This is a genomic window from Parageobacillus thermantarcticus, from assembly GCF_900111865.1.
Taxonomy (GTDB): Bacteria; Bacillota; Bacilli; order Bacillales; family Anoxybacillaceae; genus Parageobacillus; species Parageobacillus thermantarcticus.
The window spans coordinates 1-56367 of sequence record NZ_FOJS01000018.1 but is presented as its reverse complement, the minus strand read 5'-3'; the positions used below and the strand labels follow the sequence as shown (position 1 = coordinate 56367).

The following is a 56367-nucleotide window of genomic DNA, read 5'->3' as shown; positions in this document are numbered from 1 at the left end:
TTGCTTTTTGTCACTTTCTTTTTACACAAATACAAATTCCAAGACTCCATCTGCATTTTTACCATCACCGAAAGATAAAACAGAAAAAATATTTTTCATAACATCCCGCTTGACAAGCATAAGATGGTCACAGAAAAACTTTCGGACAAAGGAGGGAAAAACCGTGAGTTTTTTCTATACATTAAATGGACGCTCGTTGAAAAAAGCGCTTATTGTTATTTTATCGGCATTTTTTACGGCAGTTATTTTATATGCCCAAGAAATGGATAACCCTGCACTTTCTCTTTCCACCGGTCCAAAAGCGATCTATAAAGTGAAAAAAAGCAAAGAAAAGTTATCGTTAACTTTTGACATCAGCTGGGGAGATCAAAACGCTTTGCACATTCTTGACGTATTAAAACAAAACGGCATAAAAAACGCAACATTTTTTTTATCTGCTTCCTGGGCTGAACGCCACCCAAATATTGTGAAACGAATTAAAGAAGACGGGCATGAAATTGGAAGCATGGGGTATAACTTCGTTAATTATACAGAGTTAGAAAGTTCAAAAATACGTCAAGACCTTATGCAAGCAAAGAAAGTGTTTGATACGCTTGGAATCAAAGACATCACATTACTCCGCCCTCCAAGCGGCAACTTTAACAAAAATGTATTAAAGATTGCCGATTCGCTAGGTTATACTGTCGTTCATTGGAGCATCGACTCAAAAGATTGGCTTAATCCTGGGGTAAAGACTATCGTAGAAAATGTCGTCAATGACATGGAAGCAGGTGATATCGTTTTGCTCCACGCGTCAGATTCCGCCAACCAAACAGCAAAAGCGCTTCCAAAAATTATTGAAGCGATGAAAAAAAGCGGCTACCGCAATGTTAGCGTTTCGCAATTGATCGCTAATGGGGAGGCAAATAGCAAAGAAATAAACTAAGACAAATGAATTCTCAATACACAACACAAAATCCCTTTTGTTTCCAAAAAAAGAAGCTATCTTATCTTTTAAGCAAAAAAAGAAAGGGAGGAGCATCCTCCCGATTATGACTTTGCAACACCAGTTAATTTATGCAGTATAAGAAGTTGATAAGCGTTACAAACTAATAATGGAAATAGCATTAAATAAAGCCAATCTTTATCGTTAATGCGCAAGGCTGGAAACCATTCGATCACCGTTACGACGACCATAAAAAACAACGCTGGTATAAACGTTCCTTTATTTGTTTGCACGCTTTTTACATAGGCAACAGCAAGCCCAACAACCAAAATAAATAAAGCGACTAGTATGTAGCCGATAATAGACTCTCCTTTAACGGCAAATACTTGATAGCGGAAATACACTAAATCGAAAAGGACAAACAAAATGAGCACCATTTGCACCGAGTTCCAAAGAGAAGCAGACCGAAACATTCCAAGTCCAAAGCGATGAACTGTTAAATAAGCAAAAAAACCCATTTGGCTAATCACGCTAAAAATAAAGCCGACACCGATGTGCCACATTAACACCGCTGCGATTTCCAATACGTCCAGTCGCGCAAACAATTTCACATATTCGCCCCAGTTAAGTATAACTCCTATAATTGCTGTCGTTATTCCGCCAATAGCTAACGTTGTAAAAAATAAACGCACCCACTTCCGGCTGTTCACAGCTTCATCCTCCATCGTTTTTTCAAAATGATTCGTTTAAAATTTTACCAACCGCTTTAAAAAAAAGCCAGCTTGGAATAAGGTGAATGCATATTTTTTTACCGAAAATTCATATTAAGGGTATAAAGGATTTTGGCAGAAAGGAGCTTATTCACACATGAAAATAAACGCATTGCTCCTCTTATTTGGTTATTTTCTTATCCTTGGCTCTTGTGCTCCTCAAGACATTAGCCCGCCTCCCCCGGATTATGACCAAACGAAAAAAATGGTCGTAGATATTTTGAAAACAGATGAGGGGAAAAAGGCGATTCAGGAAATTATGGCGGATGAAAAGGTGAAACAGCAATTAGTGATCGAGCAAGCTGTTGTCAAAGAAACACTCCAGCAAGTGTTAACATCGGAAAAAGGAATAAAATTTTGGGAAAAAGCGATGCAAGATCCAAAGTTTGCGGAAAGTTTTGCCAAAAGTTTGAAAACAGAGCAAGAAAAAACGATCAAAGCGTTAATGAAAGACCCTGAATATCAAGGGATGATGATAGATATTTTAAAAAATCCAGAAATGGAAAAAACAATGGTGGACGTTCTTAAAAGCAAACAATTTCGCCAGCATCTTCAACAAGTCATCACCGAAACGTTGAATAGCCCTTTATTTCAGGCAAAAATTCAAGATATATTAGTAAAATCTGCTGGAAACATACAACAGGCAACCAAAAAGCAAAATGAAGGCGAAGAACAAGAAGAAATGAGCGGCAATCAGCAAGAGCAATGAGAAAATGAAAAAGGAGCCACCTCCTGCGAGGTGTGCTCCTTCTTCCTTAGCACTTCTCGATAATTTTCCGCGCAATGTCCATATATATTTTGCCAATCGGATGGTCTTCCGCATAAACAGATGGGGCGAAATCGTTATCATCCCAATCCGGCTGTTGAAGCGGCAGCTGTCCTAAAAGCTCTGTTTGCAATTCTTTAGCAAGCTTTTCACCGCCGCCTTTACCGAAAACGTATTCTCTTTCTCCTGTTTTTTTGCTTTCAAAATACGACATATTTTCAATGACGCCAATGATTTCATGCTCCGTACGAAGCGCCATCGCCCCAGCGCGAGCCGCGACAAACGCCGCCGTCGGATGCGGGGTTGTAACAATGATTTCTTTGCACGACGGCAACATTGTATGCACATCGAGCGCAACGTCGCCCGTTCCCGGAGGCAAATCTAATAATAAGTAATCTAAGTCGCCCCATTCAACTTCTTTGAAAAAGTTGTTTAACATTCTCCCTAACATTGGACCGCGCCAAATGACAGGGGCATTATCTTCGACGAAAAAGCCCATCGAAATGACTTTTACGCCAAACCGCTCAACCGGAATAATTTTTTCGCCGCGCACGCTTGGCCGCTCGACAATGCCCATCATATCGGGAACGCTAAATCCATAAATATCGGCATCAATAAGTCCTACTTTTTTTCCAAGCCGGGCGAGAGAAACGGCAAGATTCACGGAAATCGTCGATTTTCCGACGCCGCCTTTTCCGCTGGCAATCGCAATGTACGTCGTTTTTGCCTTTTCTCCTTCATATTTTGCCACTACTTCTTCAGGAAGCTGCGCAAATCGCAAACCGACTGAAGCTGCGCCCGCATCTTTCAATAGTTGAACAACCGTTGTTTGGACGCGAAGCTGCTCGGCCGTTCCCGTTTTCGCCAATGCGATTTTGACGCTAACGTGCTTTTTATCTTCTTTAATTTTAATTTCTTGAATCGCATTCGTTTCTTTGAACGTTTTGTTTAAAAATGGATCTTTCATATTTTCCAGCAATCTTCTAACATCGTTTTCAGTTAGCATTGATCATCACCAATCCTTATGTATGTATATTGCGTTTGATATTTTTACTATATCACATATAATCATGGTATATCTATTATGTAAAAAAAAGGAAATCCACCTTATTCAGGAGGATTTTTTTCATTGGAAAAATATCGCAATACGCCTTTGTATACCGATGCGGCCAGTTTCGTTTGGTAACGATCAGAAGCTAACAGCTTCCTTTCTTCCGGATTAGACAGAAAACCAACTTCGACAAGCGCACCTGGCTTTTTCGCATACTTCAGCAAATAAACTGTATCAATCCTTTTTGCAACACGATTCGTGTTTTCCAAATTGCGTCGCAGTTCCGCTTGAATAAACTTCGCAAGGCGCTCATTTTCTACAAGCGAACCGTAATAAAACGTTTGCGCTCCACGCCAACGTGGGGAAGGAATAGCATTAAGGTGGATGCTAATAAATAAATCTGCCTCTGATTCATTAATTAACGCAACACGTCTTCGTAAATCTTCCACTTTTCGACGGCTATAGCCGCGTGTGTCTTTATCGGCAAGGTCGCTGTCCATTTCCCTCGTCATCAATACGAGCGCACCTTGCTGCTGTAAGTAGTCACGCAGTTTGGCTGCCACTTTCAAGGCAATCTCTTTTTCCAATACGTCACCGCCGACAGCTCCTCCGTCCGGCCCGCCATGACCGGGATCTAAAACGATGATCCTTCCAGAAAGAGGGAGGTTCCACGATTTCGTTGAAGTCATATTTGCAAAAATATATTGGAAAATCACAACGACAATAATGGAACTAATGAGAGCGCCCAACCATTTTGCTTTCATTGCTTCTCCTCCTGCGTTTCCCCTTCTCTATCTTATATGGGACAAGAGGCAAAATTAGAACTTTTTCAATGAAGTTTAAGGCGGCGCCGCTTTTTTCCTTTTTCAAACCCTTCCATCCACCAATAAGCAATATAGTGTTCACACGCCAAATAAAGCGACTCATTTGCCAATCGGTCATCGAAGTTTTCCCAAAAACAAAGAAAATCAAATAATGCGTCAATTAAGTATTTTTCTTCTTGGACGCATCGCCGTTTTACGCTTTCCGCCGGTTCTCCGTAATAGCCAAACCGGCTGTAGTTGGCCCCAAGCAAATATGCTTCGATCGCGATATCAATGCATCCTTCTTCAATGACGGAGGAGAATGCGCGGTATATGCGATAAAGCGGACTAAAATGCTCTATTGCCTGCGTTTTCAGCTTTTCAAAGGACAGCTCACGCAACATTTTTCGTTCATACAACATCTGTTTTTCCCGTTTCTTTTCTTTAAATGAAGTAATGACATTCATGTTCTTTCACGCTCCTTAGGATGTAGTTTTTAACGATTCATCCTAAACATGCGTGAAAGAAAAAGAAAAAATCCCAGCCGATATCGGCTGGGATTTGTGGAAAAATACGATTAACGTTTCGAGAATTGCGGCGCGCGGCGAGCACCTTTGAGACCATATTTTTTGCGCTCTTTCACACGAGCATCGCGCGTTAATAAACCTGCGCGTTTCAATATTGGACGATAATCTGGATCTACTTGCAATAACGCGCGAGCAATCCCGTGGCGAATCGCGCCTGCTTGGCCGGAAAATCCGCCGCCTTTGACGTTCACTAACACATCGTAATTCCCCAACGTTTCCGTTAATACTAACGGTTGTTTTACAATCTCGATCAACGCTTCCGACGGAATATAGTCGCGAATGTCGCGATTGTTAATCACAATGCGTCCGTCACCAGGAACTAAACGTACACGCGCGACAGAGGTTTTACGACGACCTGTGCCATAATATTGTACTTGTGCCAAAATAATGCCCTCCTTCTATCAATTATCCGCGAAGTTCATAAACTTCTGGTTTTTGTGCTTGATGTGGATGTTCGCTTCCACGGTATACGTGCAATTTTTTAAACATTTGGCGACCTAAACGACCTTTTGGAAGCATTCCGCGTATTGCTCTTTCAAGCATTTGTTCCGGATAATTTGTGCGCATTTCTAATGCCGTTCTCACTTTTAATCCGCCTGGATGCAAGCTATGACGGTAATATAGTTTCTTTGTCAGTTTTTTTCCGGTCAGTTCGATTTTCTCAGCGTTGATAATGATGACATGATCGCCGCAATCCACATGTGGCGTGAATGTTGGTTTATGCTTGCCGCGCAAAATGGCCGCTACTTCGCTTGCAAGGCGTCCTAACGTTTTGCCAGCAGCGTCAACAACATACCATTTACGTTCTACTTCATTCGGCTTCGCCATGTAAGTTGTGCGCATAAATGTCCCTCCTATAAATAAAAAATAAACAAAGTGACATACTCATTTATCTCAACACGATGATTTTTCCGGGGCTAATCGTGGAAAAATACATACCATATGATATAATATCTCTTCAACATATTAATGTCAAGAAAATGTTACACCGGGATTAGTTGTCATAATATACTTTCCACAAATACAATCCTTGAGGCGGAGCCGTTTTCCCGGCAAGCCGTCGGTCTTTTGCCGCCAAAGCGCTCGAGATGCTGTCTACGCTCCGCTTCCCTTGTCCGACTTCCAAAATCGTTCCGACGATAATCCTCACCATATTGTATAAAAATCCGTTGCCAATAAAGCGAAATTCCAACAAATCATCACGCACCGCCATATCCGCTGTATAAATCGTACGCACGCGGTCATCGACATTCGTCTTTGCCGAACAAAAACTCGTAAAATCATGTGTCCCTTCGATGAGCCGCAACGCGCGTCGCATCGCCTCCATATCCAGCGGGTGAGGAAAATAATAGCAATAATTGCGCAAAAATACGTCGCGTTCTTGGGCAATGCGCACTTTATAGCGATATTCTTTCGCCTTGGCGCTAAAACGCGCATGAAACGAAGGGGTAGCTTCTTGTGCATCTTTAATGACGATATCGTCAGGCAGCAAGGCGTTTAACGCTTTTTTCCATTGATCCGGGGAAAGCGATAAAGGTGTATCGAAATGAATCACCTGTCCGTATGCATGAACGCCCGCATCCGTTCTTCCCGAAGCGGTAACGCGAATCGCTTCCCCCTTATGGATTTGTTGTAGCGCTCGTTCCAGCTCGCCTTGCACCGTTCGCTTACCGGGCTGAATTTGGTAACCGAAAAAATGGGTACCGTCATAAGAAAGCGTGCATTTAATCCGTTTGCTCATTTTCCCCCTCCCTGTTATGAACGTAGTGCAAACAAAACAACCGCTAATACTAATACCGCCGCTAAAAACGCGGTATCCGTCCATTTCCATACAAGCTGGCGAAATTTCGTTCTTCCTTCGCCGCCGCGATAACCGCGCGCTTCCATCGCTGTCGCCAATTCTTCGGCACGTTTAAACGAACTGATAAACAATGGAACGAGCAAGGAGACGATCGCCTTGATCCGCTCGGAAAACGGTCCCCCTGTAAAGTCGACGCCGCGAGCGGTTTGCGCCTTGATAATTTTTTCCGTCTCTTCCATTAACGTCGGAATAAAACGAAGGGAAATAGACATCATCAATGCCAGTTCGTGAACGGGAACATGGACTTTTTTCAACGGTCCAAGCAAACTTTCCACACCGTCCGTTACTTCAATCGGCGTCGTCGTCAACGTTAATAATGTCGTGATCATAATGAGCAGAAGAAAGCGAAGGGAAATAAAAACTCCTTGTTTGACACCGCCTTCATAAATGGAAAATGAGCCGATCTGGTACAGCACATCTCCTTCTTTTGTCATGAAGACATGCAATAAGAAAGTGATCGCGACAATCCATATAACCGGTTTTAACCCTTTTAACACAAAAGAAAGCGGGATGCGCGATAACACTACAAGACTAAACGTAAATACCGATAAAATGGCATAAGTGGCGCTGTTGTTCGCCAGAAAAACAATAAATACGTATATAAAGATGACAAGTAGCTTCGCACGCGGGTCCATGCGGTGAATGACGGAATCGCCGGGTACATATTTGCCGATAATCATGCTATTCATCATGAGCATTCACCTTGGAAAACAATTTTTGAATAGCGTCTACGGTTTCTTCGATCGTCAAACATGGAGACGGCACGGTAATCCCTAACTTTTTCTCCAATTCTTTTTTTAGACGCACTGTCTCCGGTACATTGAGCCCAATTTCCGCCAAAGCATCGCTATCTTGAAAAATTTGCTGTGGCGTTCCCGTTTTCCATACGGTCCCTTTATGCATGACGATCATATAATCGGCATACGCGGCAGCGTCTTCCATGCTATGGGTCACTAACACGGTCGTCAGCTGTTTTTCTTGATGAAGGCGGTAAAACATTTCCATAATTTCTTTGCGCCCGCGTGGGTCTAAGCCGGCCGTCGGTTCATCTAACACAATCACATCTGGTTCCATCGCAAGCACTCCGGCAATCGCAACGCGGCGCATTTGCCCGCCGCTTAAATCAAACGGCGACTTGGCTAACACATCTTCCGGAAGCCCGACTAGCTTCATCAGCTCCCTCGCCTTCTTTTTTGCTTCTTCCTCAGGAACGCCGAAATTCATTGGCCCGAAACATATATCTTTTTCCACCGTTTCCTCAAACAGTTGGTGTTCCGGAAATTGAAAGACAATGCCAACTTTTTTGCGGAGCGGTTTTAAGTCCCGTTGGCGTTTTTTATTTGTAATCGTTTGATTTCCTACCGTCACGGTTCCGCTCGTCGGCTGAAGCAACCCGTTTAGATGCTGCAGCAACGTTGATTTCCCTGAGCCAGTATGACCAATAACGGCCACATAAGAGCCGCTTTCAATCATGATGTCCACGTCGTATAACGCTCGGCGGGCAAACGGTGAGTTGGCATTATATACATGTTCTACCTTTTCAAATATAATGTCCATAATTCCTCCACCAACTCCTCTATCGTAACGTAGCTTGAAGATAGCGGGATGCCGCGCTGCTTTAGCCGGTCTCTTATTTTTACCGCAAACGGCAAATCTAAACCAATCCGTTCTAGCTTTGTTCCTAGCGCAAAAATTTGTTTCGGCGTTCCTTCTGCCATCATCTCTCCTTTATTCATGACAATAACGCGGTCGGCTTTGGCGACTTCCTCTAAATCATGGGTGATGGATAACACGGTGATCCGTTGTTTTTTGTTTAAATTACGAACCGTATCTAATACTTCCTGCCTTCCTTTTGGATCAAGCATCGATGTTGCCTCATCTAAAATGATGAGATCGGGCCGCAACGCAAGGATTCCTGCAATCGCAACGCGCTGTTTTTGACCTCCGGAAAGGTGATGTGGTTCATGATGCAAAAACTCTTCCATCTGCACTTGACGAAGCGCTTCATGCACTCTTTTTATCATTTCGTCGCGAGGAATTCCGTTGTTTTCGAGAGCAAAAGCGACGTCATCTTCCACCGTCGTTCCGACAAACTGGTTATCGGGATTTTGAAACACCATGCCAACGCGGCGGCGAATCTCCCAAACCGTCCGTTCATCGAGAACCGTGTGAAATAGTTTAATGACGCCGCTTTCCGGCCTTAACAACCCGATAAGCAACTTGGCGATCGTTGACTTTCCCGAACCGTTATGCCCGACAATCGCCAGCCATTCCCCGCGCTTCACTTGAAAGGTAACGTTTTGTACCGCGTAATCCGATTGATTTGGATAACGGAAAGATAGTTTTTCTACTGATAAAATGGTGTCTTCCATCCTTCTTCCCCTTGCCTCTAAACATTCTCATCTCTACTCTACTACAAAAAGGGAAAATAAAAAAAGGGCATAGATCCAGTTCAAAACAAACTGTCTCGCCCTTGTTAGTCAACCGAATCGTTTTACACTAATTCGATAATCACCATTGGCGCCCCATCGCCGCGACGAGGACCAAGTTTCATAATGCGAGTGTAGCCGCCTTGACGGTCTTGATAACGCGGCGCAATATCGCTAAATAACTTTTGCAGCGCGTCTTGACCTGTTTCGCTATTGGCTACTTCTTTGCGGATAAATGCAGCGGCTTGGCGGCGTGCGTGCAAATCACCGCGTTTGCCAAGCGTAATCATTTTTTCGACAACAGAGCGCAATTCTTTCGCGCGCGCCTCTGTTGTTTCAATACGCTCATTAATGATTAAATCTGTTGCTAAATCACGAAGCAATGCCTTGCGCTGAGCGCTTGTACGTCCTAATTTTCTATATGACATGAAAGTGTCCCTCCTTTTTAATATTTTTTCTGTTTTTATTAGAATCAGCAACGTTCATGTATGTGTCTAGTAACATGAAAATACTAGTTAAACAAACGTTAACTAGTCATCTTTGCGCAAACTGAGACCGAGTTCCGCAAGTTTTGCTTTCACTTCTTCAAGAGATTTGCGACCGAGGTTGCGCACTTTCATCATATCTTCTTCCGTTTTTTGCGTAAGTTCTTGAACGGTGTTAATACCAGCACGTTTTAAACAGTTGTAGGAACGGACAGAAAGATCAAGTTCTTCGATTGTCATTTCAAGCACTTTTTCTTTTTGATCTTCCTCTTTTTCTACCATGATTTCTGCATTTTGCGCTTCATCTGTCAGGCTGACGAAAATATTTAAGTGCTCGGTCAAAATCTTTGCGCCGAGAGCAATCGCTTCTTTCGGCCCAATGCTTCCATCTGTCCACACATCTATCGTTAACTTATCATAGTCTGTCACTTGACCGACACGCGTATTTTCCACTTGATAGGCAACGCGTGAAACAGGTGTGTAAATCGAATCGATAGGGATAACGCCTATTGGCTGATCTTCTCGTTTATTGGCCTCAGCTGGAACATACCCACGCCCTCGTTTTGCCGTCATTCGCATGCGTAAACGGCCGCCTTCTGCTAACGTAGCAATATGAAGGTCTGGGTTTAAAATTTCCACATCGCTGTCGTGAGTAATATCAGCAGCTGTCACAACTCCTTCGCCCTGTGCATCAATTTCCAGCGTTTTTTCTTCGTCAGAATAAATTTTCAACGCTAATTTTTTTATATTTAAAATGATCGCTGTCACATCTTCCACGACGCCATCAATTGTTGAGAACTCATGCAGCACGCCATCTATTTGAACCGATGTCACAGCAGCGCCAGGGAGTGAAGATAATAGGATACGACGCAAGGAGTTACCCAAAGTTGTTCCATATCCACGTTCAAGCGGTTCGACGACGAATTTGCCATATTTGGCATCTTCGCTGATTTCAACCGTTTCGATTCTCGGTTTTTCAATTTCAATCATTAGTTATTATACCCTCCTTCAAAACGTCGAAACCCCGACCAAACGATACACGCCTAATCGAAATTCCCCCATGAATAAGTTCCCAAATGTGCGAATGGCTAAGCAATGCTTCCCTGTACCTTAAATGATACTTATCATATTCCATTATTGACAAGAACACAAATTCTATACAGGGTATTACACACGACGACGTTTTGGCGGACGGCATCCATTGTGCGGGATAGGAGTTACGTCTTTAATCGCTGTAATTTCCAATCCAGCTGCTTGCAACGCGCGAATCGCTGCCTCACGACCAGCACCAGGGCCTTTTACGTTTACCTCTACCGTTTTCATTCCATGTTCCATAGACGCTTTCGCGGCCGCTTCTGCTGCCATTTGTGCTGCAAACGGCGTCGATTTACGAGAGCCTTTAAAACCTAATGCTCCAGCACTTGACCAAGCGATCGTGTTACCGTGAACGTCCGTAATCGTTACGATCGTATTGTTGAATGTGGAACGGATATGCGCGATACCAGTCTCAATATTTTTTCTTACACGGCGTTTGCGTGTATTTGTTTTACGTGCCATTCGTGGAATTACCTCCTTTGCTTAATTATTTTTTCTTGTTCGCTACTGTACGGCGTGGGCCTTTGCGTGTACGAGCATTGTTTTTCGTATTTTGACCGCGAACTGGCAAGCCGCGACGATGACGAAGACCACGATAGCATCCGATTTCGATTAAGCGTTTAATATTTAGCGATACTTCGCGGCGAAGATCTCCTTCCACTTTTAAGCGGCCGACGATCTCGCGAATTCTTCCTAATTCTTCTTCCGTCAAATCACGAACGCGCGTATCTTCGGAAACGCCAGCCTCCGCTAAGATTTTTTTCGCAGTAGATTTACCGATTCCATAGATATATGTTAGCGAAATGACTACACGTTTGTCACGAGGAATATCCACACCTGCAATACGTGCCATATACTATACACCTCCTTAAAGATTACCCTTGTCTTTGTTTATGTTTTGGATTTTCGCAAATTACCATAACTTTTCCGCGTCTGCGAATAACTTTACATTTTTCGCACATTGGCTTTACAGATGGTCTTACTTTCATGTCCTTTACCTCCTTATGAATGCGGAGTATTCGTTTATTTATAGCGATACGTGATTCGACCGCGAGTTAAATCGTACGGAGATAATTCTACCGTAACTTTATCTCCAGGTAAAATCCGAATGAAATGCATGCGAATTTTACCAGAAACGTGGGCCAATACCGTATGGCCGTTTTCTAATTCTACACGAAACATTGCATTTGGCAAAGTTTCGACAACGGTGCCTTCCACTTCAATTACATCGTCTTTAGCCATCGAGCGGCTCTCCCTCCTTCGAATGAGTAACATAGCGTTGGGCAAGTGACATTGCCAATTGTTACACGACCAGTATTCATCATGATTATATTTAGAGGGTTGTTAAAATTTCATAGCCGTTTTCTGTAATAGCGATCGTATGCTCAAAATGTGCACACATTTTTCCGTCTACCGTAACGACCGTCCAATTATCAGCAAGCGTTTTGACATAACGGCTTCCCGCATTGACCATCGGTTCAACGCATAGCGTCATTCCCGGTTTCAAACGCGGCCCTTTATTTGGCGGACCATAATGCGGTACTTGCGGATCTTCATGTAAGTTTTGACCAATTCCGTGTCCGACATACTCGCGAACGATCGAAAAATGATGGGATTCCACATATGTTTGTATCGCATGAGAAATATTGGTCAAACGGGCGCCTGGTTTTGCTTCCTCTAATCCGATATATAAAGATTTTTCCGTTACTTCAAGAAGTTTTTTCGTTTCTTCCGCAATCTCCCCAACAGGATACGTCCATGCGGAGTCGGCATGATAGCCGTTATATTTGGCGCCGACATCAATGCTAATAATATCGCCTTCCTTTAGCACCCGGTCACCGGGAATCCCGTGAACAAGTTCTTCGTTCACCGAAGTGCAAATGCTTCCAGGAAACCCGTTGTATCCTTTAAACGAAGGAATGGCGCCATGTTCCCGGATGACGGTTTCGGCGATCTGATCCAATTCTTTTGTCGTAATTCCCGGGCGAATATGCTTTTCTAGTTCTTGGCGAGTCAAAGCCACGATTCTTCCTGCCTCGCGCATGATTTCAATTTCACGCGGAGTTTTGCAAATAATCATTATTGTAAGCCTCCAAGAAGTTCGCGAATGTCCGCAAATACTTTGTCAATGTCCTGCTGTCCATTAATGTGGCGCAAATACCCTTTCTTTTCGTAAAATTCAAGCAATGGCTGCATTTGTTTTACGTTCACTTCAAGGCGATTGGCCACTGTTTCCTCGTTGTCATCCGCGCGCTGGTACAGCTCGCCGCCGCATTTGTCGCAAACGCCGGGCTGTGCTGGTGGATTAAACACGAGATGGTACGTCGCGCCACAGTTTTTGCAAATTCGTCTTCCCGTTAGACGTTCCATTAAAATATCTTTATCGACTTGAATATGAATGACATAGTCGATCGAACGGTTTAATTCGGCAAGAATGTTTTCCAGTGCTTCCGCTTGAGCAACCGTCCGCGGAAACCCGTCGAGCAAAAATCCTTTCCGGCAGTCATCTTTGCTTAAACGTTCGCGAACAATGCCGATCGTCACTTCATCCGGAACAAGATCGCCGCGGTCCATATACTCTTTTGCTTGCAAACCTAACGGCGTTCCTTCTTTAATGGCGGCGCGAAACATATCACCAGTCGAAATATGTGGAATCCCATATGTTTCAACGATTTTCTCCGCTTGAGTGCCTTTTCCAGCGCCAGGCAATCCCATTAATACTAAGTTCATCCTCGCTCCCCCTCAGCTCTATAGAGGTAAGGGGCAACTGCTCCTAACCCCTTTATTTAATAAATCCTTTGTAATGACGTTTCACAAGCTGACTTTCAAGCTGTTTCATTGTCTCAAGCGCAACACCGACAACAATGAGCAAACTTGTTCCACCGATTCGAGCGGAAGGCGGCAAATTAGCGAATTTCACAAAGAACACGGGAAGAATCGCAACAGCTGCTAAAAATAACGAACCGACAAACGTAAGCCGGTAAAGAATTTTTGTCACATATTCTTGCGTATTTTTTCCTGGACGTATTCCTGGGATGTAGCCACCTTGTTTTTTCAAATTGTCCGCCATCTGTTCTGGATTGACTTGGACAAAAGCGTAGAAATACGTAAACGCAATAATAAGCGCGACATAAATAACCATGCCAACTGGTTGTGTATAATCAAACGTTTTCCGAATCCACAATGTTACGTCATTCGAACCAAAAAACGATGCAATTGTCGGTGGAGCAATAATAAACGACACAGCAAAAATAACTGGAATCACTCCCGCCGGATTCACTTTTAGCGGCAAGTGAGTGGAGTGCCCGCCAACCGGGCTGCGTCCTTCAAGCCGTTTGGCGTATTGAATCGGAATTTTCCGGAACGCTTGTTGAATATAAATCACGCCAACGATAACGACAACCACCGCTACCGCGACAAGCAAAAGCGTAACAATGCGCAAGAACAAGTCTTCGCCGACGTTTTCAAACTGCTGTGCGTAAACTTGGTTTAACACGGCAGGGATACCGGAAACAATTCCGGCAAAAATAATGATGGAAATGCCGTTTCCGACACCTTTGGCGGTAATTTGCTCACCAAGCCACATTAAAAATGCGGTTCCTGCTGTTAACACCGTCGCAATCAATAAATATGTCGGTATGCCAGGATTTTTAATGAGCGCTCCTGACGCTAAGTTGTTAAAGCCGTATGACATTCCGAGCGCCTGAATAAACCCTAAAACGACCGTAAAATAGCGGGTAAACTGAGCTAATTTACGTCGTCCAACCTCGCCTTGCTTCGACCATTCCGTAAATTTAGGGACAACATCCATCTGCAAAAGCTGCACGATGATGGATGCTGTAATATAAGGCATGACGCCCATCGCAAAAATCGAGAAGTTTTGTAGCGCCCCGCCGCCGAATATGTTCAGAACGCCGAAAGCGTTCATTTGATCTTGCACTTTTAACACATCGGCGTTTACATTCGGCACCGGGATAAACGTACCAATGCGAAACACAATGAGCATAAGAAGAGTAAAGATGATTTTTTTCCTTATATCACCGACGCGCATAAAGTTGGAGATTGTCCGAAACATTAAATCACCTCAGTTTTACCGCCAGCAGCTTCAATTGCCTCTTTCGCCGATGAAGAGAATTTATGGGCTTTTACCGTTAATTTTTTCTCGATTTGGCCTTTCCCTAAAATTTTCACACCTGATTTCAATTTGCTGATTACACCAGTTTCGAGCAACAACTCAGGCGTTACTTCTGTTCCGTCCTCAAAACGGTTTAATTTTTCAAGGTTAACAATCGCATATTCTTTACGATTGATGTTGGTAAAGCCGCGTTTTGGAAGGCGACGGAATAAAGGAGTTTGGCCACCTTCAAAACCGAGGCGTACACCTCCGCCAGAACGAGCATTTTGACCTTTTTGACCTCTACCAGACGTTTTGCCTTTGCCAGAACCGATACCGCGACCGACGCGAGTGCGTTCTTTGCGGGAACCTGGCGCTGGTTGTAGTTCATGAAGTTTCATCGCGAAGCACCTCCTTATATGATTATTGTTCGATTTCTTGTACTTTTACAAGGTGAGCGACTTTGTTAATCATGCCGCGGATCGCAGGATTATCGTTATGAACGACTGTTTGGTGCAACTTGCGCAAACCCAGTGTTTTCACCGTAATTCGTTGGTCTTGCGGGCGACCGATGACGCTGCGAGTGAGGGTAATCGCCAATTTTTTCGCCATTGTATTTCCCTCCTTATCCTAACAGTTCCTCAACTGTTTTACCGCGCAATCTCGCTACATCTTCTGCACGTTTTAATTGTTTTAATCCGTCAACAGTAGCTCTCACCATGTTAATTGGCGTGTTCGAACCGATCGATTTGGAAAGAATATCGCTGATACCTGCTAACTCCAATACGGCGCGCGCCGGACCACCAGCGATAACCCCTGTACCTTCAGATGCAGGTTTTAAAATGATTTTTCCAGCGCCAAAATGGCCGATCACTTCGTGAGGAATCGTTGTGCCGACGATCGGTACTTCAATTAAATTTTTCTTCGCATCTTCAATCGCTTTGCGAATCGCGTCCGGAACTTCTTGCGCTTTTCCTGTTCCAAAACCGACATGACCATTTTTATCTCCGACAACGACTAATGCGGAGAAGCGTAAACGACGTCCACCTTTTACTACTTTCGCAACACGGTTAACAGATACCACGCGCTCTTCAAGCTCAAGTTTATTTGGATCGATACGACGCATCGTTGTCCCTCCTTTATAATTAGAATTCTAAACCAGCTTCACGAGCAGCATCAGCAAGCGCCTTTACACGACCATGATATAAATAGCCGCCGCGGTCAAAAACGACCTTTTTAATGCCTTTTGCTAATGCTCGTTTTGCTACTAGTTCACCGACTTTTTTTGCTGCTTCGATATTTCCCGTCGATTCTAAGTTGAATTCTTTATCTAACGTAGAAGCGCTGACAAGCGTTACTGCTTTCATGTCATCAATAATTTGCGCATAAATGTGTTTGTTGGAACGGAACACATTTAAGCGTGGACGTTCGGCAGTTCCGAATATTTTTTTGCGAACGCGCGCATGTCTTCTTTTGCGAACTGCGTTTCGGTCAATTTTTGTGATCATTTATGTCACTCCTTTCATCTCGCTAAGCTGCATTATTTACCAGTTTTACCTTCTTTAAGACGCACAACTTCACCTTCGTAGCGAATTCCTTTACCTTTATATGGCTCAGGTGGACGTACGGCGCGAATGTTCGCCGCAAGTTCGCCGACACGTTGTTTATCTGCGCCTTTTACGACGATTCTCGTTTGCGAAGGAACTTCAATTTCTAATCCTTGTTCCGGTTCAATTTCTACTGGATGTGAAAAACCGACGTTCAGTACAAGCTTTTTCCCTTGTTTTGCCGCACGGTAACCGACACCGACTAATTCAAGCGCTTTTTCGTATCCTTTCGATACGCCTTCCACCATGTTTGCAAGCAAGCTGCGAGTCGTACCATGAAGCGCTCGATGATGTTTTTCATCGCTTGGACGAGTAACCGTTATTACGTTATTTTCCACTTTGATTGTCATATCTGGATGAAAAGTGCGAGTTAATTCGCCTTTCGGTCCCTTTACTGTAACGGTATTGCCGTTGACCGTTACCGTTACGCCGGACGGAATTTCGATTGGCTTTTTACCAACACGTGACATGCACGAACACCTCCATTCTTAACGAAATGAATTACCAAACATATGCTAATACTTCGCCGCCAGTTCCTTTTTGACGCGCCTCTTTATCTGTTAAAATGCCTTGAGACGTAGAAAGGATCGCAATCCCTAAACCGTTCAATACACGAGGCACTTCATGTGCTTTGACATAAACGCGCAAGCCAGGTTTGCTGATGCGTTTTAAGCCAGTAATTACACGTTCATTGTTTGGACCGTATTTTAAGAAAATACGGAGAATGCCTTGTTTATTATCTTCAATGTATTCAACATCGCGAATGAATCCTTCGCGTTTTAAAATTTCCGCAATTTCCCGTTTAATTTTCGAAGCAGGCACTTCGAGTTTCTCGTGACGCACCATGTTCGCATTGCGGATACGAGTAAGCATATCTGCAATTGGATCTGTCATCACCATATGTTTTACCTCCTTCCCAACTCATGGGTTGATTACCAGCTTGCTTTTTTAATGCCTGGAAGTTGACCTTTATGCGCTAATTCACGGAAACAAATACGGCAAAGTTTAAATTTGCGATAAACCGAATGCGGACGACCGCAGCGTTCGCAACGGGTGTACGCTCTTACTTTAAACTTTGGCGTACGTTTTTGTTTCGCGATCATTGATTTTTTAGCCACGATTTCGCCTCCCTTGTTTTACGGATGGGATTCATTATTTTTGGAACGGCATGCCGAGCAATGCCAATAGTTCACGAGCTTCTTCGTCCGTTTTCGCCGTAGTAACAATCACGATATCCATTCCGCGTACTTTGTTTACTTTATCGTAATCAATTTCAGGGAAAATTAATTGTTCTTTAATGCCTAACGTATAGTTGCCGCGACCATCAAACGATTTTTTCGATACGCCGCGGAAATCGCGAACGCGTGGAAGCGATACAGAAATCAATTTATCTAAAAACTCGTACATGCGCTCACCGCGCAATGTTACTTTTGCGCCGATTGGCATTCCTGCGCGAAGGCGGAAACCAGCGATCGATTTTTTCGCGCGAGTCACAACCGGTTTTTGACCAGCGATTAACGTTAATTCTTCTACCGCGCTGTCAAGCGCTTTTGGATTTTGTACCGCATCACCAACACCCATGTTGATGACGATTTTTTCGATTTTTGGAACTTGCATGATCGATTTATAGTTAAACTTGCTCATTAAAGCAGGTGTCACTTCTTTTAAATACTTCTCTTTCAGGCGGTTCATAAGAGTACCTCCTTTCTGACATCACGATTATTTATCTAAAATCTCACCAGATCTTTTCGCGTAACGCACTTTTTTACCATCTACAAACTTGTATCCAATGCGAGTTGGAAGTCCTGTTTTTGGATCTAAAGGCATTACTTTTGATACGTGAATCGGTGCCTCTTTTGTGATAATGCCGCCTTGCGGATTTGCTTGAGATGGTTTCGCGTGTTTTTTAATGATATTGACACCTTCGACAATCACGCGGTTTTTCTTAGGAAACGCAGCAAGGATCACACCTTGTTTTCCTTTGTCTTTACCGGAGATTACTTGGACTTTATCACCTTTTTTTACATGCATCGCAGTTCGCACCTCCTTGAAAGGCTTTTTCCTTTCGTTAAATTACTTCTGGAGCTAAAGAGATGATTTTCATAAAGTCTTTGTCGCGCAATTCGCGTGCGACCGGTCCAAAAATACGTGTGCCGCGCGGGCTTTTATCGTCACGAATAATGACGCAAGCATTTTCGTCAAAGCGGATATAAGAGCCGTCAGAACGGCGAACGCCACGCTTTGTGCGGACAACGACCGCTTTCACCACTTGACCTTTTTTAACAACGCCACCTGGTGTCGCATCCTTGACCGTCGCAACGACAACATCGCCAATGTTTGCATAGCGGCGTCCAGAACCACCTAACACTTTAATGACAAGCACTTCGCGTGCCCCTGAATTATCAGCCACTTTTAAACGAGATTCTTGTTGAATCATTGACGAAACCTCCTTTCGGAATTATATCACGTCCGAACGTACATAGATTAAACGATCACTGCTTTTTCAACGATTTCGACTAAACGGAAACGCTTCGTTGCCGAAAGCGGACGAGTTTCCATAATTTTTACGATATCGCCGACTTTCGCAATGTTGTTTTCATCATGCGCTTTATATTTTTTCGAATATTTCACGCGTTTGCCGTAAAGCGGATGTTTTTTGTACGTTTCCACAAGAACGGTAATCGTTTTGTCCATTTTATCGGATACAACGCGGCCTACATACACTTTGCGTTGATTGCGCTCACTCATGTCGCAAACCTCCTCTCAAACGGTTATTTTTTTGCGTTCGCAGCGATTTCTCTTTCACGGATGATCGTTTTCATGCGCGCGATATCTTTACGCACTTGGCGGATGCGTGCTGTGTTTTCCAATTGCCCTGTTGCGAGTTGGAAGCGAAGGTTGAATAATTCTTCTTTTAACTCTTTAATTTTTTGTTCGATTTCGGCAGTGGTAAGTTCACGAATTTCTTTAGCTTTCATTTGCTTCACCACCACTTTCTTCGCGTTTTACAAACTTACATTTGATCGGAAGTTTGTGAGAAGCAAGACGCAATGCTTCACGTGCCACTTCCTCTGAAACACCGCCAACTTCAAACATGACTTTGCCTGGTTTGACAACCGCTACCCAACCTTCAGGAGCACCTTTACCGGAACCCATCCGCACTTCCAACGGTTTTGCTGTGTATGGTTTAGAAGGGAAAATTTTAATCCAAACTTTACCGCCACGTTTCATATAACGAGTCATCGCACGGCGGGCAGCCTCGATTTGACGGTTGGTAATCCAAGCGGATTCTAACGCTTGCAGTCCGTATTCACCGAAATGTACTTCCGTACCGCCTTTTGCGCGACCTTTCATGCGTCCGCGATGTTCACGACGATATTTTACGCGTTTTGGCATTAACATGATTATTTTCCTCCTTCCTCAGTTTTCTTTTTTTTCGGAAGGACCTCTCCACGATAAATCCATACTTTCACGCCGATTTTTCCGTATGTTGTATCCGCTTCTGCAGTTGCATAATCGATGTCTGCACGGAGCGTATGGAGTGGAACAGTTCCTTCGCTATAATGTTCAGAACGTGCGATATCGGCACCGCCGAGACGACCGGATACCATTGTTTTAATTCCTTTTGCCCCTGCGCGCATCGCCCGCTGAATCGCTTGTTTTTGCGCACGGCGGAAGGAAACGCGGTTTTCCAATTGGCGCGCAATGTTTTCCGCGACAAGTTTCGCGTCTAAATCCGGCTTTTTAATTTCAACGATATTGATGTGAACACGTTTGCCAGTTAATTGCGTTAACGCTTTGCGAAGCGCTTCTACTTCCGAACCGCCTTTTCCGATCACCATACCTGGTTTCGCCGTATGGATCGTAATGTTAACGCGGTTTGCTGCACGTTCAATTTCAATGCGAGATACTGCAGCATCTTGCAAGCGTTTATTAATGTACTCACGGATTTTTAGATCCTCATGTAAAAGGTCCGCATAATCTTTTTCAGCGTACCATCTAGAGTCCCAGTCACGAATAATGCCGATGCGGAGACCGATCGGATTCACCTTTTGACCCACTGATTATCCCTCCTTCTTTTCTGAAACAACGATGGTGATATGGCTTGTGCGTTTATTAATCGCGCTTGCACGTCCCATTGCGCGCGGGCGGAAACGTTTCAACGTTGGACCTTCGTCCACGTACGCTTTCGTAATCACTAAATTATTGACATCCATATCATAATTATGTTCAGCGTTTGCCACCGCGGATTTCAGCACTTTTTCAATGATTGGGGAAGCCGCTTTTGGCGTATGGCGGAGAATAGCAAACGCCTCACCAACTTCTTTTCCTCGAATTAAGTCAATCACTAAACGTGCTTTACGAGGAGCAATACGGACTGTTCTTGCAACAGCTTTAGCTTCCATGTGTTGAACCTCCTCTCATTAACGTTTTGTTTTCTTATCGTCGCCAGCGTGGCCTCGGAACGTACGCGTCGGTGCGAATTCGCCAAGTTTATGACCCACCATATCTTCCGTAATATAAACCGGCACGTGTTTGCGTCCATCGTATACGGCGATCGTGTGACCAACAAATTGCGGGAAAATTGTCGAACGACGAGACCATGTTTTAATCACTTGTTTTTGACCTGTTTCATTTAATTTTTCGATTTTTTTCATTAAATGTTCGTCACAGAACGGACCTTTTTTTAAGCTGCGACCCATAAATGAACCTCCCTTCGTGATTGTTCTACGGTTCTTAAGAACCGTAGTTCAACCCCGTTATTTTTTACGACGGCGGATAATGAATTTATCCGATTTGTTATTCTTTTTGCGTGTTTTAAAGCCAAGCGTCGGTTTACCCCAAGGAGTCATTGGCGATTTGCGTCCGATTGGTGCTTTACCTTCACCACCACCGTGCGGGTGATCGACAGGGTTCATAACCGAACCGCGAACTGTTGGACGAATACCTAGCCAACGAGCGCGACCTGCTTTACCGATGTTCACAAGTTCGTGCTGTTCATTGCCTACTTCGCCAACCGTTGCCCGGCAAGCACCTAAAATCATGCGCACTTCGCCGGATGCGAGGCGAACGATGACATATTTTCCTTCTTTCCCAAGCACTTGTGCAGATGTACCAGCAGCGCGAACTAATTGTCCGCCTTTTCCTGGTTTTAATTCAATATTATGCACAAGCGTACCGACTGGGATATTTTCAAGCGGCAACGCGTTGCCGACTTTAATGTCTGCATCTGGTCCAGACATGATTTCCATGCCTACTTTAAGGTTTTTCGGCGCAATAATATAACGTTTTTCACCGTCTGCATAGTGAATTAACGCAATGTTTGCAGAACGGTTTGGATCATACTCGATTGTAGCAACGCGACCTGGAATTCCATCTTTATCACGTTTAAAATCAATGATGCGATATAGGCGTTTATGACCGCCACCTTGGTGACGCACTGTAATTTTTCCTTGGTTGTTGCGGCCAGCTTTTTTCTTTAACGGCGCAAGCAATGATTTTTCTGGCTTATCCGTTGTAATTTCGGAGAAGTCAAGAACTGTCATACCACGGCGACCGTTTGAGGTCGGTTTGTATTTTTTAATTGCCATGTTGGTTTCCCTCCTTCGCTTTTAAACTTATACTTCGAACAGTTTGATTTCTTTGCTGTCTGGCGTTAACGTTACAATCGCTTTGCGGCGACGGTTCGTATAACCGCTGTAACGGCCAACGCGCTTGAATTTACCTTTATAGTTCATAATGTTGACTTTCGCTACTTTCACGCCAAAAATTTTCTCTACAGCATCTTTCACTTCTGTTTTATTCGCATTTACGTCGACTTCAAATGTATATTTTTTTTGTGAAATTAAGTTCATCGTGTTTTCCGTGATAATGGGCCGTTTAATAATATCGCGAGGATCTTTCATTATGCAAGCACCTCCTCTACTTTCTCCACGGCCGCTTTCGTGATTACAAGCTTGTCATGGTTTAACACATCAAGAACGTTAATGCCGTTCGCCGTAACCACGGTAACGCCAGGAATATTGCGTGCAGATAGCGCGACATTTTCGTTCGCAACATCCGTTACAATTAGCGCTTTGCGATCAACGGAAAGATTATTTAAGATTTTCACCATTTCTTTTGTTTTTGGTGCTTCTAATGTTAAATTGTCTAAAACAACAATGTTGTTTTCAAGAACTTTGGAAGATAACGCTGACTTAATGGCTAAACGGCGGACCTTTTTCGGCAATTTATAGCTGTAGCTGCGCGGAACCGGACCGAACACCGTACCACCGCCACGCCATTGTGGAGCGCGAATTGAACCTTGACGAGCGCGTCCTGTACCTTTTTGGCGCCATGGTTTGCGGCCGCCGCCACTTACTTCAGCACGATTTTTTGTTTTATGCGTTCCTTGACGCAAAGAAGCGCGTTGCATAATAACCGCTTCGAATAACACATATTTGTTTGGCTCAATACCAAAAACGGAATCGTTCAGTTCGATTTCTCCGATAGTTTCTCCGTTCTGGTTGTACAATGCTACTTTTGGCATTGGATAGTTCCTCCTTTCCTAGCAAAATGTTATTTTGCCTTCGCTTTCACTGCGCTTTTTACGATCACTAAACCTTTTCTTGGACCTGGCACGTTTCCTTTAATAAGAAGCAAGTTGCGTTCTGGGTCCACTTTCACAATTTTTAAGTTTTGAATCGTGACACGTTGGCCACCCATGCGACCTGGCAATTCTTTCGATTTAAACACGCGGTTTGGAGCAATCGCACCCATCGAACCAGGACGGCGATGATAGCGAGAACCGTGCGCCATTGGTCCACGTGATTGGCCATGACGTTTGATCGCGCCTTGGAATCCTTTCCCTTTTGAAATTCCAGTTACATCGACAATATCGCCTTCAGAAAAAATATCTACTTTGACTTCCTGACCAACTTCATATTCATCAATATTTGCGCCGCGAATTTCGCGGATGAAGCGCTTAGGTGCCGTATTCGCTTTAGCGGCGTGACCGATTTGCGGCTTGTTAGCGCGTTTTTCGCTTAAATCCTCAAAACCTAATTGAATCGCTTCGTAGCCGTCTTTTTCGATCGTTTTCTTTTGCAATACGACGTTTGGAGTTGCTTCAATGACGGTTACAGGAATTAAATCGCCGTTTTCCGCGAATACTTGCGTCATACCAATTTTTCTCCCTAAGATTCCTTTGGTCATTCGTCACACCTCCTGCTAAATTAAAGTTTAATTTCAATATCAACACCGGACGGTAAGTCAAGGCGCATTAATGAATCTACCGTTTGCGGAGTAGGATTCACGATATCGATCAAGCGTTTATGTGTGCGCATTTCGAATTGTTCACGAGAGTCTTTATACTTGTGAACAGCGCGCAAAATCGTATAAACAGTTCTTTCCGTCGGCAATGGGATCGGACCAGATACTTTTGCGCCGGAACGTTTCGCTGTTTCTACGATTTTTTCCGCAGATTGATCAAGAATTCGATGATCATAAGCTTTTAAACGAATACGAATTTTTTCTTTTGCCATTGTTTTCCCTCCTTCTTCGCCTATTTTGAAAATAGACATTCTCCATGGAAATTTCCTGCACACTCGCCATGGCAAAGCAACCGGGTGTGTCAGCAACCTTCCACTTCATCGCAGTCAAAGACCAACATTTGATATTATACAGATACACAAACGAGATTGCAAGCTATTTCTTCGCTTTTCTACGCACTTTCTAATTATACATAGCTAACTTTCGATTTTCAACTTGTCAAAAAAGGATACAAAAAAAGCAGGTTTGCAAACGCAAACCTGCTTGTCGCGCTGCCATCATTATTCAATGATTTCAGATACAGAACCAGCGCCAACTGTACGTCCGCCTTCACGGATCGAGAATTTTGTACCTTCTTCGATCGCGATCGGCGCGATTAATTCTACTGTCATTTCGACGTTGTCGCCAGGCATAACCATTTCAACGCCTTCAGGAAGCGTGATGATGCCTGTTACGTCTGTTGTACGGAAATAGAATTGTGGACGATAGTTAGAGAAGAATGGAGTATGACGTCCACCTTCTTCTTTCGTTAAAACGTAAACTTGCGCTCTAAATTTTGTGTGTGGTGTAATAGTTCCTGGTTTTGCAAGCACTTGACCGCGCTCTACTTCATCACGGGATACACCGCGAAGAAGCGCACCGATATTGTCACCAGCTTCTGCTTGGTCAAGAAGTTTGCGGAACATTTCTACACCAGTAACAGTTGTCGATTTTGGTTCGTCAGAAAGACCAACGATTTCTACAGCGTCGCCAACTTTTAGCGTACCGCGTTCTACACGGCCAGTTGCTACTGTACCGCGACCAGTGATCGAGAATACGTCTTCGATTGGCATCATGAACGGTTTGTCAATTTCGCGTTGCGGAGTTGGAATGTATTCGTCAACCGCATTCATCAATTCAATGATTTTTGCTTCCCATTCAGGATCGCCTTCAAGCGCTTTTAATGCAGAACCTTTGATAACAGGCACTTCATCGCCAGGGAAGTCATATTCAGATAGTAGATCGCGAACTTCCATTTCAACAAGTTCTAACAATTCTTCATCGTCAACCATGTCGCATTTATTCAAGAATACAACGATGTATGGCACACCTACTTGGCGAGAAAGAAGAATGTGCTCACGAGTTTGTGGCATTGGACCGTCAGCCGCAGACACAACAAGGATCGCGCCGTCCATTTGTGCTGCGCCTGTGATCATGTTTTTCACGTAGTCCGCGTGGCCAGGGCAGTCAACGTGAGCGTAGTGGCGTTTGTCCGTTTCATACTCAACGTGCGCAGTAGAGATTGTAATACCGCGTTCACGTTCTTCTGGAGCTGCGTCGATTTGGTCGTATGCTTTAGCTTGTGCTTTACCTTGTTTTGCAAGAACCGTTGTAATTGCAGCAGTTAACGTAGTTTTACCATGGTCAACGTGGCCGATAGTACCAATATTGACGTGTGGTTTCGTACGTTCGAATTTCTCTTTAGCCATTATAGTATCCTCCTTAAAATTAGAATATTAATTTTTAAATTAAATTTATGATTATAGAATGCCTGGGAGCAAATAGTGAGCATATTTGCTCCCAAGTCTTACATAAGTAATTTATAGCGGAACTATGCGCAAAAATCAATTATTCACCTTTATTTTTTTTGATGATTTCATCTGCAATGTTTTTCGGAACTTCTTCATAATGGTCAAATACCATCGTAAACGTTCCGCGACCTTGTGTGTTAGAACGTAGCGAAGTAGCGTATCCAAACATTTCCGCCAGCGGAACCATCGCGCGAACGACTTGCGCGTTACCGCGAGCTTCCATACCTTCTACGCGTCCTCGACGAGAAGTGATATCACCCATAATATCGCCAAGATATTCTTCAGGGATCACTACTTCGACTTTCATGATTGGCTCAAGCAACACAGGATCACATTTTGCAGCAGCATTTTTCAACGCTAAAGAAGCTGCGATTTTGAACGCCATTTCGCTGGAGTCGACATCATGGTATGAACCATCAAATAGTTTTGCTTTAATGTCGACAACTGGGTATCCAGCAAGAACGCCATTTTGCATCGCTTCTTCAAGACCCGCTTGGACTGCTGGAACATATTCTTTCGGAACGACTCCACCGACAATCGCGTTTTCGAATTCGAATCCTTTTCCGCGTTCGTTTGGCGAGAATTCGATCCAAACGTGACCGTATTGACCGCGACCACCAGATTGGCGGATAAATTTCCCTTCGACTTGCGCCGATTTACGGAATGTTTCGCGGTAAGCAACTTGTGGCGCGCCGACGTTTGCTTCCACTTTGAATTCACGGCGCATACGGTCAACGATGATGTCTAGGTGAAGCTCACCCATACCAGAAATGATCGTTTGGCCAGTTTCCGGATCTGTATGTGCGCGGAATGTCGGGTCTTCTTCTTGTAATTTTTGCAATGCTTGACCCATTTTATCTTGGTCCGCTTTTGATTTTGGCTCGATCGCCACCGAAATAACTGGTTCTGGGAACTGCATTGATTCTAGTATAACAAGGTTCTTTTCATCACATAGAGTATCGCCTGTTGTTGTATCTTTTAAACCTACAGCTGCCGCGATGTCACCAGCATATACTTTTGAAATTTCTTGACGGTGATTCGCATGCATTTGTAGGAGACGACCGATACGTTCGCGTTTACGTTTTGTCGAGTTCATGACATAAGAACCAGAATCAAGCGTACCAGAGTACACGCGGAAGAATGTTAATTTACCGACATAAGGGTCTGTCATAATCTTAAACGCTAATGCCGCGAATGGAGCGTCATCGCTTGATTCACGAACAACTTCTTCTTCCGTATCTGGAACGACCCCTTTAATTGGCGGGATATCCACAGGAGAAGGCAGATAGTCAACAACCCCGTCAAGCAACAATTGAACCCCTTTATTTTTAAACGCAGAACCGCAGAATACAGGGAAGAATTCCACGCTGATCGTCGCTCTGCGAATCGCCGCTTTCAACTCTTCTACTGTAATTTCTTCCCCTTCTAAATATTTCATCATCAGCTCTTCATCTAATTCTGCAACCGCTTCGATGAGTTTGTTATGATATTCTTCCGCCATGTCGCGGTAATCTTCCGGAATTTCAATACGTTCAATATTTTTACCAAGTTCATCGTGATAATGGTACGCGCACATTTCTACGAGATCAATAATGCCGGAGAATTGGTCTTCCGCACCAATCGGCAATTGCACAGGGTGCGCGTTTGCTTGCAGACGGTCATGAAGCGTTTTTACCGAATATAGAAAATCCGCGCCGATTTTATCCATTTTGTTGACGAATACGATACGTGGAACACCGTATGTAGTCGCTTGGCGCCAAACTGTTTCCGTTTGCGGTTCTACGCCGGATTGCGCATCAAGAACGGTAATCGCACCGTCAAGCACGCGGAGAGAACGTTCTACTTCCACCGTGAAGTCTACGTGCCCTGGCGTGTCAATGATGTTAATGCGATGACCTTTCCATTGTGCTGTTGTCGCCGCAGATGTAATCGTAATTCCGCGCTCTTGTTCTTGTTCCATCCAGTCCATTTGGGAAGCACCTTCATGAGTTTCCCCAATTTTATGAATACGACCAGTATAGAACAAGATGCGCTCGGTTGTCGTTGTCTTACCGGCGTCAATATGCGCCATAATACCAATGTTTCGAGTCTTTTCCAAGGAGAACTCTCTTGCCATGGTGGTTATTTTCTCCTTCCTTCAAATAAGTATCATGTGATAGTCGCTATACAAACGATAATACAGGAATATAGGTGAATTGGCGGCAAATTTCTCGACCGCCATCACCTATTTTCCACTGCTTATTGATATAAATCCGATGATTACCAGCGATAATGCGCAAACGCTTTGTTTGCTTCCGCCATTTTGTGTGTATCTTCGCGTTTTTTCACAGCCGCTCCAGTGTTATTGGCAGCATCCATAATTTCATTTGCAAGACGCTCTTCCATCGTTTTTTCGCCGCGGAGACGAGCATATTGCACTAACCAACGAAGGCCTAATGTCACGCGACGATCTGGGCGAACCTCAACAGGAACTTGGTAGTTCGCACCACCAACGCGGCGCGCGCGAACTTCAAGAACAGGCATCACGTTTTTCAACGCTTGTTCAAACACTTCCATTGGATCTTTACCCGTACGTTCGCGAATAATATCAAATGCCGTATAAAGAATTTTTTGCGCTTTTCCTTTTTTGCCGTCAATCATAATTTTATTGATAAGGCGAGTTACTAGTTTGGAATTGTAAATCGGATCTGGTAGTACGTCTCGTTTTGGAACTGGACCTCTACGTGGCATAGTTTTTCCTCCTTTCGGTAAAAAATCCTATTTCAATTATTTTTTCGATTCTTTCGGTTTTTTCGCGCCGTATTTCGAACGACCTTGCATGCGGTTCGCCACCCCTGCTGTATCTAGGGCACCACGAATAATGTGATAGCGTACCCCTGGCAAGTCTTTTACACGTCCACCGCGAATCAGCACAACGCTGTGTTCTTGCAAGTTATGGCCGATACCAGGAATATAAGCCGTCACTTCAATACCGTTCGTCAAACGAACACGCGCATATTTACGAAGCGCAGAGTTTGGCTTTTTCGGTGTCATCGTACCAACACGTGTACAAACACCGCGTTTTTGTGGAGAAGGAACGTTTGTTTGTACTTTTTTAAAGCTGTTGTACCCTTTATTCAATGCAGGAGATTTAGATTTTACCACTTTTTTCTCGCGACCTTTGCGAACTAATTGGTTGATTGTAGGCATTGTTAAATTTCCTCCTTTCACATACAAACTCAAGCCCACATATCCAGGCGGTTCATTATTTATGCAAAACAAAGTTTTTGCAGTAAAAACTACAAAAACACTTTTAACGAATGATCGCTACGGCAGCTGCTCCTACTTGGATTTTGCATGCTTTTCCAAGCTTTTTCATCGAATCTACTTTCGTAACTGGAACGTTTGCGCTTTTCGCCGCTTCCATCACCTTTTCAATGATCGCAGAGTCAGCATCTTCCGCGACAATGACTTCGAGCGCTTTTCCTTCCTTCAGTGCTCTTATCGTTTGTTTTGTTCCTACAACAATTTTTCCAGCCTGTAATACTTTTTCATAAGACATGTAACATATCCTCCAAAGTACCAGGTTTTCGGAACACCTTTTTTAGACTATCATTTTCATGAAATGTTGTCAACTTATTTTTAAAACAATTTGTTACCAGCAAAGGACGGATTCCCTTTGCTGGTAACAACGGATTACTTAGAAGTAACCGCGTCCTCATTTTCTTCTTTTTTCATTACTGGCTTTACTTTGCGGTAGCGAGCCATTCCAGTTCCCGCAGGAACAAGCTTACCGATAATGACGTTTTCTTTTAAGCCAAGCAATTCATCCCGTTTTCCTTTGATCGCCGCATCGGTTAAAACGCGCGTCGTTTCTTGGAAAGATGCAGCTGATAAGAACGAATCTGTCTCAAGCGATGCTTTTGTAATACCAAGCAATACCGGACGAGCCGTCGCCGGGCGTTTTCCTTCAAGAAGCGCTTTTTCGTTCACATCTGTAAACTGATGCACATCTAATAACGTGCCAGGCAAGACGTCTGTATCTCCCGCATCAATGATGCGTACTTTGCGAAGCATTTGTCGAACCATTACTTCAATATGTTTGTCGCTAATTTCTACCCCTTGCATTCTATACACTTTTTGTACTTCGCGCAATAAGTATTCTTGAACGGATGTAATATCCCTTACTTTTAATAATTGTTTCGGGTCAACTGACCCTTCTGTCAGTTCTTGACCACGCTCGACTTGCTGCCCTTCTTCTACTTTTAATCTTGCGTTGTAAGGGGCGATATAAGAACGTGTTTCCACTTCGCCTTTTACGACGATTTCGTATTGGTGATCGCGCGTTTCGCTAATCGAAGTGACGATTCCGTCAATTTCCGAAATCACCGCCTGCCCTTTCGGATTGCGCGCTTCAAACAGCTCTTGAACGCGCGGCAAACCTTGGGTAATGTCATCGCCGGCAACACCGCCTGTGTGGAACGTGCGCATCGTTAGCTGCGTACCCGGCTCGCCGATCGATTGCGCAGCAATAATGCCGACTGCTTCGCCGACTTCCACTTCCGCACCGGTTGCCAAATTGCGACCGTAACATTTTTTACATACGCCGTGTCGCGTATTGCATGTAAAGGCAGAGCGGATCCATACTTCTTTAATGCCTGCTTTAATGATCGCATTGGCAATGTCTTCTGTGATCATCTCGTCTTTGCGAACGAGTATTTCACCTGTTTCTGGGTGTCTCACTGTTTTTTGCGCGTAACGGCCGACAAGACGTTCTTCTAGTTTAACGATGACTTCCGTACCGTCCGTCAACTCTCTTGCAAGAATACCGCGGTCTGTGCCGCAATCTTCTTCGCGAACAATCACATCTTGTGCGACATCAACAAGACGTCTTGTGAGATAACCAGAGTCCGCTGTTTTCAACGCAGTATCGGCAAGCCCTTTGCGCGCCCCGTGTGTCGAAATAAAGTACTCCAATACAGTTAATCCTTCACGGAACGAGGATTTGATTGGCAATTCGATGATGCGTCCTGCCGGGTTCGCCATAAGACCGCGCATTCCGGCAAGCTGCGTAAAGTTCGAGGCGTTACCGCGGGCTCCAGAATCGCTCATCATAAAGATTGGGTTGCGTTTATCCAACGATTTCATCAATCTGTCTTGAATTTTGTCTTTCGCCGCGCTCCAAATCGAGATAACCCGTTCATAGCGCTCTTCGTCGGTAATTAAACCGCGGCGGAATTGTTTTAAAACTGTGTCGACTTTCGCTTGCGCTTCTTCAAGAATTTCTTGTTTTTCCGGAAGCACGACAATGTCGGCGACGCCAATCGTAATGCCGGCTTTCGTCGAATATTGGAATCCTAAATCTTTCATGCGGTCAAGCATCTTCGACGTTTCCGTAATTTTGAACCGCTTAAATACTTCAGCGATAATTTGTCCAAGCACTTTTTTCTTAAATGGCGGAACGAGTTCGCGCTTGCGAATTTCTTCTTTGACATTCGCGCCTTTATCAAGGAAATATTTATCTGGTGTCCGCCCTTCGATATTTTCCGTTGTCGGTTCGTTAATATACGGGAACGAGTTTGGCAAAATTTCATTGAAAATAAGTTTTCCAACTGTTGTAAGAAGCAGTTTATTATTCTGCTCTTCTGTAAACGTTTCATTTTTCAATGAGCCAGCATGAACAGCAATCCGCGAATGCAAATGGACATAACCGTTATGGTACGCGAGCAACGCTTCATCCGTATCTTTAAATACCATTCCTTCACCGATCGCACCTTCGCGTTCCATCGTTAAATAGTAGTTACCTAAAACCATGTCTTGCGAAGGAGTAACAACCGGTTTTCCGTCTTTCGGGTTCAAAATGTTTTGTGCTGCAAGCATGAGCAAGCGCGCTTCCGCCTGAGCTTCCGCCGAAAGCGGAACGTGCACCGCCATTTGGTCTCCGTCAAAGTCAGCGTTATATGCCGTACATACAAGCGGATGCAAACGAATGGCGCGACCTTCGACAAGCGTTGGCTCAAACGCTTGAATGCCCAATCGGTGAAGAGTTGGCGCGCGGTTGAGCAAGACAGGATGTTCTTTAATGACATCCTCTAATACGTCCCACACTTCCGGATGGACGCGTTCAATTTTTCGTTTCGCGCTTTTAATGTTGTGAGCTAGGCCACGTTCAACAAGTTCTTTCATCACAAATGGTTTAAAGAGCTCAAGCGCCATTTCTTTCGGCAAACCGCATTGATACATTTTCAAGTTCGGACCGACGACAATAACCGACCGGCCTGAATAATCCACACGCTTACCAAGCAAGTTCTGCCGGAAACGTCCTTGTTTTCCTTTTAACATATGAGACAGCGATTTTAACGGACGGTTTCCAGGACCCGTTACCGGACGACCGCGGCGACCGTTGTCAATGAGCGCATCGACCGCTTCTTGGAGCATCCGTTTTTCGTTTTGCACAATAATGCTTGGCGCACCGAGATCTAACAGCCGTTTTAACCGATTATTTCGGTTAATAACGCGGCGATATAAGTCGTTGAGGTCGGATGTCGCAAAACGTCCACCGTCTAATTGCACCATCGGCCGCAATTCAGGCGGGATGACTGGCAGCACGTCAAGCACCATCCAAGCAGGATCGTTCCCCGAATTGCGGAACGCTTCTAACACTTCCAACCGTTTAATAATGCGGGCACGCCGTTGCCCTTGCGCCGTTTTTAATTCTTCTTTTAGCGTTGCCACTTCTTTTTCTAAATCAATATCTTGCAGAAGCTTTTTAATGGCTTCAGCACCCATGGAAGCTTGGAATGATTGCCCGTATTTTTCGCGATACGCGCGATATTCTTTTTCGGAAAGCAGTTGTTTTTTCTCAAGCGGTGTATCGCCTGGGTCAGTCACAACATATGAAGCGAAATAAATGACTTCTTCCAACGCTCGCGGCGACATATCCAAAACAAGTCCCATGCGGCTTGGAATCCCTTTAAAATACCAAATATGTGAAACAGGAGCTGCTAGTTCAATATGTCCCATCCGTTCGCGACGGACTTTTGAGCGAGTCACTTCGACACCGCAACGATCACAGACAACACCTTTATAACGTACGCGCTTATATTTTCCACAATGACATTCCCAGTCTTTTGTTGGTCCGAAAATACGCTCGCAAAACAATCCGTCTTTTTCCGGTTTCAACGTACGATAGTTAATCGTTTCCGGTTTTTTTACTTCACCATATGACCAAGAACGAATTTTTTCCGGCGAAGCGAGTCCGATTTTCATGTATTCAAATTTATTTACATCTAGCAAGGGGTATACCTCCCTCTTTATCACTCGGTTTTGCCTCGATTGCTTTTGTAACAAAATTAGCCGTCCGTTATCATCGTTAAAACATCTTGAAAGTGATGGAGGATCAACTATCCCCCATCACTACAAGCAGCTTATTCTTTTGTCGCAACACCTTTTTTCCCGGCTTTTTCATTTTCTGCCGACTTCACTTCCGGGACGATCGAATCCGCGGAATGAACATCATCCTCTTCATCAAAGTTTTCCATATTAATTTCTTTTTCATCGCTAGTCAAAATGGTGACATCCATACCTAAGCTTTGTAACTCTTTAATCAACACTTTAAACGATTCCGGCACACCTGGTTCTGGAATGTTTTCCCCTTTCACAATCGCTTCGTACGTTTTGACACGACCGACGACATCGTCCGACTTGACCGTAAGTATCTCCTGCAACGTATACGCAGCGCCATAAGCTTCAAGCGCCCACACTTCCATTTCGCCAAAGCGTTGTCCGCCAAATTGCACTTTACCGCCAAGCGGTTGCTGCGTAACGAGCGAGTACGGCCCTGTTGAACGGGCGTGTAGCTTATCGTCGACCATGTGCGCAAGCTTAATCATGTACATAATGCCGACAGATACGCGGTTATCAAACGGCTCTCCCGTTCTGCCGTCATATAGCACCGTTTTTGCGTCACGCGGCATTCCGGCTTCTTCTAAAATGTTCCACACATCTTCTTCTGTAGCTCCATCGAATACCGGGGACGCAATATGAAGACCGAGTTTTTTCGCCGCCATACCAAGATGCAGTTCGAACACTTGCCCGATATTCATCCGCGATGGAACGCCTAAAGGGTTCAACATAATATCAATCGGCGTGCCATCTGGCAAGAACGGCATATCTTCTTCCGGCAAAATCCGCGAAATAACCCCTTTGTTTCCATGGCGCCCTGCCATTTTATCGCCTTCGGAAATTTTCCGTTTTTGTACGATGTAAACACGGACAAGCTGGTTGACGCCTGGCGGAAGCTCATCTCCGTCTTCGCGGTTAAAGACCTTCACGTCAAGGACAATGCCGCCACCGCCATGCGGAACGCGAAGCGACGTATCGCGCACTTCGCGGGCTTTCTCTCCGAAGATCGCATGCAACAGCCGTTCTTCCGCAGTAAGTTCTGTCATTCCTTTTGGTGTTACTTTTCCGACAAGCAAGTCGCCGTCTTTTACCTCGGCGCCAATGCGGACAATTCCGCGCTCGTCTAAATTTTTCAGCGCGTCTTCACCGACGTTCGGAATATCGCGCGTAATTTCTTCCGGACCAAGTTTGGTGTCGCGCGATTCCGCTTCATACTCCTCAATATGGATGGACGTATAGACGTCTTCTTTCACGAGACGTTCGCTCATGATAATCGCGTCTTCATAGTTATAGCCATCCCATGTCATAAAGGCGACAAGCACGTTACGGCCGAGAGCAAGTTCGCCTTTATCCATGGATGGACCGTCCGCCAAAATCTCGCCTTTTTCCACGATATCGCCCTTTTTCACGATCGGACGTTGATTGTAGCAAGTTCCTTGGTTGGAGCGGACGAATTTCAACAGACGATATTTATCCAATTCGCCTTTTACTTCTTTTCCATCCACTTCAACAAGGCGGCGAACCCAAATTTCTTTCGCCTCTACCCGTTCGACAATACCGCGATGTTTACAAATAACAGCGGCGCCGGAGTCTTTTGCAGATACATATTCCATTCCCGTACCGACAATTGGCGCTTCCGGTTCTAACAGCGGAACGGCTTGACGTTGCATGTTCGCGCCCATAAGCGCGCGGTTCGAGTCATCGTTTTCCAAAAATGGAATGCAGGCCGTCGCTGCCGATACGACTTGCTTCGGCGATACGTCCATATAGTCGACGCGGTCGCGTTTGACGACAATGTTTTCGCCACGGAAACGGGCAACAACATTTTCTTCTAAGAACGTTCCATCTTCGGCGAGCGGAACGTTCGCTTGCGCTACGACGTAGTTATCTTCTTCGTCAGCGGTTAAATAGTCAATTTGATCGGTAACTCTTCCCGTCTCCGGATCAACGCGGCGATATGGTGTTTCGATAAAGCCGAATTTATTGACTTTCGCATAAGTAGACAATGAGTTGATCAACCCAATGTTTGGACCTTCCGGCGTTTCAATTGGACACATGCGTCCATAGTGTGAATAGTGAACGTCACGCACCTCAAAACCAGCGCGTTCACGAGTTAAACCACCCGGTCCTAGCGCAGAAAGACGGCGTTTATGCGTCAACTCAGCAAGCGGGTTCGTCTGATCCATAAATTGCGAAAGCTGCGAACTTCCAAAAAACTCTTTGATCGCTGCAATGACCGGACGAATGTTGATCAGCTGCTGCGGAGTGATCGTGTTTGTATCTTGAATCGACATGCGTTCGCGAACGACACGCTCCATGCGTGACAACCCGATCCGGAATTGGTTTTGCAACAATTCACCGACGGAACGAAGGCGGCGATTGCCTAAATGGTCGATATCATCCGTATCGCCAACCCCGTGCAATAAGTTAAAGAAATAGCTAATGGAAGCAATAATATCCGCAGGAGTAATATGTTTTACGTCTTCGGCAATATAGCCGTTGCTAATGACATTAATCACTTTTTCTCCATCTGGATCATTAGGCGCGTAAATTTTAATCGACTGTAACGCAAATTCTTCTTCCACTACGCCACCGAAAGGTTTATAAACTCGCAATCCAATACCGTTTTCAAGGTACGGTAAAATGCGATTTAACGTTCTTCGATCAACAATCGTTCCTTTTTCGGCAATAATTTCACCAGTTTCTGGATCCACCAATGTTTCAGCAAGACGTTGGTTAAACAGACGATTTTTAATATGGAGCTTTTTGTTGATTTTATAACGCCCGACGCTTGCCAAATCATAACGCTTTGGATCAAAAAAGCGGGAGATTAACAAATTTTTTGCGTTTTCAATCGTCGGCGGTTCGCCTGGACGCAAACGCTCGTAAATTTCAATTAACGCTTTCTCCGTGCTATCTGTATTATCTTTTTCGAGCGTGTTGCGAAGATATTCATTATCACCAATTAAATCGATAATTTCTTGATCAGAACCAAAGCCAAGAGCGCGCAGAAGAACCGTAACTGGTAGTTTACGAGTGCGGTCAATACGAACATACACAACATCTTTTGCGTCTGTTTCGTACTCCAGCCATGCCCCGCGGTTCGGAATGACCGTTGCCGAAAAACCGCGTTTCCCGTTTTTATCGACCTTTTCGCTATAATAAACGCTCGGCGAGCGGACAAGCTGGGAGACAATAACACGTTCCGCCCCGTTAATGATAAACGTTCCCGTTTCCGTCATTAACGGGAAATCGCCCATAAAGACATCTTGTTCTTTTACTTCACCAGTTTCTTTGTTAATTAAACGCACTTTGACGCGAAGCGGCGCGGCATATGTAACATCGCGTTCTTTTGCCTCTTCAACGGTGTATTTCGGCTCCCCTAAACTATAATCGATAAACTCGAGAGAAAGATTGCCGGAAAAGTCCTCAATCGGGGAAATTTCTCTGAACATTTCCCGCAATCCTTCGTCAAGAAACCATTTATAAGAGGATGTTTGAATCTCGATAAGATTTGGCAATTCCAGCACTTCACTAATACGCGCGTAACTTCTCCGTTGGCGGTGTCGTCCATATTGAACTAGTCGGCCTGTCAAGTGATTCACCCCTCAAATTCAAACATTAGTCAAAGTGGAAGATAAGCTTTCGGCTATAATAGAGAAAAAAAGAAAATGGTTTCTATATAGAAAACCATATTTTTACCTATCTATTGATTTTATCATTCTTTCCATTGTAGATAAAATTATACGTCTATCTCTTGATAAAGAAATGTACACATTTAGCATTTTATAATGCTATCACAATCCTAAAACGCTGTCAACATTTTTTTGACTTTATGATATAATATCCTTTTTTCTTTGCCACCACTTCTACGCATGAGAATATTTCTTGTAATTTTTTTAGCGCGGAAGGTGCCCCTTGTTTTTTCTGAATCACAATCCACAATTCCCCGTTAGGGTAAAGATGGGCAGCGCTTTGCTCAAAAATGGCGTAAACGACACGTTTCCCCGCGCGGATCGGCGGGTTTGTCAAAATCGCGGCAAACTTTTTATCTCCCACTCGTTCAAATAAATCACTTTCATAAATCGACGCGTTTGCAATATGGTTAGCACGCTTATTCTCATTCGCCAACTCAAGCGCGCGCTTGTTTATATCAATCATGTCCACATGGCGGTCCGGAAATGACTTCGCAACAGCCAACCCGATCGGACCATATCCGCACCCGACATCTAAAAAATCGCCGTCCACGTCCGGTTCTTCAAACGTTTCAATAAGCAAGCGCGTCCCAAAATCGACTTCTCGTTTCGAAAATACGCCGCTATCTGTCGTAAACGCCAGTTCATTGCCTCGCAACGTAAACGTCCACGTATGTGGATTGCTTTCCGATGACGGAGTTGGGGAGTAATAATGTTCGCTCAATGACATCACCTTCTTTTACTTTTCTATTTTCATCATATCCACTTTTTTATAAATAAAAAAGCCCGCCGTTTCCAGCGAGCTTTTTTCTGTATACATGCAGAAAAATAACATTATTTTAATTCGACGCTAGCGCCAACTTCTTCAAGTTTTGCTTTAATTTCTTCCGCTTCTTCTTTAGAAACGCCTTCTTTAATTGGTTTTGGAGTGTTATCTACTAAGTCTTTTGCTTCTTTCAAGCCAAGGCCAGTGATTTCACGAACAACTTTGATAACTTTAATTTTTTGTGCGCCGCCGTCAGTAAGAATAACATCGAATTCTGTTTTTTCCGCAGCAGCATCGCCGCCACCAGCAGCGCCACCAGCAACTACTACAGGAGCAGCAGCAGTTACGCCGAACTCTTCTTCAATTGCTTTTACTAATTCGTTTAATTCTAATACTGTCATATTTTTAATCGCTTCAATGATTTGTTCTTTAGTCATCATCAGTTCCTCCTTAATATCATTATGGTTTTATCGCATGAGCGAAAAGAAAATTATGCGCTTTGCTCCTCTTTTTTGTCCGCAACCGCTTTAGTAACAAGCGCAAAGTTGCGAATTGGAGCTTGCAGAACGCTAAGCAACATAGAAAGCAAACCTTCGCGCGAAGGAAGTTTCGCAAGAGCTTTAATTTCTTCAATCGTCGCAATGTTGCCTTCGATCACACCTGCTTTGATCTCAAGCGCTTCATGTTCTTTGGCAAATTCGCTTAAAATTTTCGCAGGCGCTACAACGTCTTCGTTGCTAAACGCAATCGCGTTCGGTCCAGTGAATACGTCGTTTAATCCTTCTAATCCGACTTCCGCCAAAGCGCGGCGAGTTAATGTGTTTTTATACACTTTGAACTCAACGCCCGCTTCGCGAAGCCGCTTGCGAAGTTCCGTGATCTCTGCTACGTTAAGGCCGCGATAGTCTACGATAACCGTCGATTTGCTTGCGCGGAATTTGTCGGCAATTTCCGCTACGATTTGCTTTTTGAGTTCGATCGCACTGCCCATTTTTACACCTCCTGTAGAAGATAAAATGAAAACACCACTTATACCGCGTCAACAAAAAACCTCCATGCCGCGTAGACATGGAGGTACCATATAAAAACGCGCCTATGCTATTAAACGCGTTTTTCTATCAGTAAAATACCTCGGTAGGAAATTAAGCTCCATAAGAGCACCTACTGTCTACGGTACAAATGATATTCATTTTTCAGACGAAGTCTATTTTACTAAACAGAATGAAAGAAGTCAATATTTTTATTGTGCCACAGCAACTGTAGATGGGTCTACTTTGATACCAGGTCCCATCGTCGAAGTAACGGTTACGTTTTTCACGTAAGTACCTTTAGCGGCAGCCGGTTTTGCTTTTAAAATCGCTTCGTAAATCGTAGTGAAGTTTTCTACAAGTTTTTCGTTGTCAAACGAAACTTTGCCAATCGGCACATGAACGTTGCCAGCTTTATCAACGCGATATTCCACTTTACCAGCTTTAATTTCTTGCACAGCTTTCGCAACGTCAAATGTAACCGTGCCTGTTTTCGGGTTTGGCATTAATCCTTTCGGACCTAAAATACGCCCTAATTTACCTACTTCACCCATCATGTCTGGAGTGGCAACAACGACGTCAAAATCAAACCAACCTTCTTGGATTTTATTGATATATTCCGTATCACCAACATAGTCGGCGCCAGCAGCTTCCGCTTCTTTCACTTTTTCCCCTTTTGCGAATACTAATACGCGTTGTACTTTTCCTGTACCATGAGGCAATACAACCGCGCCGCGAATTTGTTGGTCCGCTTTTTTCGGATCAACGCCCAAACGAAACGCAACTTCCACTGTAGCATCAAATTTCGCAATGTTTGTTTTCTTTACAAGTTCAATCGCTTCTGCAACTGGATACGCTTTAGAGCGATCGACAAGCTTCAATGCTTCCAAGTATTTTTTTCCTCTTTTTGGCATACATAATTCCTCCTCATTGTGGTTTTAGCGGAATAACCTCCCACGAATAAAGGTTGCGAAAAGGATTTCTCCTTGTAGTCGCAACCTCCTCAGCCAACTTTATGCACATTAGTCTTCGATAACGATGCCCATGCTGCGGGCCGTACCTTCAACCATGCGCATCGCAGCTTCGATGCTCGCTGCGTTTAAATCCGGCATTTTCAGTTCGGCAATCTCGCGCACTTTATCGCGTTTGATTGTCGCTACTTTATTGCGGTTTGGTTCACCGGAACCAGATTCGATGCCGGCCGCTTTTTTCAATAACACTGCAGCTGGCGGAGTTTTTGTAATAAATGTAAATGAACGGTCTTCATACACCGTAATTTCAACCGGAATAATTAAACCTGCTTGGTCAGCTGTACGAGCATTGAACTCTTTGCAAAACGCCATAATATTAACACCGGCTTGACCTAACGCTGGACCAACTGGCGGTGCCGGATTCGCTTTTCCTGCAGGAATTTGTAGTTTCACGACTTTTACAACTTTTTTTGCCACGAGACACACCTCCTTAAGTCCGTGATGTGGTATTAGGGATCGTCCCTCCCACTCATAAGGCTAACTTGGCATAGCCCTTTTCCGTAATCTCTCGTTTCGGTCGAGAGGATCTGCGTGTTAAAATAACAACGCTCCCTTATACAATTTGTATAAGTTCATTGCCTAAGCAAACAATTTTGTCTCGATTTACGAGACATACTGACTTTAAAATATTATCACTTTTCTATTTCGATTGCAAGTTATTTTCCATCATATTTTTTCAATTTGCGAAAACTCAAATTCCACCGGCGTTTCGCGACCAAACATATTGACAAGCACTTTCACTTTTCTTTTATCAACATCGATCTCTTCAATTGTACCTGTAAAATTGGCAAAAGGACCTTCTTTCACTCTTACCGTTTCTTTTAATTCATAATCTACATCCAGCTCGGCAAGCGGCATGCCCATCCGCTTAAAAATCATTTCGACTTCTTCTTTAAGAAGCGGCGTCGGTTTTGAACCAGCTCCGCTTGAGCCGACAAATCCCGTTACTCCTGGCGTATTGCGCACTACATACCACGAATCATCTGTCATAATCATCTCGACTAACACATACCCCGGAAATACTTTTCTTTTTGTCGCTTTCTTTTTACCGCTTTTTGTATCCGCCTCCGTTTCTTCAGGAACGACGATGCGAAAAATTTTATCTTGCATCCCCATAGACTCGACGCGTTTTTCCAAGTTGGCTTTCACTTTATTTTCATAGCCGGAATACGTATGAATAACATACCAATTTTTTTCCATTGATTGGGACTTAAACGTCCTTTCCCTCCCTAAACCGGTTTGGTGTCCTTTTTTAAACAAAACAAAAACCCGTTGCCGGGCTATATGTTTCTATCTATTTATTTTTCATTATATCATATGGGCGAAACACTTATTCAAAAACAAGACGAATTAATTTGGAAATACCTAGGTCAACCACTGCAAAAAATACCGTAAAAAACGCAACGGTGGCCAATACAACCGCCGTATAATTAACGAGTTCTTTTCGGCTTGGCCAGCTTACCTTTTTCATTTCTCGTGCTACTTCTTTAAAAAAATTCATCATTCGCTGCATGATTAGTAACCTCCAACAAACGTACGAGCTGCCCACGTTGCTTTATTTCGTTTCGCGGTGGGTCGTGTGCGCATTGCAAGTTTTGCAAAATTTATTCGTTTCAAAGCGTTGTTGAAAATGGTTGACGTTTTTCATCGTAACGTAATTTCGGCTATTGCATCTGCTGCAAGCTAAAATAATTTTTTTGCGCATGAATGTCCCGCCATTTCTACAAGATGTCCATAAAAATTTACCATACACACATTCCCAATGTCAATGACAGCAAGAAAATAGAAAGCCCTTTCCTAAAGGCTAATTTCACGACACTCTAAATATTTTTCCAGCTTCCTTTTTACGCGCTGAAGGGCGTTATCGATCGATTTGACATGGCGGTTTAACTCTTCAGAAATCTCTTGATATGAGCGGCCATCCAAATATAAAGCAAGCACCTTCCGTTCTAAATCGCTGAGCAGCTCCGTCATTTTCACTTCAATATCATCGACTTCTTCGCGATTGACGATCAGCTCTTCTGGATCCATCGCTTTCGTTCCAGAAATGACATCCATCAACGTCCGATCCGATTCATCATCATAAATCGGTTTGTCTAACGATACGTAGGAATTAAGCGGGATATGCTTTTGTCTTGTCGCCGTTTTAATCGCGGTGATCATCTGCCTCGTAATGCAAAGTTCTGCAAACGCTTTAAAAGAAGAAAGCTTGTCCCCTTTAAAATCGCGAACCGCCTTATATAAACCGATCATTCCTTCCTGGATGATATCTTCCCGATCCGCGCCGACTAAAAAATAAGAGCGCGCTTTGGCACGTACAAAGTTTTGGTACTTATGGATCAAAAAATCAAGCGCGTCCCCATCCCCTTGATGCACAAGCTCCACTAACTGCTCATCTTCCAAATGCTTATAGCTTTTGTGCGCCTTTTCTTTGAAGCATTCGCCCACGCTGATCCCCCCGACCGCATAAATCGCTAGAATTTATTATACAGTACAAATTTTTACAGCGTCAACCGTTCATTTTTGCCCTCTTCGCCATTTTTCGAAAATTCTAGCTACTTCGTCTGTCAACGGAACTTTGGACATCGGGGTTTGCTCTTTTATATCTTGCAATTTTTTTGAAATAGCTTTTTCGATCGATTCCATCTCCGCTAAAAGTTCGCGTGCCGACTTGCGCAGCGCCCCTTGACTAAAAATCGTCCATTGCTCCGTATAATCGGAAGTAGCGACATACACCTTTGTTTGCACATTAATTAAGCTTTTTGCCAATCTTTCAATCCGCTCATCCGCTGTCTCATTTTCCTTTGTAAAAATAACTTCGACTTGATGGTCCTTGTATTTTTTCTCATTCCCTTGTACGAGGTGCGCATCGAAAACGATAATGACTCGGTCACCAGTAAATCCTTGGTACTCGGCCATTTTGGAAATCAATAAATCCCTTGCCGCAGCAAGGTCATCCTCCTCCTTTAGCTTGCGCAGCTCCGGCCAAGCACCGATCATGTTATAGCCATCGACAATCAGAATATTCATTGATTTATTCCCCTAACGGATAGCGTTTGCGGTACACCTCATACATGAGAAGGCTAGCGGCGACAGAAGCGTTCAATGACGTAACATGCCCTCGCATCGGCAAACGAATGAGAAAATCGCATTTTTCTAAAATAAGCCTTCCGATTCCTTTTCCTTCACTGCCAATTACAAGAGCCAGCGGCATCGTTCCGTCAAGGGAGCGATAGTCATCTTTCGCTTTGGCATCCGTCCCGACAATCCATACACCGCGCTCTTTTAATTCATCGATCGTTCTCGCCAAATTCGTCACTCGCGCGACAGGAATGTATTCGATCGCCCCTGTCGAAGCTTTTGCGACCGTTGCCGTCAAGCCGACAGAGCGCCGCTTCGGAATAATGATGCCGTGCGCCCCTACAGCATCAGCCGTCCGCATAATCGAACCTAAATTATGCGGGTCTTCGAGTTCATCAAGAATCAGAAAAAATGGCGGTTCGTTTTTTTCGGACGCTCGCGCAAATAAATCATCGACCTCATAATAACGGTATGCCGCAACTTGAGCGACAACTCCTTGGTGCGTCCCTTCTACCATTTGATCAAGTTTTTTTTTCGGAACATATTGCACAAGCACACCGTTTTGCTTAGCGAGCTGAATAATCGGTTGAACGGAGTGACGCTGCACACCTTCCGCTATCCAAATTTTGTTAATTTGTCTTTCCGATTTCAACGCCTCGATGACGGGATTTTTTCCAATAATAAAATCCATTGCTACAACTTCCTTTCCTCACTTTCAATAATCGCAAAAGAACAGCGAATAAGCTCCTCGACACGTTCTTCATTATTACCTAAAAAATGGTACCCGATCAACGCTTCAAACGCTGTACTATATCGGTACGTCTGCACATCCGTATTTTTGGGAATCGTGCCGGATTTGGCGTTTCGCCCCCGGCGAACGACCGATTGCTCTTCTTCTGTTAATATCCCATTTTCTAACAATGTTAACAGCACTTTTGCCTGCGCTTTTGCCGATACATATTGAATCGCTTGCTTATGAAGCTGATGCGGCTTTACATTTCCGTTAGAAAGAAGGTGATGCCGCACGTACAATTCGTATACGGCATCGCCAATGTAAGCAAGCGTTAATCCGTTCATTTGTTTCACATCTTTGACTGGCTGCAAAAGATTCATGCATCTTATCCTCTTTTCCATCTTGTTCCTTGCGGCGTATCTTCCAAAATAATGTTTTTCGCCCTTAATTCATCACGAATTTGATCCGCTAAAGCAAAATTCCGGTTTTTTCTCGCTTCGTTCCGCTTTTGAATAAGCGCTTCGATTTCCTCATCCAACAATTCCTCTTCTTGCAGCGTAATGCCAAGTACGCCTAACAACTGTTCAAATTCGCGTAAAAACGCATGAATAACGCGTTCCGATGTGTTCTTCTCATGCAAATACAAATTTGCTTGTTTCGCCAGTTCAAATAACACGGCGATTCCATTAGCTGTATTAAAATCGTCGTCCATTTCCCGAATAAATGCCTTATGCTGCTCTTGAATGCGCGCAAGCCACTGCTCGTCGTCATCGGTTAAGTTCGTGCTGCTTTGCAAGCGATGTTTTAAATTAAAATAAGACGTTTTTAGCCGCTCCAACCCTTTTTTGGCGCTTTCTAATAATTCTTCGCTATAGTTAATCGGATTTCGGTAGTGAACAGAAAGCATAAAAAACCGCAATACTTGCGGATCAATTTGTTGGATAATGTCGTGAACAAGCACGAAGTTGCCGAGCGATTTCGACATTTTTTCGTTATTAATATTCAAATATCCGTTATGAAGCCAATATTTCGCAAACGGTTTGCCTGTCAACGCTTCTGATTGAGCAATTTCATTCTCATGATGCGGGAACGTCAAATCTTGACCGCCAGCGTGAATATCAATCGTATCCCCTAAATATTTGCGCGCCATTGCCGAGCATTCGATATGCCATCCCGGACGCCCTTTTCCCCACGGGCTATCCCAGCAAATTTCTCCCTCTTTTGCCGCTTTCCATAATGCGAAATCAAGCGGATCTTCTTTCTTTTCCCCAACCTCAATGCGCGCTCCTGCTTTCAGTTCATCAATAGACTGATGTGAGAGTTTGCCGTATTCTGCAAATTTTCTTGTGCGATAGTACACATCTCCATCGACTTCGTACGCATAACCTTTTTCGATCAATGCTTGAATAAATTCAATAATCGTCTCCATATTTTCCGTTACGCGCGGGTGCACGTCCGCTTTCTTGCAGCCAAGCGCCGCAATATCTTCAAAATATGCTTGAATAAAACGCTCCGCGATCGTCGGCACATCTTCTCCCAATTCGCGCGCCGCTTTAATGAGCTTATCATCGACATCGGTAAAATTGGATACATATTTCACTTCATAACCGCGAAACTCTAGGTAGCGGCGAATCGTATCAAACACGATCGCGGCACGGGCGTTGCCGATATGAATATAGTTGTACACCGTCGGGCCGCATACGTACATTTTTACCTTATTCGGTTCGAGCGGCTCAAACGGTTCCTTCTTTCTTGTCAATGTATTATAAAGCCGAATGCTGCTCATGTTCGCTCTTCCTTTCCTTTAAGCTTTCGATTTCGCTGCGCAATCTTGCAATTTCCGCTTCTAACTCTTTAATGCGATCAGCAACCGGATCTGGCAAGTCCGTATGATTTAAGTCTTTTTTTACTTTCACACCATCGCGGACGACGACTCGTCCCGGAATGCCGACAACCGTGGAGTTCGGCGGAACGTCTTTCAACACAACCGAACCCGCTCCGATTTTCGAATTTTCCCCGATCGTAATGGAACCGAGCACTTTTGCGCCTGCCGCAATTAAGCAGTTATCTTTAATCGTTGGATGGCGTTTTCCTTTTTCTTTCCCTGTTCCTCCTAATGTCACGCCTTGATATACAGTTACATTATCCCCAATTTCGCACGTTTCGCCAATCACAACACCCATGCCGTGGTCGATGAAAAAGCGGCGGCCGATTTTTGCTCCCGGATGAATTTCAATCCCTGTAAAAAAGCGGCTGATTTGTGAAATAAGACGGGCGAGAAAGTAAAATTTACGTTTATATAACGCATGAGCGATGCGGTGCGCCCAGATCGCGTGCAAGCCAGAATAGGTTAAAATGACTTCTAAATAGCTTCTTGCCGCTGGATCTTGCTCAAAAATCACTTCAATGTCTTCTTTCAATGTTTTAAACATATGGTCCTCCCTCCATCCAATAAATTTATGGAAAAATACGTTGATGAAAAAAGCGTCTCTGTGCCAATGACACAGAGACGCTCAGCGCGCGGTTCCACTCTGTTTAGCTAAACGGTCGTTTAGCTCGCTCTAGTCTGATAACGGAGAAACTCCGCTCCTATCTACTACAGAACGTCTCTGTTCCGGTTCGAAAGGAGACTCCGAGGGGCATTTCGGAAAACATCGGTCATGAATCACTTCCAGCCAAGGTGATTCTCTCTGGGATGCCAATGTTTCCTACTTCTCCTCATCAACGCTTTTTCGATATTTTAATTTTTACTATATGAAAAACAGGTCAAAAAGGTTAATGAACCAATTTTTCCAATCGTCCGACGACTTTTTCTTTCCCTAATAATTGAAGCGCAATTGGCAGTTCCGGACCGTGTGTTTGCCCTGTTACAGCGACGCGAATCGGCATAAATAGCTTTTTCCCTTTTTGCCCTGTCGCTTTTTGCACCGATTTAATCGCCGTTTTAATGTTTTCCGCTGTAAACGGCTCAAGCTGTCTCACTTCTTCTAAAAACGTTTTTAACACATCAGGAACTTGGTCGCCTGCTAACACTTCTTTCGCTTCTTCATTATACTCAATGTCTTCCTTAAAGAACAACTCCGATAGCTTGACAATTTCTGCTCCATAGCTCATTTGTTCTTGATACAGCGCAATTAAATCACGTGCCCATTGCCGTTGTTCTTCGCTCATTTGTTCTGGCAGGCGGCCAGCTTTAATCAAATGCGGCAAAGAAATCTCGACTAACCGGTCTAAATCTAACTTTTTAATATATTGGTTATTCATCCATGTCAACTTTTTCGTATCAAACATGGATGGCGATTTTGACAATCGGGAAACATCAAAAATGCGAATGAGTTCCTCTTTCGAGAAAATTTCTTCCTCTCCTTCTGGCGACCAGCCTAAGAGCGCAAAAAAGTTAAACAATGCTTCCGGCAAATAGCCGAGCTCTTTATATTGGGAAACAAATTGAATGATCGATTCATCTCGCTTCGAAAGTTTTTTGCGGTTCTCATTCACGATCAACGTTAAATGGCCAAATTGCGGCGGCTCCCAGCCGAAATAGTCATAAATCATTAACTGTTTCGGCGTGTTTGACAAATGTTCCTCACCGCGGAATACATGGGTAATTTTCATTAAATGGTCATCAATGACGACGGCAAAATTGTACGTTGGGATGCCGTTCGCTTTCATAATGACCCAATCGCCAATATCTTTTGATTCAAACGTCACTTTTCCGCGCACGATATCTTCAAATTCATATACTTTTCCTTCCGGTACTTTTACGCGAATCGTATATGGCTTTCCTTCCGCTTCCAATTGCGCGATTTGTTCCTTCGTTAAATGGCGACATTTCCCGCTATATTGCGGCGCGGCGATGCCTGCCGCTCTTTGCGCTTCCCGTTCTTTTTCAAGCTCTTCCGGCGTACAGAAACATTTATACGCATATCCTTTTTCTAATAGTTCATTTACATATTTGCGATATATATCAAGACGCTCCGTCTGGCGATATGGACCGTATCCGCCGTCTTTATCCACCGACTCGTCATAATCGATGCCTAACCATTTTAAGTTTTCTAACTGCGATTGTTCGCCGCCTTCTACGTTTCGTTCAATATCCGTATCTTCAATGCGCACGATAAATTTTCCGTTATGATGGCGAGCGAACAAATAGTTAAATAACGCTGTTCTTGCACCGCCAATATGTAAGTGACCAGTTGGACTCGGTGCGTATCGCACTCTCACTTCTTGTGACATCGTCAATAACCCTCCAATAATCTAATCAAGCTTGTACCACTATTGTACATTTTATATGTGCAAAGTTCAAAACGGATTGTTTTCGTTATACGATCAGTCGCGGTAGTTTACTGCTTTTGCAATAATACGACCGCCTGCGCGGCGATTCCTTCTCCCCGGCCGGTAAAGCCCAACTTTTCCGTCGTTGTCGCCTTAACATTGACTTGCGACAGTTCTCCTTCCAACAATTTCGCGATGTTCTCTTTCATTTGTTCAATATGTGGCGCCATCTTCGGTTTTTGCGCGATAATCGTGCAATCAAGATTAACAAGTTCGTACCCTTGCTGCTTGACTAATTCCCATACTTGCTTTAACAACAGCGCAGAGTCGGCGTCTTTATAGCGTTCATCTGTATCTGGAAAATGCTTGCCGATATCGCCCGCGCCAATCGCTCCTAAACAGGCGTCCGCGACCGCGTGCAGCAACACGTCAGCGTCAGAATGGCCAAGCAGCCCTTTTTCGTATGGAATACGCACGCCTCCAATAATAAGGGGACGGCCCTCGACAAGCTGATGAACATCAAATCCTTGACCAATGCGAAACATATAGCTACCCCTCTCGTTTATGAACTTACCCAACCGGATAAAATCGCTTCCGCAAACAATAAATCATCTGGCGTCGTCAATTTAATATTGCGGTAATCCCCCTCGACAATTTTCACTTTCCCGCCAATCCGCTCGACAAGGCTCGCATCATCTGTGCCAATATAGCCATCTTTTTGCGCTTGCTCATGCGCCCGTAAAGCGAGCGAAACATGAAAAGCTTGTGGAGTTTGTACAGCCCACAAGCTAGAACGTTCCACCGTTTCCTCAACAAACTGGCCGCGAACTTTTTTGACGGTGTCTTTGACGCGCACAGCCGGAATTGCCGCACCGTGTTCCTTCGCTTCATTGACTAATTGATGAATCAGTTCTATCGTAACGAACGGACGCGCGCCATCATGAATAAGCACAATATCGCTATTTTTTATCGCTTGCAATCCATTGTAGACACTATGCTGCCGCTCTTTTCCACCGCCTACGATCGCAGTGATTTTTTTAATATGGAAGCGAGAAAATAGTTGTTCAAATTGCGTTCTTTCCGCTTCATTAATCACGACGATAATGCCGCGGCACCATTCATCGTTTTCAAACACTTTTAATGTACGGACAATTAGCGGTTCATTTTGCAGCTCCATCAATTGTTTATTCATTCCCGCCTTCATCCGCTTTCCTTGCCCTGCCGCAGGAATAACTACGTCATACCTCATTGCCGTTTCCCCTGTTCACTCGTTTATAACGCTTTTTGCAATAGCTTTAGCTTCGCGAAAATCATTCTCCCTGCTGATGTTTGTAACACGCTTGTCACCAATACGTCAACCCGTTTTCCAATATACTCTTTTCCGTCTTCGACAACAATCATCGTGCCATCATCTAAATACGCGACACCTTGGTTATGCTCTTTGCCATCTTTGATCACATGAACGTTTAATTCTTCCCCTGGAAGGACAACCGGTTTTACCGCATTCGCTAAATCATTAATATTAAGGACGCGCACATTTTGCAGCTCACATACTTTATTTAAATTGAAATCGTTCGTGACAACAACTCCTGACGTCAATTTTGCCAGCTTCACTAGCTTGCTGTCGACCTCTTGAATATCGTCAAAATCACCTTCATAAATTTCCACTTTGATGTCCAATTCCTTTTGGATGCGATTTAAAATGTCAAGCCCGCGCCGGCCACGGTTGCGTTTTAACACATCGGACGAGTCAGCAATATGCTGCAGTTCTTCAAGGACAAAGCGCGGAATGACAAGCGTTCCTTCTAAAAAGCCGGTTTTGCAAATATCGGCAATCCGTCCATCGATAATGACGCTTGTATCTAAAATTTTTAAAGAACCGCCTTTCGGCAAATCCGTCTCTCCTTCCGCTCCTTTTTTCTTCGCCATTCGATTGGAAAGAGAAAATAAATTCATTAATTCATGCCGTTTTTTAAACCCGACTTGGAATCCTAAGTAGCCAAGCAAGATCGTCAAAAATATCGGCAGCACCGTATTGACGACTTGAAACTGAAACGCCTGCAGCGGCATGACAACTAAAAACGCGACAATAAGGCCGAAAATAAGCCCTAAACTGCCAAATAAAAGATCGGCAGCCGGCGCTTTGACGAGCGTTTCTTCCACCCAACGAATCATATCGACAACGTAGTCTACCAACCAAAAAGTCATCATAAAGAAAATAAGTGCCCCTAACACCGCCAATGTATATGAATTATTTAGCAACGAAATGTCGCTTATATTCATTAGCCGCAACAAATTTGGTAGAAAAACGACACCTAACGTTCCTCCAACAACAAGAAAAAACAATTGGACGATACGTTTCACCATTCTTTATTCACCTCCCTATCTATCATTATAAACAGTTTCCAATGTTTGAAACCAATCATCATACAGTTTTTAACGTTTTTTAAACATTTGACATGTACTCGTAACATTTTACTGCAACGTATACTCCAACGCTTCGGCGATATGGGACACGCCAATAACGGTGATATGCTTTGGCGGGTTCCATCCTGCTAAATTGTTTTTAGGAATAATCATGCGGGAAAATCCTAGTTTTACAGCTTCCTGCACCCGCTGTTCAATACGGGAAACACGGCGTACTTCCCCTGTCAAACCAACTTCGCCAATAATGACATCATGCGGATTCGTAGGCTGATCGCGAAAGCTCGAGGCGATGCTCACGGCAATCGCTAAATCAATCGCCGGTTCATCTAATTTTACTCCTCCTGCCACTTTCAAGTAAGCATCCTGATTTTGTAAAAGCAGACCGACCCTTTTTTCCAATACGGCCATTAATAAAGAAACACGGTTATGATCGATTCCTGTCGCCATCCGCCGCGGATTGCCAAAGCTCGTTGGAGATACTAATGCTTGAATTTCGACTAATACAGGACGGGTCCCTTCCATCGCCGCGACAACGGTTGAACCTGCTGCACCGCGGGAGCGTTCCTCCAAAAACACTTCCGATGGATTTTCGACCTCCACAAGCCCCGATTCTCTCATTTCGAAAATGCCAATTTCATTTGTGGAGCCGAAACGGTTTTTCACCGCCCGCAAAATACGATACGTATGATGGCGTTCGCCTTCAAAATAAAGAACGGTATCCACCATATGCTCTAAAATTCTTGGCCCGGCAATCGCTCCTTCTTTCGTTACATGCCCGACAATAAAGATGGCGATTCCTTTTGTTTTGGCGATTTTCATCAGCTCTGCCGTACATTCGCGAACTTGCGATACACTTCCGGGTGCGGACGCAATATCCGCGCGGTAAATCGTCTGGATCGAATCGATCACAACACAAACAGGGTGAATCGTTTCTATTGCTTCTACAATATATTCCAAATCTGTCTCTGCTAATACATACAGCTCGTCAGAAGCAACATGAAGGCGGTCAGCGCGCAACTTTGTTTGTTTTACTGATTCCTCGCCGGATATATATAATACTTTATGCTGCAAAGCGGCGAGTTGCGCGGAAACTTGCAACAGAAGCGTCGATTTTCCAATTCCCGGATCGCCGCCGATTAAAACGAGCGAACCTTTCACAACCCCTCCGCCCAACACGCGGTTAAACTCGGAAATACTCGTTTGTATGCGCGGCTCTTGCGTTGTTGCCACTGTAGTAATCGGCACTGGTTTAGAGATGATATCGGGCGCGGAATGAACAAACACTCCTCTTGTTGCCGGCTTTGTCCGTTCGATTTCCTCCACCATCGAATTCCACGTATTGCATCCTGGACATCTTCCAAGCCACTTTGCTGACTCATAACCACATTCTTGACAAACAAACTTTGTTTTCTTTTTTCCCATCATCGAAAAACCCTTTCTTTTTCATCATGGAAACAAAAAGGTATGGGCAACGAGCTGCCACATACCTTCCGTCGCGAAAGCATCCATTACATCACAGCTTGTTCCGATAAAACGACGAACTCTCCGCCTTTTACGTCTACGATCACTTTTTGCCCTTTGGCAATCGTTCCTTTCAACAGCTCTTCCGACAAACGATCTTCTACATGTTTTTGCAACGCGCGGCGCAATGGACGAGCACCGTATTCTGGATCGTACCCTTCCGCGACAATTTTTTCAATCGCCGCATCCGTCAGCTCTAAATCGATATCTTGTTCTTTTAAGCGTTTGATCAACGTGTCTGCCATCAGTTTGACAATTTGTTTTAGATGTTGTTTTTCAAGCGAATGGAAGACGATAATTTCATCAATGCGGTTCAAAAATTCCGGGCGGAACGCTTTCTTTAACTCGTCCATGACTTTTCCTTTCATATCTTTGTACTTTTGATCTTCATCTTGAACGTTAAAGCCGACGTATTTATTTCGTTTTAGCGCATCCGCGCCGACGTTGGATGTCATAATGATAATCGTATTGCGGAAGTCAACTGTTCTTCCTTTCGAATCGGTTAAACGACCGTCTTCCAACACTTGCAACAAAATGTTAAATACGTCTGGATGGGCTTTTTCCATCTCATCTAACAACACGACTGAATACGGTTTGCGCCGTACTTTTTCGGTTAGCTGGCCGCCTTCCTCGTACCCGACATAGCCAGGAGGCGAACCGATTAAACGAGATGTCGAATGTTTCTCCATATATTCGGACATATCGATGCGAATAAGCGCATCTTCGTCGCCAAACATCGCTTCGGCAAGCGCTCTTGCCAATTCGGTTTTTCCAACACCAGTCGGCCCAAGGAAAATGAACGAGCCAATCGGACGTTTCGGGTCTTTTAATCCAGCGCGCGCGCGACGGACTGCTTTGGCAACTGCTTTTACTGCTTCATCTTGACCAACGACGCGAGAATGTAAAATTTCTTCAAGTTTCAACAACCGTTCTGTTTCCGTCTGCGCTAATTTCGCTACTGGAATTCCAGTCCAGCTCGATACGACCATCGCGATATCCTCAACCGTTACTTCAGAGTTTTCTTGTCCTTGTTTTTCTTTCCACGCGCGTTTCGTTTCTTCCAGTTCTTCGCGCAAACGTTGTTCCATGTCGCGCAGCGAAGCAGCTTTTTCAAATTCTTGGCTTTGTACAGCAGCGTCTTTTTCTTTGCGCACTTCCTCAAGTTTTTGTTCGAGTTCTTTTAATTTTGGCGGCGCCGTAAACGAACGTAGGCGAACTTTCGAGCATGCCTCATCGATTAAATCGATCGCTTTATCTGGAAGAAAACGGTCAGTAATATAACGGTCAGATAATTTTACCGCCTGAACGATCGCCTCATCGGAAATAGATACGCGATGATGCGCTTCATAGCGATCGCGCAATCCTTTTAAAATTTGAATCGATTCTTCTACCGTCGGCTCATCGACGTAAATCGGTTGGAAACGACGTTCTAGCGCCGCATCTTTTTCAATATATTTCCGATATTCGTCCAATGTAGTCGCACCAATGCATTGCAGCTCCCCGCGGGCAAGCGCTGGTTTCAAGATGTTCGATGCATCAATCGCGCCTTCCGCCCCACCTGCGCCAATAAGCGTATGGAGTTCATCAATGAAGAGAATAATGTTTCCTGCTTGGCGGATTTCATCCATCACTTTTTTCAAACGATCTTCAAATTCCCCACGATATTTTGTACCAGCTACAACCGTTCCCATATCCAGCGTCATAACCCGCTTATCGCGAAGCGTTTCCGGCACTTCATTGTTGACGATTTGCTGCGCGAGCCCTTCGGCAATCGCTGTTTTCCCGACTCCAGGTTCTCCGATTAACACCGGGTTATTTTTTGTACGGCGACTTAATACTTCGATAACACGCTGAATTTCTTTGCTTCTGCCAATGACCGGGTCTAATCTTCCTTCGCGGGCAATCGCCGTTAAATCACGGGCCAAGCTGTCTAATGTTGGCGTACTTACGTGCGAAGCTCCTCCTGAATGACCGGAAACTGACTCATTGCTTCCAAGCAATTGCAGCACTTGTTGACGAGCTTTATTCAGACTTACTCCTAAATTGTTCAGTACGCGGGCTGCGACTCCTTCGCCTTCACGAATGAGGCCAAGCAAAATATGTTCCGTTCCTACATAGGAATGACCAAGCTTTCTCGCCTCATCCATTGACAATTCGAGTACTTTTTTCGCACGCGGCGTATAATGGATCGTATGGGAAACTTCATGGCCGCGGCCAATTAACGATTCTACCTCTTTTTGAATTTTTTCCAGCCCTAGTCCCAACGCCATCAATGCTTTCGCCGCAATTCCTTCCCCTTCACGAATTAGACCTAATAAAATGTGCTCCGTTCCAATGTTATTATGGCCAAGGCGTATTGCCTCTTCTTGAGCTAGCGCCAACACTTTTTGCGCCCGTTCCGTAAATCTTCCAAACAACATTATTCATCACCCTCCATTTGCTTTTCTTTCTTCCATTTTTAAACGCTCTCGTATTAATGCAGCCCGTCGAACATCCCGTTCTTCCGGTCTTAACACGCCGCCTGCATATTGTTGTAAAAAACCGGGTTGAGTTAAAATCATGAGCTCATTTAAAATATTGCGCGAAATATTTTTAATATATCCTAAATCAATCCCTAAACGTACATCTGACAAACACTGCGCTGCTTCTTTCGAGTCAATCACACGGCTATTGGCCAATATCCCATAGGAACGGAAGACTCTGTCTTCTAATTGTATGTTTAAAGTTTTAACTAATGTCTCCCTTGCCATTCTTTCTTGGGCAATTAACTGCTGAACAACGCTTTTCAAGTCTTCGACAATATCCTCTTCTGACTTTCCTAATGTAATTTGGTTTGAAATTTGAAAAATATTTCCTAACGCTTCACTGCCTTCTCCATATGTTCCGCGTACGACTAACCCCAGTTGGTTAACTGCTGGAATAACGCGGTTCATCTGCTGTGTTAAAACGAGAGCCGGGAGATGCATCATTACAGAAGCGCGCATCCCTGTTCCAACATTTGTCGGGCAGCTTGTTAAATATCCAAGCTTTTCATCAAACGCATAGTTGACATGTTCCTCAATCCAATCATCAAGTTCATTAGCCGCTTTTAGTGCTTCTGTTAATTGGAAGCCAGGAAATAAGCATTGAATACGAATGTGATCTTCTTCATTAATCATAATGCTTATTTCTTCGTTCTCTGAGAGCAAGCATGCCCCAAAGGGAGAATCTTCTGCCAAATGCGGGCTAATTAAATGTTTTTCTACCAATGCCCTTTTTTCAATCGGCTGAAGCTCCGACATTTTTAACAATTCAAAACGGCCAACAGAACGATAAAAGCGGTGAGCAAATGTTTGCTCAAACAATGAAACGATTTGCTGCGCTTCCTCATTGCTAAATACCGTTGGAAACCGAAAATCGACAATGTTTCTGGCTAAGCGGATACGGCTGCTTAACACGATGTCCGAATCAGGACCCTCTTGGCTCATCCAAGCGCTGACCACCGTATTAAAAAATTTCTCAAACGACATATAATTACATCTCCCCCTCTCCACGTTGATGCAGCTGATATTCAAGAGAACGAATTTGATCGCGGACCTCTGCAGCCTTTTCAAATTCTTCTCTTGCCACAAGTTCTTGCAATTTTTGTTTTAACATAGCAATTTGTTTGCGCAAATGGAGTGTTCCACCTTTTCGCTTTGGTATTTTTCCAGCATGGGCTGTATTTCCGCTGTGAAGTCTTTTCAATATTGGCGGTAAATATCTGGCAAAAGTGCGGTAACAGTTTGAACAACCGAAACGACCTATTTTTGTAAACTGATGATAAGTCATGTTACACTTTTCGCATTGTAAAATATCTGAACTGTGGAACGGGCTCGCTGTCATTTCTTTCATGGAAGATGGAAAGTTAAGCAGACCAGCTAACAAATTATTAAAGGAAAAGTCGTCATTCCCATAAAACATAAACATATCGCTATGCTCATGCGCGCATTGTTCGCAAAGATGAAATTCCGTTTTCTCGCCGTTTATAATTTTCGTGAAATGCATCGTTGCCGGTCTCTGTTTGCATTCTTGACATATCAACTTTATCCCCTCCCCTACTTATATTTTAGCGATGTCAACATCGCTCTTAGCATGCGCGCTCTCAATTCATCGCGTTGTGGTAAATCAATACATAATACGGAACGGTCCATTACGCTTAACATCATTTTTGCTTCCCGCTCTGAAATTACCTTTTCTTCAACAAGACGCTGAATAATATCTTCTGCATTAGATTGGCTAACGTGATGCCCGACCAATTCCAGCAATTGATCAATCAGCTGTGCTTCGCTTTTTGTCTTGACTTTCATAATGCGGATGTAACCGCCGCCACCGCGCTTACTCTCAACAATATATCCTCTCTCCAACGTAAATCTCGTATTAATGACATAATTAATTTGCGACGGAACACACTGAAATTTATCTGCAATTTCACTTCTTTTAATTTCCACAATATCTTTATCGCTCATGTTTAATACTTGTTTTAAATATTGCTCAATAATATCGGAAATGTTTGGCACTCTACCTCCTCCTCACACACGAAGTTGACTTTGACTATATTTGACCTTACTTCTACTATATAGTGTATTACAAAAAAATGCAAGGGTCACTTGCAAAAATAATCAGTCATATCATTTCCCTTTTTCCTGAAAATAAAACAAACATAACTTCTTTTACGAAACAAAAAAAGAAGCATGCCTTAAGGCATGCTTCTTTTCACACTGCCTAGCGACGACCTACTCTCGCAGGGGCGCTGGCCCCAACTACCATCGGCGCTGGAGAGCTTAACTTCCGTGTTCGGAATGGGAACGGGTG

General features: G+C 44.0%; 72 protein-coding genes, 1 rRNA gene and 2 other annotated features. Of the genes, 2 read left to right on the top strand and 71 right to left on the bottom strand.

Annotated elements, in window-relative coordinates:
- Positions 1–163: 163 nt before the first annotated feature.
- Positions 164–925, top strand: coding sequence for a polysaccharide deacetylase family sporulation protein PdaB (pdaB, locus tag BM278_RS10345; protein WP_090949489.1), 762 nt, complete (start codon positions 164–166; stop codon positions 923–925).
- 104 nt (positions 926–1029) lie between these two features.
- Here the strand turns inward: pdaB and BM278_RS10340 are convergent, their stop codons facing one another.
- Entirely contained in the window at positions 1030–1635 is a 606-nt protein-coding gene (locus BM278_RS10340) for a KinB-signaling pathway activation protein (protein WP_090949488.1), read from the bottom strand.
- 157 nt (positions 1636–1792) lie between these two features.
- Between BM278_RS10340 and gerD the strand changes: the two genes are divergently transcribed.
- Positions 1793–2404 (top strand): spore germination lipoprotein GerD, encoded by a 612-nt coding sequence (gerD, locus tag BM278_RS10335; RefSeq protein WP_090949486.1) that lies wholly within the window; start codon positions 1793–1795, stop codon positions 2402–2404.
- Positions 2405–2450: 46 nt separating this feature from the next.
- Here the strand turns inward: gerD and BM278_RS10330 are convergent, their stop codons facing one another.
- From BM278_RS10330 to rrf, 70 genes are all read right to left on the bottom strand, one after another.
- Positions 2451–3467, bottom strand: coding sequence for an Mrp/NBP35 family ATP-binding protein (locus tag BM278_RS10330; RefSeq protein WP_090949485.1), 1017 nt, complete (start codon positions 3465–3467; stop codon positions 2451–2453).
- Positions 3468–3568: 101 nt separating this feature from the next.
- Positions 3569–4276, bottom strand: coding sequence for an N-acetylmuramoyl-L-alanine amidase CwlD (gene cwlD, locus BM278_RS10325; RefSeq protein WP_090949483.1), 708 nt, complete (start codon positions 4274–4276; stop codon positions 3569–3571).
- A gap of 65 nt (positions 4277–4341) precedes the next feature.
- A complete protein-coding gene (locus BM278_RS10320) occupies positions 4342–4782 on the bottom strand; it encodes a YbaK family protein (protein WP_090949482.1) in 441 nt (146 codons plus the stop codon).
- Positions 4783–4892: 110 nt separating this feature from the next.
- A complete protein-coding gene (rpsI, locus tag BM278_RS10315; protein WP_064550529.1) occupies positions 4893–5285 on the bottom strand; it encodes a 30S ribosomal protein S9 in 393 nt (130 codons plus the stop codon).
- Between the two features lie 22 nt (positions 5286–5307).
- Positions 5308–5745, bottom strand: coding sequence for a 50S ribosomal protein L13 (rplM, locus tag BM278_RS10310; RefSeq protein ID WP_012748909.1), 438 nt, complete (start codon positions 5743–5745; stop codon positions 5308–5310).
- A 151-nt stretch (positions 5746–5896) separates the two neighbouring features.
- Positions 5897–6643, bottom strand: coding sequence for a tRNA pseudouridine(38-40) synthase TruA (truA, locus tag BM278_RS10305; protein ID WP_090949481.1), 747 nt, complete (start codon positions 6641–6643; stop codon positions 5897–5899).
- A gap of 14 nt (positions 6644–6657) precedes the next feature.
- Entirely contained in the window at positions 6658–7455 is a 798-nt protein-coding gene (locus BM278_RS10300; RefSeq protein WP_167359619.1) for an energy-coupling factor transporter transmembrane component T family protein, read from the bottom strand.
- Positions 7445–8320, bottom strand: a complete 876-nt coding sequence (locus tag BM278_RS10295) for an energy-coupling factor ABC transporter ATP-binding protein (protein WP_090949479.1) — start codon at positions 8318–8320, stop codon at positions 7445–7447. The genes BM278_RS10300 and BM278_RS10295 overlap by 11 nt, the downstream gene beginning before the upstream one ends.
- On the bottom strand, positions 8296–9135 hold the full coding sequence (locus BM278_RS10290) for an energy-coupling factor ABC transporter ATP-binding protein (protein ID WP_090949477.1): 840 nt from the start codon (positions 9133–9135) through the stop codon (positions 8296–8298). The genes BM278_RS10295 and BM278_RS10290 overlap by 25 nt, the downstream gene beginning before the upstream one ends.
- Before the next feature lie 122 nt (positions 9136–9257).
- Positions 9258–9620 carry a 50S ribosomal protein L17 gene (rplQ, locus tag BM278_RS10285; RefSeq protein ID WP_012748904.1) on the bottom strand — a complete coding sequence of 121 codons (363 nt, stop codon included), beginning with the start codon at positions 9618–9620 and terminating at the stop codon, positions 9258–9260.
- A 102-nt stretch (positions 9621–9722) separates the two neighbouring features.
- On the bottom strand, positions 9723–10667 hold the full coding sequence (locus BM278_RS10280) for a DNA-directed RNA polymerase subunit alpha (protein ID WP_003247622.1): 945 nt from the start codon (positions 10665–10667) through the stop codon (positions 9723–9725).
- A gap of 177 nt (positions 10668–10844) precedes the next feature.
- The gene (gene rpsK, locus BM278_RS10275; RefSeq protein ID WP_003247621.1) at positions 10845–11234 is read right to left on the bottom strand and encodes a 30S ribosomal protein S11; all 390 of its coding nucleotides are present in this window, start codon (positions 11232–11234) and stop codon (positions 10845–10847) included.
- A gap of 25 nt (positions 11235–11259) precedes the next feature.
- On the bottom strand, positions 11260–11625 hold the full coding sequence (rpsM, locus tag BM278_RS10270; RefSeq protein ID WP_090949475.1) for a 30S ribosomal protein S13: 366 nt from the start codon (positions 11623–11625) through the stop codon (positions 11260–11262).
- Between the two features lie 22 nt (positions 11626–11647).
- On the bottom strand, positions 11648–11761 hold the full coding sequence (rpmJ, locus tag BM278_RS10265) for a 50S ribosomal protein L36 (protein WP_064550534.1): 114 nt from the start codon (positions 11759–11761) through the stop codon (positions 11648–11650).
- 34 nt (positions 11762–11795) lie between these two features.
- Complete coding sequence (gene infA / locus BM278_RS10260; RefSeq protein ID WP_003247618.1) at positions 11796–12014, bottom strand: translation initiation factor IF-1; 219 nt, start codon at positions 12012–12014, stop codon at positions 11796–11798.
- 91 nt (positions 12015–12105) lie between these two features.
- Positions 12106–12852, bottom strand: a complete 747-nt coding sequence (gene map / locus BM278_RS10255) for a type I methionyl aminopeptidase (RefSeq protein WP_090949473.1) — start codon at positions 12850–12852, stop codon at positions 12106–12108.
- Positions 12852–13502, bottom strand: a complete 651-nt coding sequence (locus BM278_RS10250; RefSeq protein WP_090949471.1) for an adenylate kinase — start codon at positions 13500–13502, stop codon at positions 12852–12854. Before BM278_RS10250 ends, map begins: the two co-directional genes overlap by 1 nt.
- A gap of 52 nt (positions 13503–13554) precedes the next feature.
- Positions 13555–14847 carry a preprotein translocase subunit SecY gene (secY, locus tag BM278_RS10245; protein WP_090949469.1) on the bottom strand — a complete coding sequence of 431 codons (1293 nt, stop codon included), beginning with the start codon at positions 14845–14847 and terminating at the stop codon, positions 13555–13557.
- On the bottom strand, positions 14847–15287 hold the full coding sequence (gene rplO / locus BM278_RS10240) for a 50S ribosomal protein L15 (RefSeq protein ID WP_003247610.1): 441 nt from the start codon (positions 15285–15287) through the stop codon (positions 14847–14849). Before rplO ends, secY begins: the two co-directional genes overlap by 1 nt.
- Positions 15288–15309: 22 nt before the next feature.
- The gene (gene rpmD, locus BM278_RS10235) at positions 15310–15498 is read right to left on the bottom strand and encodes a 50S ribosomal protein L30 (protein ID WP_064550538.1); all 189 of its coding nucleotides are present in this window, start codon (positions 15496–15498) and stop codon (positions 15310–15312) included.
- A 13-nt stretch (positions 15499–15511) separates the two neighbouring features.
- Positions 15512–16012, bottom strand: coding sequence for a 30S ribosomal protein S5 (gene rpsE / locus BM278_RS10230; RefSeq protein ID WP_003247606.1), 501 nt, complete (start codon positions 16010–16012; stop codon positions 15512–15514).
- A 19-nt stretch (positions 16013–16031) separates the two neighbouring features.
- Positions 16032–16394 carry a 50S ribosomal protein L18 gene (gene rplR, locus BM278_RS10225; RefSeq protein ID WP_090949468.1) on the bottom strand — a complete coding sequence of 121 codons (363 nt, stop codon included), beginning with the start codon at positions 16392–16394 and terminating at the stop codon, positions 16032–16034.
- Between the two features lie 32 nt (positions 16395–16426).
- Positions 16427–16963, bottom strand: coding sequence for a 50S ribosomal protein L6 (gene rplF / locus BM278_RS10220; protein ID WP_064550540.1), 537 nt, complete (start codon positions 16961–16963; stop codon positions 16427–16429).
- A 31-nt stretch (positions 16964–16994) separates the two neighbouring features.
- On the bottom strand, positions 16995–17393 hold the full coding sequence (gene rpsH / locus BM278_RS10215; RefSeq protein ID WP_003247601.1) for a 30S ribosomal protein S8: 399 nt from the start codon (positions 17391–17393) through the stop codon (positions 16995–16997).
- Positions 17394–17425: 32 nt separating this feature from the next.
- Positions 17426–17611 carry a type Z 30S ribosomal protein S14 gene (locus BM278_RS10210; RefSeq protein WP_090949466.1) on the bottom strand — a complete coding sequence of 62 codons (186 nt, stop codon included), beginning with the start codon at positions 17609–17611 and terminating at the stop codon, positions 17426–17428.
- 34 nt (positions 17612–17645) lie between these two features.
- A complete protein-coding gene (gene rplE / locus BM278_RS10205) occupies positions 17646–18185 on the bottom strand; it encodes a 50S ribosomal protein L5 (protein ID WP_064550541.1) in 540 nt (179 codons plus the stop codon).
- Positions 18186–18212: 27 nt separating this feature from the next.
- The gene (gene rplX, locus BM278_RS10200) at positions 18213–18524 is read right to left on the bottom strand and encodes a 50S ribosomal protein L24 (protein ID WP_090949464.1); all 312 of its coding nucleotides are present in this window, start codon (positions 18522–18524) and stop codon (positions 18213–18215) included.
- A 37-nt stretch (positions 18525–18561) separates the two neighbouring features.
- Complete coding sequence (gene rplN / locus BM278_RS10195) at positions 18562–18930, bottom strand: 50S ribosomal protein L14 (RefSeq protein WP_008881934.1); 369 nt, start codon at positions 18928–18930, stop codon at positions 18562–18564.
- Between the two features lie 47 nt (positions 18931–18977).
- Positions 18978–19241, bottom strand: coding sequence for a 30S ribosomal protein S17 (gene rpsQ / locus BM278_RS10190; RefSeq protein ID WP_003247581.1), 264 nt, complete (start codon positions 19239–19241; stop codon positions 18978–18980).
- A gap of 23 nt (positions 19242–19264) precedes the next feature.
- Positions 19265–19471, bottom strand: coding sequence for a 50S ribosomal protein L29 (gene rpmC / locus BM278_RS10185; RefSeq protein WP_090949462.1), 207 nt, complete (start codon positions 19469–19471; stop codon positions 19265–19267).
- Positions 19461–19895 carry a 50S ribosomal protein L16 gene (gene rplP, locus BM278_RS10180; protein WP_003247576.1) on the bottom strand — a complete coding sequence of 145 codons (435 nt, stop codon included), beginning with the start codon at positions 19893–19895 and terminating at the stop codon, positions 19461–19463. The genes rpmC and rplP overlap by 11 nt, the downstream gene beginning before the upstream one ends.
- Before the next feature lie 2 nt (positions 19896–19897).
- Positions 19898–20554 carry a 30S ribosomal protein S3 gene (gene rpsC, locus BM278_RS10175; protein WP_003247574.1) on the bottom strand — a complete coding sequence of 219 codons (657 nt, stop codon included), beginning with the start codon at positions 20552–20554 and terminating at the stop codon, positions 19898–19900.
- Positions 20555–20557: 3 nt separating this feature from the next.
- Positions 20558–20899: a 50S ribosomal protein L22 gene (gene rplV, locus BM278_RS10170; RefSeq protein WP_003247572.1), complete on the bottom strand. Its 342-nt coding sequence runs from the start codon at positions 20897–20899 to the stop codon at positions 20558–20560.
- Positions 20900–20917: 18 nt separating this feature from the next.
- Positions 20918–21196 carry a 30S ribosomal protein S19 gene (gene rpsS, locus BM278_RS10165; RefSeq protein ID WP_003247570.1) on the bottom strand — a complete coding sequence of 93 codons (279 nt, stop codon included), beginning with the start codon at positions 21194–21196 and terminating at the stop codon, positions 20918–20920.
- A 57-nt stretch (positions 21197–21253) separates the two neighbouring features.
- Positions 21254–22084, bottom strand: coding sequence for a 50S ribosomal protein L2 (gene rplB / locus BM278_RS10160; RefSeq protein ID WP_003247566.1), 831 nt, complete (start codon positions 22082–22084; stop codon positions 21254–21256).
- Between the two features lie 27 nt (positions 22085–22111).
- The gene (gene rplW / locus BM278_RS10155; RefSeq protein ID WP_090949459.1) at positions 22112–22399 is read right to left on the bottom strand and encodes a 50S ribosomal protein L23; all 288 of its coding nucleotides are present in this window, start codon (positions 22397–22399) and stop codon (positions 22112–22114) included.
- The gene (gene rplD / locus BM278_RS10150; RefSeq protein WP_064550545.1) at positions 22399–23022 is read right to left on the bottom strand and encodes a 50S ribosomal protein L4; all 624 of its coding nucleotides are present in this window, start codon (positions 23020–23022) and stop codon (positions 22399–22401) included. The genes rplW and rplD overlap by 1 nt, the downstream gene beginning before the upstream one ends.
- Before the next feature lie 29 nt (positions 23023–23051).
- Positions 23052–23687, bottom strand: a complete 636-nt coding sequence (gene rplC / locus BM278_RS10145; protein WP_003247560.1) for a 50S ribosomal protein L3 — start codon at positions 23685–23687, stop codon at positions 23052–23054.
- Between the two features lie 20 nt (positions 23688–23707).
- Positions 23708–24016, bottom strand: coding sequence for a 30S ribosomal protein S10 (gene rpsJ / locus BM278_RS10140; protein WP_003247558.1), 309 nt, complete (start codon positions 24014–24016; stop codon positions 23708–23710).
- Between the two features lie 288 nt (positions 24017–24304).
- Complete coding sequence (gene tuf, locus BM278_RS10135) at positions 24305–25492, bottom strand: elongation factor Tu (protein ID WP_090949458.1); 1188 nt, start codon at positions 25490–25492, stop codon at positions 24305–24307.
- A 139-nt stretch (positions 25493–25631) separates the two neighbouring features.
- The gene (gene fusA, locus BM278_RS10130; RefSeq protein WP_090949456.1) at positions 25632–27710 is read right to left on the bottom strand and encodes an elongation factor G; all 2079 of its coding nucleotides are present in this window, start codon (positions 27708–27710) and stop codon (positions 25632–25634) included.
- Between the two features lie 143 nt (positions 27711–27853).
- Positions 27854–28324 (bottom strand): 30S ribosomal protein S7, encoded by a 471-nt coding sequence (gene rpsG / locus BM278_RS10125; protein WP_003247553.1) that lies wholly within the window; start codon positions 28322–28324, stop codon positions 27854–27856.
- Between the two features lie 36 nt (positions 28325–28360).
- A complete protein-coding gene (gene rpsL / locus BM278_RS10120; protein WP_003247551.1) occupies positions 28361–28783 on the bottom strand; it encodes a 30S ribosomal protein S12 in 423 nt (140 codons plus the stop codon).
- Positions 28784–28886: 103 nt separating this feature from the next.
- Positions 28887–29135: a 50S ribosomal protein L7ae-like protein gene (locus BM278_RS10115; protein WP_090949454.1), complete on the bottom strand. Its 249-nt coding sequence runs from the start codon at positions 29133–29135 to the stop codon at positions 28887–28889.
- Between the two features lie 134 nt (positions 29136–29269).
- Positions 29270–32869, bottom strand: coding sequence for a DNA-directed RNA polymerase subunit beta' (gene rpoC, locus BM278_RS10110; RefSeq protein ID WP_090949452.1), 3600 nt, complete (start codon positions 32867–32869; stop codon positions 29270–29272).
- 131 nt (positions 32870–33000) lie between these two features.
- A complete protein-coding gene (gene rpoB / locus BM278_RS10105) occupies positions 33001–36573 on the bottom strand; it encodes a DNA-directed RNA polymerase subunit beta (protein ID WP_090949450.1) in 3573 nt (1190 codons plus the stop codon).
- Between the two features lie 220 nt (positions 36574–36793).
- Positions 36794–37396 (bottom strand): class I SAM-dependent methyltransferase, encoded by a 603-nt coding sequence (locus tag BM278_RS10100; protein WP_090949448.1) that lies wholly within the window; start codon positions 37394–37396, stop codon positions 36794–36796.
- Positions 37397–37506: 110 nt separating this feature from the next.
- Positions 37507–37875 (bottom strand): 50S ribosomal protein L7/L12, encoded by a 369-nt coding sequence (gene rplL, locus BM278_RS10095; protein ID WP_090949447.1) that lies wholly within the window; start codon positions 37873–37875, stop codon positions 37507–37509.
- Between the two features lie 53 nt (positions 37876–37928).
- The gene (gene rplJ / locus BM278_RS10090; protein ID WP_090949445.1) at positions 37929–38429 is read right to left on the bottom strand and encodes a 50S ribosomal protein L10; all 501 of its coding nucleotides are present in this window, start codon (positions 38427–38429) and stop codon (positions 37929–37931) included.
- A 44-nt stretch (positions 38430–38473) separates the two neighbouring features.
- Positions 38474–38630 (bottom strand) — a sequence feature (ribosomal protein L10 leader region).
- Positions 38631–38678: 48 nt separating this feature from the next.
- Positions 38679–39380: a 50S ribosomal protein L1 gene (rplA, locus tag BM278_RS10085; protein WP_090949444.1), complete on the bottom strand. Its 702-nt coding sequence runs from the start codon at positions 39378–39380 to the stop codon at positions 38679–38681.
- A gap of 108 nt (positions 39381–39488) precedes the next feature.
- Positions 39489–39914: a 50S ribosomal protein L11 gene (gene rplK, locus BM278_RS10080; protein ID WP_003247535.1), complete on the bottom strand. Its 426-nt coding sequence runs from the start codon at positions 39912–39914 to the stop codon at positions 39489–39491.
- A 249-nt stretch (positions 39915–40163) separates the two neighbouring features.
- Positions 40164–40697, bottom strand: coding sequence for a transcription termination/antitermination protein NusG (gene nusG / locus BM278_RS10075; RefSeq protein WP_090949441.1), 534 nt, complete (start codon positions 40695–40697; stop codon positions 40164–40166).
- Positions 40698–40827: 130 nt separating this feature from the next.
- Positions 40828–41010: a preprotein translocase subunit SecE gene (secE, locus tag BM278_RS10070; RefSeq protein ID WP_090949439.1), complete on the bottom strand. Its 183-nt coding sequence runs from the start codon at positions 41008–41010 to the stop codon at positions 40828–40830.
- Between the two features lie 42 nt (positions 41011–41052).
- A complete protein-coding gene (gene rpmG / locus BM278_RS10065; RefSeq protein ID WP_090949438.1) occupies positions 41053–41202 on the bottom strand; it encodes a 50S ribosomal protein L33 in 150 nt (49 codons plus the stop codon).
- Positions 41203–41294: 92 nt separating this feature from the next.
- Positions 41295–41945, bottom strand: coding sequence for an RNA polymerase sporulation sigma factor SigH (sigH, locus tag BM278_RS10060; RefSeq protein WP_090949436.1), 651 nt, complete (start codon positions 41943–41945; stop codon positions 41295–41297).
- A 69-nt stretch (positions 41946–42014) separates the two neighbouring features.
- Positions 42015–42527 (bottom strand): NYN domain-containing protein, encoded by a 513-nt coding sequence (locus tag BM278_RS10055; RefSeq protein WP_090949434.1) that lies wholly within the window; start codon positions 42525–42527, stop codon positions 42015–42017.
- Between the two features lie 4 nt (positions 42528–42531).
- A complete protein-coding gene (gene rlmB / locus BM278_RS10050; RefSeq protein WP_090949432.1) occupies positions 42532–43269 on the bottom strand; it encodes a 23S rRNA (guanosine(2251)-2'-O)-methyltransferase RlmB in 738 nt (245 codons plus the stop codon).
- Between the two features lie 2 nt (positions 43270–43271).
- Positions 43272–43691: a Mini-ribonuclease 3 gene (locus BM278_RS10045; RefSeq protein WP_090949431.1), complete on the bottom strand. Its 420-nt coding sequence runs from the start codon at positions 43689–43691 to the stop codon at positions 43272–43274.
- Between the two features lie 5 nt (positions 43692–43696).
- On the bottom strand, positions 43697–45097 hold the full coding sequence (cysS, locus tag BM278_RS10040) for a cysteine--tRNA ligase (protein WP_090949429.1): 1401 nt from the start codon (positions 45095–45097) through the stop codon (positions 43697–43699).
- Positions 45075–45764 carry a serine O-acetyltransferase gene (gene cysE, locus BM278_RS10035; protein ID WP_341871189.1) on the bottom strand — a complete coding sequence of 230 codons (690 nt, stop codon included), beginning with the start codon at positions 45762–45764 and terminating at the stop codon, positions 45075–45077. Before cysE ends, cysS begins: the two co-directional genes overlap by 23 nt.
- 49 nt (positions 45765–45813) lie before the next feature.
- Positions 45814–46045 (bottom strand) — a binding site (T-box leader).
- A gap of 41 nt (positions 46046–46086) precedes the next feature.
- The gene (gene gltX, locus BM278_RS10030; RefSeq protein ID WP_090949426.1) at positions 46087–47547 is read right to left on the bottom strand and encodes a glutamate--tRNA ligase; all 1461 of its coding nucleotides are present in this window, start codon (positions 47545–47547) and stop codon (positions 46087–46089) included.
- A gap of 107 nt (positions 47548–47654) precedes the next feature.
- Positions 47655–48131: a 2-C-methyl-D-erythritol 2,4-cyclodiphosphate synthase gene (gene ispF, locus BM278_RS10025; protein WP_090949424.1), complete on the bottom strand. Its 477-nt coding sequence runs from the start codon at positions 48129–48131 to the stop codon at positions 47655–47657.
- Positions 48132–48148: 17 nt separating this feature from the next.
- The gene (ispD, locus tag BM278_RS10020) at positions 48149–48835 is read right to left on the bottom strand and encodes a 2-C-methyl-D-erythritol 4-phosphate cytidylyltransferase (protein WP_090949423.1); all 687 of its coding nucleotides are present in this window, start codon (positions 48833–48835) and stop codon (positions 48149–48151) included.
- 23 nt (positions 48836–48858) lie between these two features.
- Positions 48859–49953: a PIN/TRAM domain-containing protein gene (locus tag BM278_RS10015; protein WP_090949421.1), complete on the bottom strand. Its 1095-nt coding sequence runs from the start codon at positions 49951–49953 to the stop codon at positions 48859–48861.
- 108 nt (positions 49954–50061) lie between these two features.
- Positions 50062–51435 (bottom strand): DNA repair protein RadA, encoded by a 1374-nt coding sequence (gene radA, locus BM278_RS10010; RefSeq protein WP_090949420.1) that lies wholly within the window; start codon positions 51433–51435, stop codon positions 50062–50064.
- Between the two features lie 86 nt (positions 51436–51521).
- Positions 51522–53954 (bottom strand): ATP-dependent protease ATP-binding subunit ClpC, encoded by a 2433-nt coding sequence (gene clpC, locus BM278_RS10005; RefSeq protein WP_090949418.1) that lies wholly within the window; start codon positions 53952–53954, stop codon positions 51522–51524.
- 6 nt (positions 53955–53960) lie between these two features.
- Positions 53961–55043, bottom strand: a complete 1083-nt coding sequence (gene mcsB, locus BM278_RS10000) for a protein-arginine kinase McsB (protein ID WP_090949416.1) — start codon at positions 55041–55043, stop codon at positions 53961–53963.
- Positions 55044–55047: 4 nt separating this feature from the next.
- Complete coding sequence (gene mcsA, locus BM278_RS09995) at positions 55048–55596, bottom strand: protein-arginine kinase activator protein McsA (RefSeq protein WP_090949415.1); 549 nt, start codon at positions 55594–55596, stop codon at positions 55048–55050.
- Positions 55597–55610: 14 nt separating this feature from the next.
- A complete protein-coding gene (locus tag BM278_RS09990) occupies positions 55611–56072 on the bottom strand; it encodes a CtsR family transcriptional regulator (protein ID WP_090949413.1) in 462 nt (153 codons plus the stop codon).
- 203 nt (positions 56073–56275) lie between these two features.
- Positions 56276–56367, bottom strand: a 5S ribosomal RNA gene (rrf, locus tag BM278_RS09985); the annotation flags it as partial.

Bases quoted from the DNA above. Each gene is read 5' to 3' on its own strand.
- gerD (WP_090949486.1), top strand. From the start codon at position 1,793: ATGAAAATAAACGCATTGCTCCTCTTATTTGGTTATTTTCTTATCCTT.
- BM278_RS10330 (WP_090949485.1), bottom strand. From the start codon at position 3,467: ATGCTAACTGAAAACGATGTTAGAAGATTGCTGGAAAATATGAAAGAT.
- cwlD (WP_090949483.1), bottom strand. From the start codon at position 4,276: ATGAAAGCAAAATGGTTGGGCGCTCTCATTAGTTCCATTATTGTCGTT.
- BM278_RS10320 (WP_090949482.1), bottom strand. From the start codon at position 4,782: ATGAATGTCATTACTTCATTTAAAGAAAAGAAACGGGAAAAACAGATG.
- rplM (WP_012748909.1), bottom strand. From the start codon at position 5,745: ATGCGCACAACTTACATGGCGAAGCCGAATGAAGTAGAACGTAAATGG.
- truA (WP_090949481.1), bottom strand. From the start codon at position 6,643: ATGAGCAAACGGATTAAATGCACGCTTTCTTATGACGGTACCCATTTT.
- BM278_RS10300 (WP_167359619.1), bottom strand. From the start codon at position 7,455: ATGATGAATAGCATGATTATCGGCAAATATGTACCCGGCGATTCCGTC.
- BM278_RS10295 (WP_090949479.1), bottom strand. From the start codon at position 8,320: ATGGACATTATATTTGAAAAGGTAGAACATGTATATAATGCCAACTCA.
- BM278_RS10290 (WP_090949477.1), bottom strand. From the start codon at position 9,135: ATGGAAGACACCATTTTATCAGTAGAAAAACTATCTTTCCGTTATCCA.
- rplQ (WP_012748904.1), bottom strand. From the start codon at position 9,620: ATGTCATATAGAAAATTAGGACGTACAAGCGCTCAGCGCAAGGCATTG.
- BM278_RS10280 (WP_003247622.1), bottom strand. From the start codon at position 10,667: ATGATTGAAATTGAAAAACCGAGAATCGAAACGGTTGAAATCAGCGAA.
- rpsK (WP_003247621.1), bottom strand. From the start codon at position 11,234: ATGGCACGTAAAACAAATACACGCAAACGCCGTGTAAGAAAAAATATT.
- rpsM (WP_090949475.1), bottom strand. From the start codon at position 11,625: ATGGCACGTATTGCAGGTGTGGATATTCCTCGTGACAAACGTGTAGTC.
- rpmJ (WP_064550534.1), bottom strand. From the start codon at position 11,761: ATGAAAGTAAGACCATCTGTAAAGCCAATGTGCGAAAAATGTAAAGTT.
- infA (WP_003247618.1), bottom strand. From the start codon at position 12,014: ATGGCTAAAGACGATGTAATTGAAGTGGAAGGCACCGTTGTCGAAACT.
- map (WP_090949473.1), bottom strand. From the start codon at position 12,852: ATGATTATTTGCAAAACTCCGCGTGAAATTGAAATCATGCGCGAGGCA.
- BM278_RS10250 (WP_090949471.1), bottom strand. From the start codon at position 13,502: ATGAACTTAGTATTAATGGGATTGCCTGGCGCTGGAAAAGGCACTCAA.
- secY (WP_090949469.1), bottom strand. From the start codon at position 14,847: ATGTTTCGGACAATCTCCAACTTTATGCGCGTCGGTGATATAAGGAAA.
- rplO (WP_003247610.1), bottom strand. From the start codon at position 15,287: ATGAAACTTCATGAACTACAACCAGCGCCAGGTTCCCGCAAAGAACGC.
- rpmD (WP_064550538.1), bottom strand. From the start codon at position 15,498: ATGGCGAAAAAATTGGCGATTACCCTCACTCGCAGCGTCATCGGTCGC.
- rpsE (WP_003247606.1), bottom strand. From the start codon at position 16,012: ATGCGTCGTATCGATCCAAATAAACTTGAGCTTGAAGAGCGCGTGGTA.
- rplR (WP_090949468.1), bottom strand. From the start codon at position 16,394: ATGATCACAAAAATTGACCGAAACGCAGTTCGCAAAAGAAGACATGCG.
- rplF (WP_064550540.1), bottom strand. From the start codon at position 16,963: ATGTCACGTGTTGGTAAAAAGCCAATCGAAATTCCGTCCGGCGTAACG.
- rpsH (WP_003247601.1), bottom strand. From the start codon at position 17,393: ATGGTGATGACAGATCCAATTGCAGATATGCTTACTCGTATCCGCAAT.
- rplE (WP_064550541.1), bottom strand. From the start codon at position 18,185: ATGAACCGCCTGAAAGAGAAGTATTTAAAAGAAGTGACACCTGCTTTA.
- rplX (WP_090949464.1), bottom strand. From the start codon at position 18,524: ATGCATGTAAAAAAAGGTGATAAAGTCCAAGTAATCTCCGGTAAAGAC.
- rplN (WP_008881934.1), bottom strand. From the start codon at position 18,930: ATGATTCAACAAGAATCTCGTTTAAAAGTGGCTGATAATTCAGGGGCA.
- rpsQ (WP_003247581.1), bottom strand. From the start codon at position 19,241: ATGAGTGAGCGCAATCAACGCAAAGTGTATGTAGGCCGCGTTGTATCC.
- rpmC (WP_090949462.1), bottom strand. From the start codon at position 19,471: ATGAAAGCTAAAGAAATTCGTGAACTTACCACTGCCGAAATCGAACAA.
- rplP (WP_003247576.1), bottom strand. From the start codon at position 19,895: ATGTTAATGCCAAAACGCGTAAAATATCGTCGTGAACATCGCGGACGC.
- rplV (WP_003247572.1), bottom strand. From the start codon at position 20,899: ATGGAAGCTAAAGCTGTTGCAAGAACAGTCCGTATTGCTCCTCGTAAA.
- rpsS (WP_003247570.1), bottom strand. From the start codon at position 21,196: ATGGGTCGCAGCTTAAAAAAAGGTCCGTTCTGTGACGAACATTTAATG.
- rplB (WP_003247566.1), bottom strand. From the start codon at position 22,084: ATGGCAATTAAAAAATACAAACCGACCTCAAACGGTCGCCGTGGTATG.
- rplW (WP_090949459.1), bottom strand. From the start codon at position 22,399: ATGAAAGATCCTCGCGATATTATTAAACGGCCCATTATCACGGAAAAC.
- rplD (WP_064550545.1), bottom strand. From the start codon at position 23,022: ATGCCAAAAGTAGCATTGTACAACCAGAACGGAGAAACTATCGGAGAA.
- rplC (WP_003247560.1), bottom strand. From the start codon at position 23,687: ATGACCAAAGGAATCTTAGGGAGAAAAATTGGTATGACGCAAGTATTC.
- rpsJ (WP_003247558.1), bottom strand. From the start codon at position 24,016: ATGGCAAAAGAAAAAATTCGTATTCGTTTAAAAGCTTATGATCATCGA.
- tuf (WP_090949458.1), bottom strand. From the start codon at position 25,492: ATGGCTAAAGAGAAATTCGAACGTACGAAACCACACGTCAATATTGGT.
- fusA (WP_090949456.1), bottom strand. From the start codon at position 27,710: ATGGCAAGAGAGTTCTCCTTGGAAAAGACTCGAAACATTGGTATTATG.
- rpsG (WP_003247553.1), bottom strand. From the start codon at position 28,324: ATGCCACGTAGAGGTCCAGTTCCAAAACGAGACGTACTACCAGATCCG.
- rpsL (WP_003247551.1), bottom strand. From the start codon at position 28,783: ATGCCTACAATCAACCAATTAGTTCGCAAAGGTCGCGAGAAAAAAGTG.
- BM278_RS10115 (WP_090949454.1), bottom strand. From the start codon at position 29,135: ATGTCTTATGAAAAAGTATTACAGGCTGGAAAAATTGTTGTAGGAACA.
- rplL (WP_090949447.1), bottom strand. From the start codon at position 37,875: ATGACTAAAGAACAAATCATTGAAGCGATTAAAAATATGACAGTATTA.
- rplJ (WP_090949445.1), bottom strand. From the start codon at position 38,429: ATGGGCAGTGCGATCGAACTCAAAAAGCAAATCGTAGCGGAAATTGCC.
- rplA (WP_090949444.1), bottom strand. From the start codon at position 39,380: ATGCCAAAAAGAGGAAAAAAATACTTGGAAGCATTGAAGCTTGTCGAT.
- nusG (WP_090949441.1), bottom strand. From the start codon at position 40,697: ATGGAAAAAAATTGGTATGTTATTCATACGTATTCCGGCTATGAAAAT.
- secE (WP_090949439.1), bottom strand. From the start codon at position 41,010: ATGCAGCGAATGATGAATTTTTTTAAAGAAGTAGCACGAGAAATGAAA.
- rpmG (WP_090949438.1), bottom strand. From the start codon at position 41,202: ATGCGCAAAAAAATTATTTTAGCTTGCAGCAGATGCAATAGCCGAAAT.
- BM278_RS10055 (WP_090949434.1), bottom strand. From the start codon at position 42,527: ATGAATATTCTGATTGTCGATGGCTATAACATGATCGGTGCTTGGCCG.
- rlmB (WP_090949432.1), bottom strand. From the start codon at position 43,269: ATGGATTTTATTATTGGAAAAAATCCCGTCATCGAGGCGTTGAAATCG.
- BM278_RS10045 (WP_090949431.1), bottom strand. From the start codon at position 43,691: ATGAATCTTTTGCAGCCAGTCAAAGATGTGAAACAAATGAACGGATTA.
- cysS (WP_090949429.1), bottom strand. From the start codon at position 45,097: ATGAGCAGCATTCGGCTTTATAATACATTGACAAGAAAGAAGGAACCG.
- gltX (WP_090949426.1), bottom strand. From the start codon at position 47,547: ATGTCACAAGAAGTGAGAGTGCGATACGCACCGAGTCCAACTGGTCAC.
- ispF (WP_090949424.1), bottom strand. From the start codon at position 48,131: ATGTTTCGCATTGGTCAAGGATTTGATGTTCATCAGCTTGTCGAGGGC.
- ispD (WP_090949423.1), bottom strand. From the start codon at position 48,835: ATGAGGTATGACGTAGTTATTCCTGCGGCAGGGCAAGGAAAGCGGATG.
- BM278_RS10015 (WP_090949421.1), bottom strand. From the start codon at position 49,953: ATGGTGAAACGTATCGTCCAATTGTTTTTTCTTGTTGTTGGAGGAACG.
- radA (WP_090949420.1), bottom strand. From the start codon at position 51,435: ATGGGAAAAAAGAAAACAAAGTTTGTTTGTCAAGAATGTGGTTATGAG.
- clpC (WP_090949418.1), bottom strand. From the start codon at position 53,954: ATGTTGTTTGGAAGATTTACGGAACGGGCGCAAAAAGTGTTGGCGCTA.
- mcsB (WP_090949416.1), bottom strand. From the start codon at position 55,043: ATGTCGTTTGAGAAATTTTTTAATACGGTGGTCAGCGCTTGGATGAGC.